Source organism: Maribacter sp. PR66, assembly GCF_028464205.1.
Lineage (GTDB): Bacteria > Bacteroidota > Bacteroidia > Flavobacteriales > Flavobacteriaceae > Maribacter > Maribacter flavus.
Genome location: NZ_JAQPCH010000006.1, coordinates 1 through 57,671 on the forward strand (window position 1 = coordinate 1; position 57,671 = coordinate 57,671).

Consider the following 57,671-nt stretch of genomic DNA (forward strand, 5'->3'; position numbering starts at 1 on the left):
CGTGCAATGGGCCGAGGTTAGAAACCATACCCATTAATCCGGAATTCATCAATCAATCAATTAATCATCAATCAGATCCCGATTCATTTCGGGACAAAAATGAACAACATGAGAACTTATATCAAACATTCAATAACCGAAGCGAAAAGGCTGACCAAAGGTAAAGTCCGTTGGGTAGCTGCCAAGGAAGTCATAGCTTTGGTTTAGCATACACATAAAATGAAAAAGGATAAGACCTCATCAATCTTATCCTTTTTTTGTCTGCCATTTTAAGGGCAAATGTTTTAGTCACGCAGGGTAATCTCCTCTTCTACTCCATTTGGGTAGGTAATGGTGGCAACGTTATCACACGTACTATCGCCAAAATCTACATTTACGGTAAGGCCGTTTTTAGAAACGGTCATATCACCGGCGGCTACATACCCACAGTTGACACTACTTGTCAACGGAGCATTTACCGTGACGTTGTACGTATTTCCTTCGTAAACAACGGTCCAAGTTCCAGCAATGCTATAGGTAGTCGATTCAAGCGAATCACCAAAAGTAAGGGTAAAAGACCTTTCGCCTTCGTCGGAAATTAAGGAGCCATCGGCCATTTCAACCGTAAGGTTGCTAGTTACCGAAAATGAAACACTATTTCCTTCAGAATTGGCATTTAACTGATAGGATCTGGTTCCATTGATTTTGATTTCGCCTACATAAAAATCTTCATAACTGGCCGAAAAAGACCCTTGTTCCCCGTCGGTGTCATAGGTCACGGTTAGGGTTCCGTTAATATTTTCGGTACCATTGAGGACACAATTGTTAAATGTGGCCACATATCCCGTTTCCGTATACTGGGCACTGTAGCACTCATTGACCATAGTTTTTCCAGTACTTCCGTTATTGTTGTAAAGTTCGAACAGGGCAACATCGATACCACCTACAATATCGTCCGTTTCCAGCACCGCCTCCAAGTCGGCTTGTGAAAGTACTATGTCATTGTCCTTTTCGGCATCATCGCTACAACTGTACCCTAGCATCAGGACAGTGGCCAAAAGACTTAAATTCTTCAACGTGTTTTTCAAAATTTTCATCTGTTTATTTTATTTGTTTTTAAAAGGTTAGATGCAATTCACCATAAACCATCTAGACAGGTATTAAGACTTGTTATGGTTCATTTCATGCTATTTTCTTTTTTATTTGATTAAATGGTTACTTATTACAATCATAAAAACGTGCAACCACCAAAAATAGTATGGTTTAGGAGCACGCAAACCGTGCATTTCAACGAATAATTTCCGGCAGCCGACTTCAAACGATATACTAGAAACCCAAAAACCGAGTTAAAATCATATACGATATATTATATTTGAAAATGATTCAGAAAATAAACCTAAGGGACCAGGTACGGGATTACCTGCTTTTTGAAATGAAGCAAGGGAAGCTGCACATAGGTAAGACCATCAACTTGGCCGCCCTTTCCAGGGAATTAAGAGTTAGTGTGACCCCCATACGGGAGGCATTGACCCAACTACAGCAGTCCCATATCATAAAGGCAGTACCTAACAGAGGATTTATCATTGCCGAGCTTGATGTTAAGGAAGCCGAGGACCTCTACGGACTGGTCGCCAGCTTAGAGGTTATGGCCATTGAAAACTCGGAATTCAATAGGGATCATATCGACGCGCTTAGAAAGCAACAGGATGTATTCGAAAATGCCCAAGATGCCATTAGTCGGATTCAGGCCGATTTGGAATTTCACCACCTGCTTACCAAAGGGTACGAAAACGAACTGGCGTTAAAAATCCTGCAAGATTTACGAACCCGAATATTCTTTTACGAGCGTGCCTTTACTTCGGACGATTCCTTTTACAATAAATCCGACAATCAGCATGAGGCCATAATTTCTGCCATTGCCGATGACAACGTGCCCACCGCCTCCCTTCTATTAAAAATGAACTGGATGTTGATCCTCAATTATATCCAAAAGAAATTGACGGAATAATCATGCTTCCAAATCCTCCAACAGGGCTTCGGCAGAATTCGTTACCTTTTTATAGCTTCTATAGCCCCATCGGCTTACAAAAACCATAAGAACAAGAACAAACACTATGGCTATTATCTGTTCAGGTTTCAATTCCGAAAGGATCAATGTCTTGTCCCTGAGCAGCTTTAAGGCCAAGGCTGGCGAGAACAGTAAGGAAATAAAGCTCACGGCAATGGCAATTTGCTGAAGTTTTAGGAGTCGTTTTTTTTCCTTAGTATAGGTTATGAGGTTCTCCCTGTACGATTTAGTAAGGATATCGAGGTTTTTTATTCGATGCAATGCACGCAACACCAAGGTGGGCAAAATCGTTAAAAAAGCTAGTGTAAATACTCCAGAAAGCTTTAAGTACAAGGTATCCAGTTTCCAGAAATTAAAAAGTATAAACCCTGCCAATATATAGCATATAATGGCCCCTACGTTCTCGTAATTGTTGAGTTTGCTGAATTTGTTCCTATAGTTGTTCCGTGTCATTTTCAAGATGATTTCGTTCGTTAATTTTTTTTGATTTTCCAATTCCTGGCTCATGGCCATCCAATTCGCCTGTAATTCTTCCAATTCCATCTGCTTATGTTTTTACCATGTTTTTTCTAAGTTTTTCCTTGATTCGGGATATCCTAGTTCCCACATTGGACGTATTCAATCCCGTTATTTCCCCTATTTCCTGATAGGATTTCCCCTCCAATAACAGCAGCATGATACCCTTTTCCAAGGAATTCATTTTTTCAATCTGCCGATGTAACAATCTCACCCGTTCCTGAAAAAGGTCGTCAGTGCCCTCCGCCATACTAACCAGGGATTCCTTGATGGGTTCCGATTTTGGGATGCGTTTTGATTTCTTCAAATGCGTAATGGCCGTGTTCATGGCCACCCGATACATCCAAGTACTGATCTTGGATTCGTTCCTAAAACTGTCAAAATACTTCCAAAGCTGATAGACGATTTCCTGAAACAAATCCTCCCGATCCTGTTCATTATTTGTGTAGATAGCGGAAACTTTGTAAAGTAACCCCTGATGTTCCCGTATAACCTCCGCAAAAGCATCGCTATTCCCCATGCAAGTTTTTCTTCATTTCCCTATAGGTATGCAATGTGTCAAAAAAATCACATAAAGGGATAAAAAATATTTTGGATTAGATTTAATTTGCTGGGATACAACAAATAAAAAAGGGATTCGTTTCCATTTAAAACATCCAATCATGCAATATTTGAACAAAGAAATTGAGGCACTGACCAAAAGGAAGAAGTCGGCCCCCTTGGTAAAAAGGGAAATCTCCTGTGGTGTTTTTCAAGATGTTGAAAAGCTTCCACAAAAAGATGTCGAAACCGACCTATAGCCCCTTATTCAAACAGAGATCTATCCAACCCTGGAATCAAATTCAGGGCATTTTCATAATATACTTTTTTGAGCACCTCGTCCGGTAGGTTTAATCCGTACATGGCCCAAAAGGCGTGGTACTTCTTATAATAGGGAAAATATTCATCGTTGCTTTCCAGCACCCTAAAATACGTGGGGAATTCATCCGGGTTCCAACTGTCCTTTCCAAAAAGTATCCTATCCTGATATTTAATAAAGAACTCCCTGGCATGTTGCGGTTGCCGACCCAATTCTGCGATTACAGCGGAGATACCAACGTTCATATTGGGTATCTCATCCAACAATTCGCCCAGTTTCCCCAAATTGTTCGCGTGCCAACCCATGTGGGCATTGATAAATTTCGTTTTTGGATGTCTTTTAAAAACATTATGCTGTTCCTGTATAATCTGTTCCCAAGGTGCGGGATCTGTATTTGAACGTTTTCTTCTGGGGTGGGTTTTTAGTTCCAGCCACCGTTCGTTATCGCTATCCATATCGTCCCAAAAAGACTTAGGGTCGGCTGCATGGATCAAGACGGGTACGCCCATTTCCGCACATTTGGCCCAAATAGGGTCCAAACGGGAGTCGTCAATGGCCAATCTGTTACCTGAATCATCGGTATTGCGAAGCCCAAGACTTTTGAATACCTTGAGTCCCTTTGCTCCGTTTTTGATGTCCGCCTCCAATTGGGCAGCGGCCTTTTGACCCCATTCGCCACCATCCGCTCCTTCAAAGTCTACATTCGCGAACACCACAAACCTATTGGGATAGCTTTTCTGGATATTATCGACCTTCTCCTTGAGACTTTCCCCCGAACCACCACTAAGGTTCACCATAACCCCCTCGTTCAAGGATTCCATATCCTTTAAAAGGCTGCCCAGTTTTTCGACGGACATGTCCCGCTGATGGCTGTGGACGTCTATAAATCGGAATTTTGCCTGTTTTATCTCGGCACCCGGAACGACGAGCGTTGAGGTAGGGTTGTATTCCTCAAAACTCATTTCCTGTGAAAAAACAGCTTGAGATAAGGCAATTACAAAAGTGGCAGCGGCGATAAGGCTATTTAGTTTCTTCATAAAAAGGGATTTATGGGTGGTGATTTTCGTTATAGATTTTTTGATAGGCTTCCGGAGTATCGATATCGGCCAAAAGCCCTTGGGCATCCAGGCCGAGGGTGACGGATGTATTGAAACCCAGTATGTCCCGGGCCCCATAATCGGAGTCCAGCTTCAAGAGCGCATCGTACAAATCCGGTCCAAAAATTGCCGGAACGCCCATTTTTTTTCCATAGTTACTGGCTACGATGGAAACGTTTTGGGTTGAGAATTCAAGCAACATACGGTTTAGATAGTCTGGGGTGACCAATGGCTGATCGGCAAGACATACCAACACGCCATCCAAAGGAGAATAGGTTTCCCTAAGATATCGAACACCGGCGGCTATACTATTTCCCAAACCTTTTTCCCATGTGGCGTTTTCAATGATATCCGTGGAAGAGGGGTCGGTTTTTAAACTAGATTTTATTTTTTGGGCATTGGCACCCAAGACGACCACAATTCTTTTGGCTTCCAGTTCCATTACGCGGTTCAGCACATATTGCAATAAAAAAGTACCTTTCCATGGCAATAATTGCTTGATATCCTGCATCCGACTGGATTTTCCAGCGGCCAATACAACAACGCCTATGTTCTGGACCGATTTCAATTATGGATGCCTTCTTTCTTGTCCTTCAACATGATGGGTTCCTGGTTTCGTATCACCGCCAAAATCTCCGAAAGTATGGCAATGGCGATTTCCTCCGGAGCTTCGGCACCAATATTGATTCCAGCCGGTCCATGAATGCTCTCAAAAAAAGCATAGTCCTCGTCGGGATATAAATCGATGTACTCATTGAATAGTTTTTCCCGTCTTTTGGAAGGTCCCAAAAGCCCAAAATACATCGGTTTACATGTCTTTACCGCATGTAGGTATTTTAGATCCTTCACGTAACTGTGCGTCATTAACACCAAGGCCGTTTGATCATCGATTTTCTCTATGGGCAAATCTTGTGGTTCCACGTTCCAAAGCTCGTCGATGCCCGGAAAATCGGCTATGGTCTTTCCCTCAGACGGTACTACGCTTACAGAAACCTCCCATCCCATTTCCAGAGCGATTTTGGATAGTTTTACCGCATCGTGTTCCCCGCCTACGATGGCCAGTTTATAGCACGGTTTTAGGGTCTGCTCGTAAGTTGAACGTTCAGTTGAATCGGGTCCTGCACCCAGGGGAATCGGTTTTTCATCAAATAAAAACAGGGAACCAATATTGGCATGTTCCCCGTATTCCTTCACGTAATAGGAAAGAATTTTAAACGGAGTCCTGGTTTTTATAGCCCTATGGAAGCCCTTGAGCAGTGCTTCTGTCGGTTGAAATGGCTCAATTAGAATATATAGTATTCCCTCGCAACCCAAACGAAACCTACCGTCATAGGTCATCATTTTCGGGGTGTCGGTCTTAAAAACGCTCGCGGCCTGAAAAAACACCTCCTTCTCAACGCATCCCCCGCTAACCGCCCCAACCATGGTACCGTCCTCAGAGATCAACATACGAACCCCGGGCCTTCTATACGAAGAGCCGTCCAGGGCGACCACACTGGCCAACACAGTTTTGAGACCTTTGGCCCGTAAGTTTCCATACCCCTGAAAAATTTTTTTGAGTTCGTGCGTCATTTTGAATGGCAGTTGCTATAGTTTTGCCCACTAATTAGCGAAAATTACCCAATCCCGCCTGTTTTTTAAAGACTGGGTACTTTCTTTAACACTCTTTAACATAATTTTTTCAATGGCCCATAATTTCCGAGCGGAAAGTGCGTTCTGCTTGATGAACTCAAAATGTATGACTATGAATTTGTTCCTAAGAACCTTTGGTTTTTTATTTGCGCTTTCTCTTTTTGTTTCCTGTGGTAATGCCGATGACGATGTAGACCTAAACCTTAATTTGGGTGATGGCCTTGGAAAAGGAGTGCCCGTAGACGATTGTTTGGGGCTGGAAGAAGGTGAACTCGTACTCTCAATCCAGGACCAGTATACGACCTTACCTGGAAAAGTATCCATATTCTTTAGGGTTTCCGATACCAATGGAAATCCCGTACCCGGATTAACGGCAGAGCAATTTACCATTTACGAGCAGGGAAGAAATGACGATTGTTTCAATACCATTTCCACGTCTGAATCTTTTGCACGTATTTCCCCAAATTCACAGATATTCTCCAACAACGCCCTTTTGGTGCTGGATTTGAGCAACAGTGTCTTGGAAAGCAGCTTGCAGGAACTGAAAATGGCCAGTGCCAGTTTTGTGGACAACGTGATGCCCGATGCAGAGTCCGACTCCTTCAAAATGGCGATTTATTGGTTCGATGGTGAAAATGAACTGCATTTGTTGAACGAACTTACATCCTCCAAAGACGAATTGATTACATCCATCAATGGAATTACCGATAACATCAGTACCGACCCATCAACGGATCTGTACGGAGCGGTCATAAAATCGACCGATATCGCAACGGACATTATTAATAAAACAACTAGTGGAGACAAGATTGGTGCCGCTTCCGTGGTCATCTTTACCGATGGTACGGATCAGGCTTCCAGGTTTACCGAAGAAGCAGCACTCAAAAAAGTGAACGACGCCAATTCCAATATTTCTTTTTTCAGTATTGGATTGGGTAGCGAAATCGATACACAGGTATTGATGGATATCGGGAAGACTTCCAGCGTATTTGCGAGTAACAAGGATGATTTGGAAGATACCTTTAACGAGATTTCAGAAAAGGTTTCGGAGCGGGCGAACAGCTTCTACCTCTTCGAATATTGCAGTCCAAAACGGGACGGCAGTGGAGAAAATAATTTGGCCATCGAGGTAAATACGGGTACGAGACAAGGTGCGGTACAGACCAAGTTCAACGCCAATGGATTTACCGGCGGTTGCGAGTAAAAAAATATACCGATTGATTTAAAAAGAGGCAATTTTTGCCTCTTTTTTTATATCTAAATTTTAACAGCCTAAACCTTTTTATATCAACAATTTAAAGCCTTTAAAAAGAGGTCAATTTCCAAAACATTGCCATTCCAAAAAATCCATTCCCAAAAAATTCCCGTACATGTTATTGAAAGATTATTAACTAAATACACACTTGAAATGAAAAAATTATCAATAATCGGGGTAGCATCCATTGTACTTTTATCTTCCTGTGTTTCGAAAAAGAAATACGTGGCCTTGGAGGACAACTTGGCACAGACGCAAAGTAAATTGACCAAGACCCAGGTAGAAAAAGAAGAGTTGGAAACTAAAATGGCCAAAATAGAGGCCCGAGTGGAAGAGTACAACTCCAAAATAAATTCACTTAAGGAAATAAACGACAGTCAGTACACTACCGTGGATGATGTTGCCGTAATGAGCAACAATACCAAGGCAAACATGAGAATGACCTTGGAAAACGTAGATCCAGCAAAACTAGCCGAAGCCAAAACACTTCAGGATTCCATGAATTTGGCAGTTTCCTATAAACTGAAACAATCCATCGCGGACGAAGGGGAAGATGTGGACGTAAGCATTGACAAAACCGTGGTAATGATAAACATCTCTGATGAATTGTTGTTCAACACCGCTGGATACAGGGTTAGCAACAAAGCCGATAATGTACTTAAGAAATTGGCCGATGTCATCAATTCCGAACCCAGTATGGAAGTAATGGTAGAGGGTCATACGGATTCCAGAACCATCAATACCCCCCTGTTTGAGGACAATTGGGACTTGAGCGTAAAAAGGGCGACTTCCATTGTTCGCGAACTACAGAACGAATACAATGTAAATCCAAAACAGTTGATCGCTGCCGGTAGAAGTAGCTACCTTCCCTTGGTAGAAAACGACAGCAAGGAAAATATGGCCAAGAACAGAAGGACCAAAATCGTAATCCTTCCCAATTTGGACAAATTCTTCGCCTTGATGGATGCAGATACAGCTAGTATCGACTAAGAAAAAACTGAATTTTTAAAACTAAGGGCGGCCATGGCCGCCCATTTTTATTTCAGGAATCTCTGGTAGGGTTTGGTGGTCCCGTAATTGTTTATATATTATAACAACCCCAAAGAATACCAAACATACACATCCTAAAGGCTATTGGAATGTTCAATTTAAAAATTAAACGTCATGGATGTACTCAAAGAAATTTATTGGAAAAGTGCCCTGGGCATTTTACCAAACCCCATTAAAAGTCTGGTTTTACTTATATTCTCGGCAATTGTAGCCATATTGTTCACCATGTTATATCTTCTTTTAAAACATGGTCATTATTTGACTGTTCAATTTGGTTATTAGATTACTTTCTAAAAATCATGGCATTGGGAATAGTAATGTTTTTTGACGCTAAGTCGATAAGAAAACCATTGATGACCGCAAACGTATACTTTCCATCCTTTCTAAGGAAAAAAGTGGGATTGATACCCGGCTGGAGTCGTAAATCCGGCGCCTTAAAATTATCGCCCACCAAGTGCAAGGGTATGGGCGAATTCAATTGTTTTAGCGGAATATCGGATACTTTAAGGTAGCCATAGCCTTCGGATAACAATTTTTTGGCATCCAACTTTTTTGCTTCGGCCATAGTGGAAACCGTTTGACCATATACCTTTGCCGGAACAATTTCATGACCTGTGCCATCCAAGGTCTCATAACCGTAATAGGTGGATAAATCGCCTTGATCCCAAATCCTACTGCTGTACCAAAAATTATCATGGTCCTCATAATCCACCTCCACCTGATTGATGCCCAAGTCCAAAATATAGGAATCACCCATTAGATTATAGGTCGCACCTACAATCTTTAGGTCAAACAGCATCCTATCGTTTTCAGGTATTTCTTCATATTCCGAGATATCGATTTCCTTGAAATTTTCCTTGGCTATGGTATAGATGGCCGATAAAATGGAGACATAGTTAAGTTTTCGGATTTCCTGTTTTTCCGGGTCTTCAGGATACCCACCCGATTCAATCAAAATGGTACTAGTACCCCATTTTTGGATGTTGTCGCCAAAGGCCCTAGGCTCAAAAGCATCGTTATACCGTCCTACTTGTCCTGGTGCATATTTTTGAAGGATATTGTTCATGAAAACAATGATTTTCATGGCATTCCCGCGCACTTCATTAATATCCTTTTCGTAATTAAAAGCAGGGGCCAAATAGGATATGGTGGCCGGCTTTTCAGTGCGCTCCGCATTGTAGTACGTACTTTGATCGTGCAGATTAAAGCCAAAATCGGCCTCCAGACTATCCCGCACCCTTTTCAAGGTCTTTCCTTCGGGCGATTGCAAACGAAGGGCATCCCGATTGATATCGATTCCCAACAGGTTACGACGTTGAAAGAGTTCCGCCCCATCCGGATTGAGCATGGGCAAAAAGTGAATGGTCAGGTTGGAAAGCATCGCTTCCTTTTCTTCCTGAAAATCGGGACTGTCCAAAAAATTAAGGATATCAAAAATTGCCTGGGTGGCGGTGGGCTCGTCCCCATGCATCTGGGACCACAAAAAAACATCGGTTGCACCGCTACCAATACTGACCAAGGAAAGCGATTTTCCACCTATGGAGGTGCCAACCTTATTCACCGTGAACTTCGGATTCCTTCTGAATTTCTCCAACAAGGGTTGTAGATCGGCGTGCTTTATTCTTCTTTTCCCAAGCGTGGGTTCCTTATATTTTTCATACGTCTCGTACAATTGTTCGGTTATATCCTGTGCCTGGCTGGTAAAAATTGTCAGGATTAAGAAAGCAATGATAACACAATGAAATCTTTTCATTCGTTTGAAATTTGGTTAAAATGTCTATTATCAAATATTTACTTTTTTATTACTCCTCGTACATTTTAAAAATATTATACAAAAATGTCAGTTCGAGTGGTTGATTTTCGATTTTTCCCATCGAAAATCAAGTGTATCGAGAACCCCTCGCCTTCGCTCAGGGCAGGCTCCTTTTCGGCCTTAAAAAGGTTCTTCGATAAAATTTTTCTTCATTGCATTGCGAAAAATCACTCGAACTGACACCTTTGGTCAAGACAATAGGTTCAAATTACACCTCGGGTCTTCGTAGAGGTACTTAACTTTCCATACAAAATCCCTCGACGAGGGTTTCATTCAGGGATAGGTTTAAAGTTCAAATCCTTTACGGCCTTCCTAATGTTATGCATAAAATCGGTTCCCGGGTCGGTCTTCTGGGTCCTATAGCCTTCGTCCTGCTCCAACCATAAGGGATGGTTCTCAAATTTTGAGTATTCATAATGTCCGATCAGATATTCGATATCATATTTTTCCGCCAAATAGCGAACGAGCCAAATATTGGATTTTAGCTGGGCCTTGGTCAAGGGTTGTCCGGTGTCCCCGCCCACATTCTCCACACCTATGGCACAATGGTTCAAGCCTATAACATGCCTGGCCATGGTCGTTTCGGGCATTAGTCTATAAATGGTACCATCGCGGTCCACCATAAACTGGGAGGAAACGTTCAGGGTCCCGGCAGCGTTAATATCGGGCCTGGAATTGGGCAAGGTTGGCGAATCAAAAGCGTTGAAGGATTTTTCAAAGGTTGGGATTACGGTCCAATGCAGCACGATCATTTTAGGTACGATATCAGGGGATTCCTTTACCAATCCGTATCTGTCCTGCATATATTCCAAGGTCAATATCCTTCGCTCGTCATCAAAGGTAATGGGCTTGTCCACAATGGTACGGGTCACCGAACAGGATGTCAGGCAGACAACTAAGGCCAGTATTTTTATAACCTTCATTTTTGAATTTCGTTTACGGTGTCTTTTTTCTTAAGAACGGCATACTGTATCTGGACCTTTCTCCGCCCCCACTCCTTGGCCTTCTTTTTGTCCTCACCCATATAAATGTCGATTCTATTGCGCCATCTGGGGTGCATCTTGTCCTTTACGATATAGATTCCCTCAAATGTATCGATTTTTACCAAGGTATTGTGTCGCAATCCCTGTCTTAAAAGATCTCTGGAGACAGCGATCCACTTGACCCCAGGTTTGATGGAGTCGCCCCAGGCAGTTACTTCTGGATGCTCAAAGGACGTCTGCCCTGGGAAGGAATTATAGGCCGTGGCCGTAACGGTTAGGGGAACCCAATCATACGTATCCGCTTCCTTGGACCTTTGGTCACATCCTATACTAACAAAAAGCACAAAAAGCCCCAGAATTCGATGCATGACTTTTAAATGAGACATGGAATATACTAATAATCTCTTTTTGTCAATACGACCCATATAAACCTTTTTCTCTAATTTAGAAGCCAATAGATGGAATATGAAAAAAATTAAATGGGCCTTTGCCCTCCTGTTGGTCGGACTTCTGATATTCGGCTACATCAATTATCCCAAACTGAACCTCATTTCCGGTTATGCCTCCAAAAATTTGGCATCCAATGTATTTCTTGCAAAAAGGAACGCCTATTTCGTGAACACAGTAGACCACGATATGCCCCTGATAAACCTGGCTACGGCCGAAGCCGATTCGGAAATCAAATCTGCCAAGGCTTCCGTATACGGACTCATGGAACGGATATCGGTCTACAAAGAAGGGCTGGGAGCCGTTCTGACCAATACCGAGCATCAAAAACACAACTTTTCCATAGTTCCGGAACGAAACCAAAAAAGAGACACCCTACCCTTTCCATACGGAAATCAGGGGGTTAAGGATACCGTAATGGCCAATGTGGATTATGATGCCTTGGAATATGTACTGAGCAGGGCCTTACAGGATTCCGTTCAAAAGACCAGAAGCCTATTGGTGGTATATAAAGACCAGATCATTGGGGAAAAATATGGTGACCGATTTACCAAGGATACCAAAATTTTAGGCTGGTCCATGACCAAAAGTATTTTGGGAACCCTATATGGCATTTTGGAATATGAAAATGGAATTTCCCTGGAATATCGCCCTTTTGAATCGCTTTATAATACCGATGGCCCAAAATCAGAAATAACGCTGAACCATTTATTGCGGATGCAAAGCGGATTGGCCTGGGACGAGGATTACTTTAAAATCTCCGATGTCACCAAAATGTTGTTCCTCGATTCCGATATGTCGCAAGCACAGTCCGATAATGACGTAATCGCGCCACCCACCGAAGTTTGGAACTATTCTTCAGGCACCAGTAATCTGCTTTCGGGAATATTAAGGAAGCAATTTCCTACGCATCAGGAATACTTGAATTTTCCCTATGCCAAACTAATCGATAGAATTGGCATGCACTCCATGCTGATAGAGACCGATTTAGAGGGTAACTTCGTTGGCTCCTCCTACGGATGGGCCACCACGCGGGATTGGGCCAAATTCGGACTGCTATACCTTCACCGGGGCGATTGGAACGGTGACCGAATCTTTGCAGATAGTTGGGTGGACTACATCACCAAACCCACGGAACATTCCAACGGTACCTACGGCGCCCATTTTTGGTTGAATGCGGAAGGGAAATATCCCGATTTGCCACGGGACCTGTATTCTGCCAATGGTTTTCAGGGGCAACGCGTGTTTATCGTTCCATCAAAGGACATGGTCATTGTTCGAACAGGATTGGAGGAGCAGTCGGACGAACATTTCAATACCCTGATCGGCGATATTCTAAAAACCATTAAATAGGCCGTTTTCAAAAACCCAAAATATGCAATAGAAAATCTATTACGGCTTCAAACTACTTCAAACACACGCTGTTTAAGCCGTTTTTTAATTTAACCATAGCGATGCTATGCCAAAATCAAGAAAACAACTGTGTTTATTGTATTTTAAACCCTCATGACGAAGTCCTAATGTATAATTTGAGTTAAAATTATTGTACGATTTTTCAACCAGACTACAAGATTCCATTGGTTGACCACATTTCTGCCTTGGGAGACAACAATAGTTTCCCCAAGCCCGCCTTCCTAGCTACTTTTAGAGTGTTACAAAAACGAATTAATTTTTTTCATTTTCATATAGTGTTCTCGTAAAAGAGTCCGGTCGAATTGATCGGGCTCTTTTTAGTTTTTAGCAATTTGGCCTAGTTTAAGCCCAGAGGCATTCATTTAAGGAAAACAGCGCATAAAACGTAATACTAACAGAGCACCGTTATCATGGTGCGAAGAGGAATCCTACCTTACCCTATTCTTTTTGGGATTTCTTTCTGCGTTCGAAATGACAATAAGTTCAAAGAAAACCAATTTATTCAACAGTTCTCAATGGCCTGATTGATAAGTGTTTCGCTTATAACTTAATAAGAATCAAGGCAACCAATTATTCTTGCCAAAGTTGGGCTTTCTTTTTTCCAAAAAGGCGTTCCTGCCTTCCTTGGCTTCTTCGGTCATATAAGCCAAACGGGTAGCTTCGCCGGCAAATACCTGTTGCCCTACCATGCCGTCATCCGTAAGGTTCATGGCGAATTTGAGCATTTTAATGGAGGTGGGGGATTTCTGTAAAATCTCCTGGGCCCATTCATAGGCCGTATCCTCCAATTCAGAGTGGGTAACCACGGCATTGACCATGCCCATTTCAAAAGCCTCCTGTGCGGAATAATTCCTGCCCAAAAAGAAAATCTCACGGGCCTTCTTCTGACCCACCATCTTGGCCAAATAGGCGGACCCGTATCCTGCGTCAAAACTGGTAACGTCGGCATCGGTCTGTTTAAAAATGGCGTGTTCCTTACTGGCCAAGGTCATATCACAGACCACATGGAGGCTGTGACCGCCTCCAACGGCCCAACCGGGAACCACGGCAATCACCACTTTCGGCATAAAACGGATCATACGCTGCACTTCCAAAATGTTGAGCCTATGCTGGCCATCGGCACCCACATAGCCCTTTTCACCCCGGGCCTTTTGGTCGCCGCCGCTGCAAAAGGACCAGATGCCATCCTTTGTAGAGGGACCTTCCGCAGAAAGCAATACTACGCCAATGGAGGTATCCTCCTGGGCATCGTAAAAGGCCTTTATCAATTCACTGGTGGTATGGGGCCTAAAGGCATTCCGAACATTGGGTCGGTTGAAGGCAATTCGGGCGACCCCGTTACTCTTTTTATAGGTAATATCCTCAAATTCCAAGGCGGTTTTCCATTCGGCTACAGTCATTTCAAATCGGTTTTAATTTGCGATATAAAGATAGTTGTTCCTTGGGAAGTCTGCCAAGCGGAAATGAAATGAGTTATTATCTATCCATATTTTATCCGTCCAACTCTAAGAATAGACTTACATTAGAGGTACAATAGAACAATGTCAATGAAGAAAGCGGTCTATCGAATCATAAAATCCATACGTACCCTGCTATCCGAGCTATTTCATGCAAAGGATTCCCGTTTGCCCTATATCATTACGGTTATCGTCTCCCTTGTAATTGTGGTAGGAGGAATCAATCTATTCATAGAACTTACGGATACCCTAAAAACCGATACCCTTGCCAGATATGACACCGCAGTAACTGACTATATCATTTCCTTTAGGAATCCCTCTTTGACTACCTTTTTTAAGTTCGTAACGGATATTGGGGATGTCACGGGCTACCTGATCGTTTTAATGCTTTTCGTGCTACTTTCCTGGCGTATCATTAAAAGTTGGAAGTATGTGCTACAGTCCGTCGTGGTACTGGTACTGGCAACCCTTTCCAATATGGCCCTTAAACGCTTCGTGGACCGAGCAAGACCGGGTATAGAACATCTGGTCACGGTTAAGACCTTGAGCTACCCAAGCGGCCATGCCATGGGGGCGATGGCCTTTTTTGGATTTTTAATCTACCTGATATCCAAATTAAGAATCAATAGGATTTTTAAATATTCCTTGATGGTGTTGGTTGCCTTGCTGATTTTGAGTATTGGTATTAGTAGGATCTATCTTGGGGTCCATTATCCCTCGGATGTGGCAGGAGGTTTCATCGCGGGATTTATATGGGTCGTATTTTGTATCCTTATTTTTGATGTGATACAGATTTTTAGAAGGGACCCCGAAATTTAAATCCGATGCTTCCCAATTCAAAGTGACACACCCTAGGAATATAAATGAACATGTTGGACAAGCTCAAATCTCTTAGAAAGGAACTACATCAATTTCCCGAAGTATCCGGAAATGAATCGCAAACCGCGGAAAGAATCAAGGCGTTTATCATGCAAAACAGCCGACCCACACAAATTTTGGAGGGTTTGGGCGGAAACGGGCTCGCCGTTGTTTACGAAATCTCATCAGATGGGCCCGTTATTGCCGTACGGTGCGAATTAGACGCCCTGCCTATTACGGAGAAAAATGGATTCGCCCATCGTTCTAAAAATCAAGGGGTTTCCCACAAATGCGGTCACGATGGCCATATGGCCATTGTGGCCGGATTGACTCTTTGGTTACGGGAACAGCAGCTATCTAAAGGCAAAATTGTCCTAGTTTTTCAACCCGCCGAAGAGACTGGAAAAGGCGCTGCCCGGATTTTGGGGGATACAAGGTTCCAAGCTTTGAAGATTGAATATGTCTTTGCCTTGCACAACATTCCCGGATATCCTTTACATTCCATACTTGTACCACAAAACGGTTTTTCAGCGGAGGTCCTAAGTTTCGCCCTACATCTCAAAGGGAAAGAATCCCATGCCTCGGAACCTGATAAAGGTATTAATCCCGCTCATTGCCTGGCAGAAGCGATTCAGAGGTTTGATGCGCTGAACATTAATGATCCTGAGAATCCCAATTATAAAATCCTGACGCCCATTTACATGCACATGGGCGAAAAGTCCTATGGGATATCCCCTGCACTTGGGGAACTTCATTATACCGTTAGGACATGGCACCCAGAAACTATGGAAACCTTACGGAAAGAAATAGAAAACATTTGTTACAATATTAGTAAATCCAACTCCATTATGTATTCTTTGGACTGGTTCGAGCATTTTCCCGCAAGCTTGAATGACGCACAAGTCGTTGCTTTGGTAACCGGAGTAGCTCATAAAAACGGTTTTAATGTCATAGAAAAATCGGTGCCATTCTCATTTGGAGAGGATTTTGGGTGGTTCTCAATAAATTATAGGGCTACGATGTTCGGAGTCGGTGCCGGGGAAAATGTCCCTGCTTTACATCATGCCGACTATGATTTTCCCGATGCCCTAATATCCACGGGAATTGAAATGTTCAAGTCAATAATCCAGGAAATTCTAAAGGAGTAGGCTTATTTGTTTTTATGCTTCTCCTCAATCCATTTGGATAAATACTTGGTGCTCTGCACCGTATGATACTCCAAGATTCTTCCCATGATATTTTGTTCGCGATGTGTTGCAAGTGATTTCGATACTTCCGTAATCCTATCCATCAAGGATGTTTCCAAGGATGTTTTTTGGTACAGCGTATTGATGATTTGTATGCCGTTGTCCTGTGCCTTTTGCCACACGGTTTTATCCGTATACAATTCAATGGCCTTATCTATAAAATCGTCTTGGGTCTCGGTAATAAAACCGTTCCAATCCAACGCACCATGCATTCCTTCGGCACCGATTCCCGTGGTTACGCTGGGCGTCCCGTTCAATAGGGCATCCACCAATTTGCCTTTTATACCGGCTCCAAATCGCAACGGGGCTAGACAAACGCGCGCCATTTTCATGACCTCGGATACGCTACGGGCACGTCCACGCACATAAAATCCCTTTTGGGGATTATGCAGCTTCGTGACGGCATCGGGCAGATACGCCCCATATATATAGCATTTGGCGTTCGATATACGCCCCAATATTTTAGGCCAGATATCCTGTTCCAAGTGTTTTATGGCATCCACATTGGGCGTATGCAATCCCCCGCCGATAAAAAGAAAATCCCTGCGTGCCTCAAATTCTGGCCAATCATTTTGTTGTGAAATGGCATCGTACATAAACGGAAGATGCCATAAGAGAGAAGCATCAATTCTGGCAGTCTGTTGCAGGAGTTCCATCTCATAGCTGGAAATAACCAAGGTAAGGTCGCTCCGCAACATACTGGCCAGTTCCCGTTTGGTCCTATCGTCTTGCAACCAATGCGCTTCGGTAAAAGGAATGCCCTTTTTAAAACAGTTTTCCCGTGAATGCCGCAAGGAATGTAAATCCTCTGAATCCAAAATCCGTAGCGCTTCTGGACAACATTCGAACACACGCCAGCCGAATTGTTCCTCCGTAAGAAATCGGTCGAACAAAACGATATCGGGCCTGAGTTCTTTTATAAAGGCATCAAAGGAAGCATCGTTCAGTTTTATGTGATTGGTCGCAATTCCCATTGCTTCCAAATCTTGGGAATGTTCCGTTCTTGAAGCAGTGGACACAAATAAGGTCTCAAATTCATACTTTTTGAATATTTCGATTAATTGCATCATACGCACACCTGCCGCCGTAGCGGTAGGTTCCGGCCAAGTAAGTCCAATGACCAATAATTTTTTGGATTTCATCTCCATGCAATATTCAGGAAATATTTATTTCAAAGGATTGTACCCAATATCGTCCACAACCACCACTCCTTTGGGACTTTGGTCAAAAACAAACCGAATGTGTTTTATAGCCTTGGGGTCGAAATCCGATGCATTTTTTTCAAACTTGGAAATCGGAATGTGGAAGGTCTGCAATTGCACTTCCCAAGCGTCCCCGATCATGTCCTTATCCAGAAACTCAAATTTGGTAAACTTTGTCTTGAGCGGTGGTATGATGTTTTTGATGTCGCTTATTTTTACGGTGTCCGATTGTCCCAAGGTATCTGTCAAGACAAGACTGAAATCATAGTCCATTTTCGGGTCCGCGTCCTTATCCCCTTCCACATCGGTTTCTTTGGAATCCAATTTCAACCATTTGGGGTCACCGCTGCCAATGGAAAGCTGGATACTATGTATGGAATCTTTCCAAAACGAGGTGTCCGATATTATTTCATAGATCGGTTTTGTATCGGTTGATGTACTGTCCGAAATATGCCACCCCAACACCACTGCATTGTTGTCCTGTCTGCCATTGTCGCGCGTCTTTAGGCCTTGCTCCTTCCAAAGATTCAGGTGATGTCCCCTTATCGAAATGCTGTCCGAGACGGTCGTGATATCGATGTCTTCCTCAAAATCCACGAGCTTCACAAAATCCGATGCTTCAAAATGGGTCATTAGAAATTCGTCCGGCAACCAATCCTTGGCGCACGCCACATTTTTAAAAATGGGGATATACGCATCGTTATTTTTTAGAACCGATTCCGCAAAAGCACTGATGAACACCTGGGCCACTTGCTGCTGTTCTTCAGCTGAAAGTAGCGGTTCTAGGTTCAATAGCCATTTCATGGGCGCTCCAAAATCCGATTTACCCCAGGTGGAATTGAACTGACCGTGATTGGCATGATGGACATAAACGCCCGCTTTATAACGGGGTATGGAATCTGTAAACTGCAACCTTCGGTACGGCCGCAAGCCCCAAAAGCTGACTTCATCCGAATCATAGGAACCTTGCAAACTCAGATAGTCCACGTCCTTCAGAGCGATTTTCCGATCATATCTGTAGTCCGTTGGGGCAATGGACACAATACCTTTGATGTTGAAATTGAAATCGAACGGTACTTGGGCATTATCGGGGAAAAAAGGAAGTCGGTTATAACCTCCGGCAATCGTTACGGCCTCCCCGCCCCTGGAATGGCCCATAAGCATGATATTTTCCATATCCACCTTACCTGAAAGTTCGTGCGCCGAATCGTTGTTCCACTGTTGCCATTGCTCCAAATGTTTCAGCAATAGCCAAGCCCTAACTGGCATTTCCTTACCCCTAAAATCTCCGGACCAATGTCCGTTGACAAAGTTCTCATCGACGGACACCGTTATGATGCCCCTACTCGCCAACAGGTTTCCCAAATAGCCATAGCCGTCATCTGAATAATCGATCATGCTATGATTGCCATGAACGATGAGCGCAAGCGGAAAAGGCCCTTCGCCCTGTGGCATGTAGACTCGCCCGTTCAACGGAAACTCGGTGACGCCAAAGCCCCAAAATTTTTCCCTCCATTTTTTCTTTTTCCCCTTCCATTCCGGCAAGAGCAACGATGCGTCTACGGTTGGTGTCTGAAACCGAACTTCTTGTGCATATTCGGTTCTTTTTTTGTCCGAACCACTGCCATAGGTAAAAGCATCGACCTCAAAACTGCCAAGGGTTGCCGGGTTTTCAACACCGATTTCCTCCAAGCTAGGCTCACCATCGCCCAAGCTAAATTTTGAAAAATCATTTTGATAGGGTTCCGATCCCTGATTCGCCAGTAAATAAATCCCATAACCCAAACCGATACAACCAAAGGACAGCATCAAAAACGAAAACAAGGATTTCGTCCGTAAAAACCACCAAAGGCAAACGATTATTAGTAATGCGGTACCTGCCAAGGCATAATATAGGGCATCCGGCCAACCAAAACCGAAGACTTTTAGGGCAACCAAGGTGGAAACTCCGCTCAATAGAGCCAAAATATAAATGGTATCAATGCCTTTGAAAACAAACTGGATCAATTTGAACAGTAAGTAAAAGAGTATCTGTACCAGGATTCCACTTAAAATAGCCAGAAGCATCATCAAAATTGGTGGAAGACCTGTTAAAAAATGGTAGCCATAAATCCCCGCGAGTATAATGGTGGGGATAAAAGTGAGCAGGAGCTGTCGGTTTTTCATGCGCTTGGGTTGGAGTTTGTTGATTGCCTTAAATTAACCAACTCCTTTTAAATATGAATCCTTTTGGATTATTTTTATGGATAGCCTAAATTTTAAGATTTTTGGAATCCAAGATGGTCGGTAGAAGACGAAAAAATTATTAGATTAGAATATCGTAGGATTTATTTGAACCCATTCGCTCGAGCCGCTACATCTTTGCGGCGAACTTTTGGGATATTTTCGACCGTAGTTTGCGTTCATAATCCTCCTCCAACCATTCCTTGTAATTTTTGGTATTGTTCATAATACAATAAGAATACTGCCGTACTCGATACTGGATTTCCTCCTTCAGTTTCTTGGCGAGGATACGCGCATCAAATACATCGTCGGCATTTTCCACGCATATCTGGGCATGTTGCTCAATGCTTTTTTCCAAAACCAATTTGGATTTTTCCCCATTGGCGAAACTCTTCTTGTATTCCTCCTTAATGTCAAATTCGATGTTTTCTGATTTTGAGAACTCATCCCTAAGTTCCTGCGGCATTTCATACACAAACTCCCGCTCGATTTCCTCATCGTTCTTGATATTCTCCAAAAAGAAATCCGGAAAATGGAAGATTTCCTGCCAATCCACCTTGGCATCCCACATGCCAAAACGGGCAATGTTATTCCCCATATCGATTACGTTGAACTGTTCCTTATGTGGCAGGTATCTTGAACCCCGTCCAATCATTTGAAAATAGAGGGTAAGCGAGCGGGTGGCCCTGTTCAGGATAATGGTCTCTACGGATGGCTCATCAAAACCCGTTGTAAGAATGCTCACGGATGTCAATATGGCATCGGGGGTTTCCTTGAACCATTTCAGGATTTCCCTTCGCTCCGAAGCAGTATTCTTATTGTCCAAATGCCGGATGTTGTATCCTGCCTTCCTAAATAGGTCGTACACATATCGGGAGGTATTGATACCGTTGTTGAAAATCAAGGTTTTGCTTCCCTTTGCAATCTCCTCGTAGGCGTTCATCAATTTGCCCAACATGCTGTGATTGCTGTAGAGCTCGTCCGAAGACTTTACGGTATAATCGCCATTGATGCCCAGCTTTAAGCTTTGGAGGCTTACATCGTAATTGAACATGTTGGCACGTGCCAAAAACTTCTTTTGGATTAAGGATTCTATGGACTCCCCAATAATCAACTTTTTGTAGTTGTCCTTCATGGGAAGTTTTATATTGGAACTCAAAGGGGTTGCGGTAACGCCCAGAATAACCGACTTGTCAAAGTATTTAAAGAGTTTCCTGAAGGAATTATAATGGGCCTCATCGATGATGACCAGGCCAATATTGTTGATTTCCACCTTGTCCTCCTGCAGACGGTTGTTCAAGGTCTCCACCATGGCTACAAAGCAATTGAAATCGTCCTGGTCCTTTAGTTCCTTAACATCGCTGTTGATTATTTTGTTGCGAACCCCAAAACCGGTCAGCATCTTGGAAGTTTGGAGACTAAGCTCAATACGATGCGTAAGCACTACGACCTTCTTTCCCTTTCTTTCAATGTACCTTCGTGCGATTTCGGAAAAAATAACGGTCTTCCCTCCACCTGTGGGCAGCTGGTACAAAAGGTTGGAATTATCAGGATTGTCCTCAAGATATTCAAAGATTCTTTTGAGGTCTTCCTCCTGATATCCGTATAAAGTCTTCTCCGTGGTGTCCTTTGTGGCTTTCAAAAAGGCAAGAAATTTTAGTTCGGTTAAAAATTACGAAACCTTAAAATTAGAGGATTTTTATCGGTAATTAAAATATAAATCCCGCTATGGCGCCTATTCTGTAGAGAATTTATGAACGATGATTGTTAATAGCCTTTCTTTCTGTTCACCGTATTTAGTAGTTCCTTGCCCATTCTGAGTCGATCATAATTTTCCAGTATCTGGGGCACGACGGAATCTGTATCGGAGACGCTGGCGTAATGCGGTGTCATGAAGATTTTTGGATGTTGCCAAAAAGGATGGTCCTTTGGCAATGGCTCCTGATGGTAGACATCCAAACAGGCACCGGACAGATGATCGGCATCCAAGGCTTCGAGCAGGTCCCTATCGACCAAATGGCCTCCCCGGGCCACATTGATGACATAGGCGCCCTTTGGTAATCTTTCAAAAAGTTCCTTGTTGAGAATCCCCTCCGTATCCGGCGTCAGGGGAAGAAGACAGACCAAAATTTCGGTCGCTTGTAGAAAAGCATCCAGTGTATCCGATCCTGCGAAGGTTTTTACATTTTTCAATTCTTTTTGGCTTCTGGACCACCCCTGAACGGTAAAACCGAATTTCACCAAATCGTTCGCCGTCAGGGCTCCCAATTCCCCTAACCCCATGATTCCGACGGTAACGTCCTTGATTCGTCTGTAAATTTTGGGTTTCCAATCACTAGCTACCTGTTGCAGTTTATAGCTATTGAAATTCTTCAATTCCGCAAGGATTACCGCCAGTACGTGTTCGGACATATCACTGGCCAAATAGGGATCTATGACCCTGGTAATGGGTATATCGGTGGGTGCCGATGCATCCTCGAAAATATAATCAACACCCGCCCCAGAAGAGGCGATACACTTTAAATTGGGATAAACCGATAGGCTTCCTTGGGGATGTTTCCATATCAGGGCCATGGTAATGTCCTGTTTTGGATGGTCTTCCAAATAACTATATATCGCTATGGAAGGGTTCCTTTCCTTCAAGGCTTTCTTCCAAGCCTCGATTTTTCCGTCCTGTCTGATGATAACTATCGCCATAATTTTCTGATTTATTCCAAAATGTCCAAGGCCTTGGAAAACCCCTCTTTATAAAGCCAATCCCCGGTCTGTGTATGATTGTAAATGCTTACGATTCGCCCTTTGAATTCCTCCAAAATCCCATGTTGGGAAATAAAGGTAGTCATCTCCGAAAAGGAATTGAGCATGCTCTTGAAAAATGCATCGGGTACATTGCGTTCCAAGGCAAATGTTTGGGCTATTTCAAGGTTGAAACACATGAGGTCCGCCACCAGGGCACTATCCACTCCCAGTTTGACAAAGTGTTTGATATACTTTTGGGCGACCGACCTTCTCGCCTTGGGCCGCTTTCTTTTTACAGGAAAGTATTCGTTGGTGATTTTGGTCTTGGCGTCCTGCAACAATTTGTCCTCCTTGGGATTAAAAGCAAAATCATAATAGGTCTTTACCACGGGAAACTTTTCATAAAGTTCCATGATCTGGGCTTCCAGCTCTTTTTTTCTTAATTCCGATAAATAGATTTTTAAGGCTCTTTTGCTCATAATAGGTCCGTTATGCCAAAAATACACTTTGTGGCAAGATCCACCTAAAACCTTGATAATTTATGGGATAGCTTATAAATTTTGGAAAACATTAAGGGTTTCCCTTTGGAAAAGAGCTAATAAAAATGTATAATGAGAACTTGGACATACACTAAATAATAAATACACACATACATGAGGCAACTAAAGATTATCAAGCAGGTAACCAATCGCGAATCGAAATCATTGGACAAATACTTGCAGGATATCAGTAAGATTGATTTAATAACAGCAAACGAAGAAGTAGAACTGGCCCAAAGGATACGCGAAGGTGACCAAGTGGCCTTGGAAAAATTGACCACCGCTAATCTCCGATTTGTGGTATCCGTAGCAAAACAATATCAGAATCAGGGTTTAAAACTACCCGATCTCATCAACGAAGGAAACTTAGGCCTGGTAAAAGCGGCCAAACGCTTTGATGAAACCCGAGGGTTCAAATTTATATCCTACGCCGTTTGGTGGATACGTCAATCGATTTTACAGGCCTTGGCAGAACAATCAAGGGTCGTTAGGCTTCCCTTAAATAAAATCGGTTCAATCAATAAAATTAAAAAGACCTTTTCCTATTTAGAGCAAACGCACGAGCGTCCACCATCCGCAGAGGAAATTGCCAAGGAATTGGAAATGACGGTAACGGAGGTCAAGCAATCTTTGAAGAATTCCGGTAGGCACGTTTCCATGGACGCACCGTTACGCGAAGGGGAGGATTCCAATCTATATGACGTTTTGAGATCCGGGGAGTCCCCAAAACCGGACAACCATTTATTGCAACAATCCCTGAATACGGAGATCAATAGGGCCTTGGAAACCCTATCTCCCCGTGAGGCCGATGTTGTAAAGCTTTATTACGGTATTGGCGACCAACAGGCCATGACCTTGGCAGAAATTGGCCATACGTTCGATTTGACAAGGGAACGTGTACGGCAAATTCGGGAAAAGGCGATCAGAAAACTACGTCACAATTCAAGAAGTAAACTTTTAAAGACATATCTAGGATAATAACCATATTAGCCTCAAATAAAAAAGCGCCTTTAAAAACTAAAGGCGCTTTTTTCGTAGTACACACTAGACACTAAGAATACGTTAGCTTGCTGATGTTTGAGTCCACAAGAATATTGTTCAAATTTTCAATAAAATTATGATAAGACGCGTTATCGTTCCCTTGATTTGCCATAATATTATATTATAAGGTTAAGAGCTATTCAATTACATGTAATCCAGCTCCGCTAATTCGTTAAGGCTTAGGATTTCGTTTAGTTCCTGAAGAAAAACCAAATATTCTTCACCGTAGGTATCGTAAAGCATGGTTAGGGGTTTTTTAGGTTTATAATTTCGATTTGGTTACTCAATTAGTACATGCTAAAAGTAGGTGCTACTTCCCTTTAGGACAATTAAATGTGGTAAACCCGTTCATTTATGTTGTAAAAAATACGGTTGCTATAGGTTTACTTTTGCAATTCCTCCACAACCCCCTAATTTACTTGGCTGCACAACTATTCAGTTCGTCGATAATTTAGATTCGTTCAACGGAATTTCACCTGATAGGCAATGCCCGCGGTAACGGACAAGAAAAAATTTCCCGAGCTAAACGCCAATTCCTGTCGGTTTACCCCCAGATTGGCCTTGTATTGATTGTTGCCCTTTTTGTTGGTAAACTGATATTCCAATCGGAGTCTTTGGGCTTCCAGGTACAATAGCGTTTCGGACAACAACTGTCCGTTGATAATGAATTGGTTCAGTTCCGTATCAAACCCGTAAACCAGGTTCATGCCCAAAAAATTGTTTCCGTCCTTGAAATACTTTCGGACCAGGAGATTTCCTGAAATACCCAGGCCCTTTTTTGCATCGGGCACGAAATAAGGTCTGAGCACCGCATAATAATTCCCTCTGTACAGCCCAAAAGTTCCCGTTAGTATGGTTGCCGCATCCTGCTCAAAAATCAGGTGCCTGAAACCTAAGGAAGCTTCCATGGCCTTGGGCAGCTCCTTTAACAGCTCCCCTCCCATCCGGTGCCTGGGAAAGATGACATCACCGGAATAGCCATAATTTACATAGCCACTCAGGGATTTGGAAAATCTGGGATAGGCATCCACCTCAGCCTGTATCCCGTTGATGTTAAACCTGCGGTTATAGTTGAGCCTGGGGATAAACACTCCCCATTTCGTCCTTTTTTGATATTCCAGGGCCCCGAAATACATGGGGTCCAAATCCCCATCGAACACCTCGGCCTCTGTGTATAAGGTCAGGGATTGATTGCGTTCCTCCGCAATCTTAGTAGTTTTTAACCGGTTCTGTAAAAGTTGTTGGTCTTCGATATGTTGGACGATTTCCTGTTTTAGACGCAGCAGTTCCTCGTCCTGTGGCAAATAGTTCAAGGCCTTATTGGCCAGTCCCAAAGCGATGTTGTAGTTTTTGGCGTACTGTTCGTTCTTGATTGCACCTACCCAAGCTTCGGAATTTTTTCGTTCGGTACTCGTAACCCGATTGAATTCCAATCTTGCGGCATCGTATTCTTGGTCCCAACTGTAGGTCTTTGCCAACAAACTTCGTACATCCACGTAATCTGGATACTTTGTTAGGATACTTATTAAGGTGTCCCTGGCCGATGCCCTGTGGCCCGCAAAGGCCAAATCCCTTGCAGCGAAAAAAGAAGTGTCCGGATCTCCGGTATAACCGGTTTCCTGTCCCAAGGCATTGAGGGATACTAGTATTACGAGTATCAAATAAATCCTTTGTCTCATTTTCTTTGTGACCCTATTTCAACCGTTTCTTGCTCTATGGCACTTTTTCCTTCCACTTCTTTCCCTTGGCGGATCAAAGCGAGGGACCTTTCGAATTTTTCGTTTAAGATTTTATCCAGAATCCCGTTCTTGCGGGCCAATCGTTGAATTTCATACATATTTTCATTCTTCCCGGACCAGAAATAGGCATCCATCAAGGCGCAATAGCCATCCTCGTACTTGGGGTATTTCCGAATTACGTTATTTAAAATTTGAATGGACCTTTCATAATCGCCCTGCCATGCCCGCACCCTACCCATGAGTATTTCCGTATCCGCATGCCTTGGAATTTCACTCAGGATATATTCGCTCAGCAATAAGGCCCTGCCATAATCCTTGTCAAAAGCCAATTGCTTGGCATGTCCGTAGGCGTTGTCAAAATCCTTTCCATTAAAGACACTCTCGATCCAGATCAATTCTTCCTTGGTAAATTTGGGTTTTCGGTCCTCAATCAAGGAAACCGATTTTGGTATGATCCTATTACTTTCCGTTACGTACCTATTTACAATCTTAAAGTTTTGGTAACGTTCTTCAAGTAAGGACACCCGGGTCTCTTCATCATCCTCCAATTCCCGTAGGTTCAAATCCTTTTCCAGTTTGTAAATCTCCCCATCGGAATAAAATAAATCGTCCAGTATATAATCCTGTAGTCTGTAGGCACTCCGCAATAGGGGAACCTCCTTAGAGTCTTTTGTACCGGATTCCCTGATCAGATCCCCTCCCAGAAAACCTACTTGGTCCGGGACCTTACTATTTTGTTTTTCCGAAAGCAACCCGAGAAGACTTGGCGCTATATCCGCATGGGAAGCAACGTTTGTTATCTCCGTGGCGGATTTCAATAATGGACTAAAGATCAACAAAGGAACCCGATACTTTGAAAGGGCGTTGTCCTGCGAAAGTTCGGAGAGCTGATGGCTTCCGGTTATCACATAGATCGTAGTTGAAAAATCAGGGGAAAGTTGCTCCCGGGTCATGAACTGGGCCAACGCTTCATCGGCATAGACAAAACTGGCGAAAAGTTCCTCGTTACTCCGCACAAATCGTTGTTCTGACGCTTTCATACCAGAAGTCTCCACGATGTTTGCCACTTTATGGGTATAGGTATCGATTTCTGGGATGTGATAGGGCACTTTAGTACTCAAGGTCAGGAACACATCCAGTTTTGGCCTTACGCTAGGCTTTGCATTCTTATGGAAATTGGAAAACAGGGCACCGTCCGGATAGCCAAGGGTAATTCCCGCAGCATCCTCCTCTTGCAGGCTAAATTCCCTTCCAAAGTTGTTTCGGTCAAAAATCTGGTCGACTTTCTCCTCCTCTAAAAATCGGTCTATATTGAACAGGGCGGTATTGCCCCCATGGTTGAAACTTGTTTTGTACCCGTTTTCCCGTAAAATACTATACAGGGTATTTCTATAGGTAAAATCAGATAGGGTCGTAAATCCTGATTCCCCAAAAGGCAAGGACCCAATAATCGTGGGAAAGGCGGCGTGACTTTCTCCCGTATTGCTCAGGAAGTTTTTCCAGCTCAGGGATTTTCGTTTCAATTCCTGCAAATTGGGCATAAAGTCCGTAAAACGTCCGTTAACGAACTCATTTCCAAGACCATCCATGATGATAATTTTGATATTCGGCAAGGTATCCATCGGTTTAAAATATCCGGACAAACCTGTTTCCTTTTGAAAAGGCCTGACGAGCGGGTATTCCTCGGCACCCTCATAACTATAGGATTGCAAGAGACGCTTCGTAACGTGATGCGCCAAATACTGGGTCTTGTTTTCGTTGATGGGTTTTTTATCCGAATACAGCGTAGCCAGAAAAATGCTGAAAAATACGATGGTCAGCGGGTACATGCGGCTTATCACGGTATAAAACGATGCGATGTATTTGTAACAGATAAAACAGACGGTCAAGGTAATAGAGGTTGCCACCGATGCCTGTAGCAAGGAGAACCGTATTTCCTTGTTCTTGAACAGTCCCAAAAAATCCGAACCCAAGGGCTCAAAATTCTGTACGTAGTAGGTAATCAATACCGCTTCCAAAAGCAACAGGATAATCAACATAATTTGAACGACCCGAAGCCCAAGCCCTGGTTTTTTATTTTCCAAAAGATTGAAAATAAAGGCCAAAAACAGGGAAATGACGGATGCATATCCCAAATGGTGCAATAGATTAAGTAAGAAGCTACTGTTGAAAACACTGTCCAGAACACCAATGGCGTACAACATGGCATTCTGATAGATGGACAGGACGACCAATCCCACAAAGAAGGTAATGACCACGGGGATAAAATCACGCAGTTTCCGCTCCTTGCTTTCGATATGTTCTTCCCTGTATTCCAGCATGTTTACGTAGCTTTTGCAAATCCTTTACGAACCTGGGAACCCCAACCCGACTTTATCTTGAACAGTTTTTTGTAATTGCCACGAACAGCGGACCATACCACCAAAGGATGGAACGTTAGTGGCTCAATGATGGCACAGAACATCAAAATCAAGATATCCTTTGTTTTCTTGTATTCGTTATAGGAATAGACATCCCAGAGAATGGCGTAAAAGGAGAACATGATGGAATAGATGTAAACGGCCGCCGTTATTGCCAAAAAGAACTCCCAATTCAAAATTCCCAACCAATAAAAAAGGATGATGGTAAAAAAGCCGAAAAACTCCAACAAGGGAGCTAACCATTCATAAAAGAACCAATAGGGATAACTGAGCATGCCCAACCTTCCAAACTTGGGGTTGAAGAACATGTCCTTATGCTTAAAAAGGGTCTCTAGGTTCCCCCTCGCCCATCGGTCCCTTTGGTTAACAAGGATCTTTGGGTCTTCGGGAACTTCTGTCCAGCATAGCGGATCCGGGATATATTCCACGGTATACGGCAATTTACGTTCGTGCATGTAACGACGCATCTTAAATACGATTTCCATATCCTCGCCCACCGTATTGGTATCATACCCCCCAACTTCCAAGGCTATTTGACGATCAAAAAAACCAAAGGCCCCGGAGATGATCAACAAACTATCGATACGGCCCCAAGCCATTCTTCCCAAAATAAAGGACCGGGTGTATTCCAACAATTGAAAACGGGCCAGCCAATTGGTAGGCAAGCGTATTTCTTCCAATTGTCCGCCCTGTATGATGCAGGAATTTGCCACGCGGATCACACCGCCCACCGCGATTACCTGCTTTTCGGAACGCTGGTAGAAGGACTTAACCACGTGCAAAAGTGCATCGGGCAATAGTAGGCAATCCACATCGATACAGCCCACATATTGATTGGTAGAAAGGGCCATGCCCGTGTTCAGGGCATCGGACTTACCACCGTTTTCCTTATCGATTACGGTTAATTTTGAAAAGGCCTTATGGGGCGATTTATAGATGCCCCGTATGGGTTTGTTCTTCCAATCCGGGTCTATTTCCTGCTCAATTTTATACAGATCGTAGGCGTCTATCATTTTCTGTAAGGTATCGTCCTTACTCCCATCGTTGACTACCATGACCTCGTAATTCACGTACCGCAAGGACATGAGCGAACGTATATTCTCCACAATGGTAAGCCCCTCGTTATATGCGGGCGCAATGATGGTAATGCTTGGGGCCAAGGGAGAGGCCATCAGCTTGGACATGTCCCCAAAACTATTTTTGTTCCTGTAGTGGATGGAATTTCTTGTGGACAAATAGCCCATTATGGTAAACATGGAAAAGAGCACTACCGTAAACACGAAAAAAACGATGTTTATATACTCCATCAATATGTCCAAAAACCCGCTAGCCATTCTTTTTGTTGTAAAATTTGGAGGACATATTGCACAGATGGTCAAAAAGGGTATTGCGGTCCCCTGTATTGAAGGATCTCGTATACTTCCTTTCGTTGGTACCCTTTGTTGTTCCGGCAAGTTCAAAGTTCAATTCGAAGAAATCTGAATTGTCCTGATTTAACAGTTGTTCAATGGACAGGGGCGTATCGTCCTCTAGAAGCCCAGGATCTAAAGTAGTCTCCTGGAGTCGATTCTGTAAACTATGCAGTACTTTTAAAGCAGTTTCCCGAATACCCTTATGCGCATCGGAAACCAAAGTGTGGAGCAAATGCAATTCCTTGGCATCGCCAACTTCTGCGATTTCGTTCAATAAAAAAAGTTTGGTCTCCAAATCGCCTTTGGAAATCAATTCCTCAAAAACACTATATTCCTTTAGGGCCTCCATGTTCTCGGCAACTGTCTGTTTGGTGTACGTGGCAATAAAGTGGTCCAAAATAGTACCGACCCGTTCCAAAACAGCGGGGGAAGTCTCGCTCTCCAATAGGGATTTTAAAAACGGGATTTCCCGTTCATCCCCCAGTTCCTCAATATTTTCCAAAAGGGCCATGGTTTCCATGTCATCGTAGAATTTTGGTTTGGGGATAAGGTCCTCAAGGGAGAAAACCGTTTCCGAGGTATTTTCTTCAAGTATTATTTCAGCATCTTGCGACTCGTTTTCTTGGGATTCCCATTCAAAATCCAAGGGCCATTCCATAGAATTTTCCTCGGAATCGGGGAACGCAATGGAGTTTTTATCTACCGTATCTTCTGCCGAATTCATATCCGAAAAATCCAGTAAATCCAGTTGTAGTTCGTCGATGTGAGCATCTGCTTGTGGAGCACGTATCTCCTCATAGGCGACATCCATGGATTCCGGACGGACAGGTTCCGTTTTAGGTTTTACCAAAACCTCTTCATAGTCCACGTTAAGGGATGAAACGCTAACAGGTTCCGATTTTTGGACGCCCAGGACTTCTTCAAAATCGACCCGTATTTGTAAGGGATTCTTAAATGCCTGTTCCCGGCGTTCTACCACCAGAGGCAAAAAGCTGCAATCAAATGCTATGGGCCTTGCTTTGGTTTTCAATTCCTCAAAAACCACGGGAAGGTCATTAAGGGAAATTTCCTTTTCTTCGGATACATTGGCAATCCCTTCCCTATCCGAATCGATAACCAAGGGCAAAAATGCTATTTCTTCCTCGGTCAATTCCAGGGCATCCTCTAAATCCAAGGTTTGCATCTCCTCCTCTTCAATTTCTTCGATGCTGGGCTCCCAGGTTTGCGTGTCCAAGAATAATTCATCGGCATCCAAGATTTCCTCATCCATGAATTTTGGCTGGGACGTAGGAAGCTCCAGATTTTGGGCTTTGTATGTTATTGTTTCTGACTGAAACTCGTGCTCCGTTTCATCTGCTTCCATCTGATCAACCTCATTTTCGGGCACCTTAGGCTCGGTAACTTTTTCTATATCCTTTGTTGGCAGAATAGCTTCGGGCTTGATTGTGTTGATGGCCCTTACCGCCTTGTTCTTTACCATAAAACTATAGTTCTGGCCCTCAATATTTTCCAAAAACGGAAGGTCCGCCTCACTGCCAATTTCTGCTACGGTATCCAATATGTGCATGCGGATATCGGTACTGTTCCTATCAAAAACCGACTTCAGCACTGGCAGTGCTTCGGTGATATTGAATTCCTTGATACAGTGAATGGTCTCCCGCTTAATATGGTCACTTTTATGGTGCACCAAGGTAATCAAGGAGGTACGGGCGTCATTCTGGTTGTAATGTTTTATGAGCCTTAGGGCAAAAAGCACCACGAAGTTGTTCTTGGAGGTCAACCATAGCCTGAATGGGGGCGCGAGATAGTCCTCCTTGTTCCGTACCACATCCAAAAGTTTCAATTGCTGCCATTCCGATATCTTATACTTCGTATGGTCCAAAAAGAAAGTGATTCCTTCCCGCTTAAGGGTCACCACGGCAATTTCAGCCTGTTTTCTCACTGTAGGCCGCCTATCGTTTATAAATCGGGTGATTGGCATGTAAGCTTCCTCCATATGCATTTGAGTAAGTTCGAATATGCCCTTGGCAATGTCCTCCCAACGCCAGCTTTTCAACTTCTTATAGGCATCTTCATGCAGTCCCAGGTCCTGATAAATATGGAACAGCTCCGCCCTGGTCGATCCGGAAACATCCTTGCGAAGGTCCATGAGGATTTCCGTAAGCACTTTACGGTCGAACGGATTCTTAATCAATTCCCTTACCTCTATTTTGAGCCCTATATAGTTAATTTTTTCAATCTTGTCCCCGTTTTCGTCATAGAACAAAAACTCGCTCACAATAGGTGAAAGCTCCTTTTTCTTTTCCCTTATTTTTTGGGCTTCCTTCGTAATCCTGTTTCTGAAGTAGAAGACGGAAATTAGGTACACCACGGCCAGCCCTATAAAAAAAGAGGATAAACCCCATAGCAAATCCGTCGGGATTTTGGGGCTTGTGATCAAGGTCGTTATTTTATAGGTCTGGGGGACTATGACTATAGGTTTAGGTTTTTTTCAGTTCGCGTGTCAACCGGACCATTAATTCCGATGGACTAAAGGGCTTTGATATAAAATCGTTCGCACCTAATTCAAAGGCGCTCAGTACATTCTCTTCATTTCCTGCCGATGAAATAATAATAATGGGCGTGTCCAAGGATAGCTCCTTTCGCACATAGGTGATCAATTCGATTCCGGAGAAATAGGGCATCATGATATCACAAACGATGATATCCGGCCTATGGGTCTCCATATACTCCTTCATCTCCTTGCCATTGGAGGTAAAATGCACCTTAAAGCCACTCTTTTTGAGTCGAAAACTCAAAAGGGACGCCAAAAGCTCATCATCATCTGCCAATAGTACCTCCATACTTAGCTATTGGATTGTTTTTTGATTTGGGCAAAGGCCGAATCGATTTGTTTTTCATACTCCGGATATTGCTGAAGGAATGTCTCGAATAATGCCCTGAGCTTTATTTCGTCCAGAGCTTCAGTGGATGCCTGCATCTGGATCATGATATCCACAAGTTTTTCCAATTGCAGCATTTTGAGACCAGCCTTCAGCTTATGGGCGGCAAAGCCTATTTCCTTTAGTTTGTTCTGTTTGAGGTCGATTTTTGCCGAACCGATAAACTCATATACATTTTGCTTGAACAAGCGAATAAGTTCTTCCAATACGACGATTTCCCCACAACAATCTGCCAATACGCCTTGTAGATTCACAGTGGTAGCAGGGTTTCCCGTAATGACGCCTGTCTTTAGAAGTGCCTTACTTTCTTTGGGAAGACCTTGTTTCTTGGCCTTTAAAAGCTTTTTCAACAACTCGTCCAGCGTGTAGGGCTTCAGCAAAAAGTCGTTGATACCGGTCGCAATGCAGTTTTCTTCGTCCTTGGCAGTAAAATCTGCACTTACGGCAATGATGGGAACCTTCTCAAGATACTTGTCGCCCCTAATTAGTTCAGTTATTTGAAAACCGTTAAGGCCGGGCATCTTCAAATCCATCAGAACTATATCAATTTGCTGTGTTCGCAGTATACCCAAACCTTTATCCGCATTGGAAGTAACGTATACCCTACAGCCCCATTTGTCCAATTGCTCCTTTATAAGGTGCTGGTTCATGGTATTGTCCTCGAACACCAAGATTTTGGTACCATTCAACAATTCCTTGCCTTTTAAGCCCGTAACCGTGCTAAGGGTCTGTTTGCGAATGTTCTGTGAACTGCCTTTTTTTAGTGGCATGGTAAACTTGAAGGTCGAACCCTCTCCCATTATACTTTCCGCCGATATTTCGCCTCCCTGCCTTTCCACCAATTCCCTGACGATACAAAGTCCAAGGCCCGTCCCCCCGTATTTGGGGTAAATATGCCTATCTGCCTGTTTGAAGCATTTGAAGATATCGCCAAGCTGTTCCTTGGACATACCGATACCGGTATCCGCTACGCTAAACTCCAATATATATTCTTCCTCATCCTGTTTTAAAAGGGAAACCTCTAACCGAATGTATCCCTTCTCCACAAATTTGATGGCGTTCCCCAATAAATTGAGAAGTATCTGAGACAACTTGGAAGGATCTCCAATCAAAGTCCCGGGAATCCCGGAGTCGATTTTTAGCTGTAGGTCTATATTTTTATCGACCAATAAAGTCTGGCTTAGAAAAATAACGTCGTTGATCAATCCGTGGAAATTAAAATCAACGGACATAAAGTCCTCCATACCAGAGGATAGCTTGGAGTACTCCAACACTTCATTGATGATTTCCATCAAGTTCTGGGAGGCCATATGTATGGCATCGACCTTTTTGGATTGGGTTTCACTAAGGTTGTCTTCGCGCAAAAGATTGGTAAAACCGATGATTCCGTTCAACGGAGTACGGATTTCATGGCTAATATGTGCAATGAACTTGGTTTCCTTGCGCTGTCCCTCCGCCGATGAATTTTTGTCATTGAATTCATTTCCTACAGAAGCTATTGGTAAGGGGCTGTTGGGATTTTGGATCTTTCCCTCCAAAAGCTCCGAAAAGGCCCTAAAAGAGTTTTTTAACGAAGCGGCCTCCGCTGCATTAAGCGATTCAAATGAAAAGCTGGATAAGCTTGATTCCAAATGTTTTAACTGACTCAGTAAGTTTTCTGTTTGTACACCGTCCATGAATGGGTCGTAGTTTTGGGGTCTTTCTTAGTTTTCAGGAAATAAAATTGACCCTTTCATGGTCTACCCACAATTAAATGTTCCCTAGGCTTCCTTTTTTGTTGTGAATAGCCTTTATTTGTAGGTATAAAATGGTACAAAATGAAGCGGTACATCTATATTTTAGGCGTTTTGGCAGTATTTGCCTGTAAAGAGGAAAAACCACAGGTGGCGGAATCCCTTGGGGATAAGGCCAGGCGCATCCATAACAACGTAATCACATTGGACACCCATGATGACATCAATGTGGCCAATTTCACGGATAGTATCAACTATACCCAGCGCCTGAATACCCAGATAAATCTTCCCAAAATGGAGGAAGGAGGTATGGACGTGGCGTGGTTGATCGTTTATACGGGACAGGATACCCTAACGGCCGAAGGTTATGCCAAAGGGAAGGATAACGCCATGGCGAAGTTCGATGCCATCCACAGGCTTTGTGAAGAGATTGCCCCGGACAAAATCAACCTTGCACTTACCTCCGAAGATGTACGCCGCATCCACGATGAAGGTAAAAAAGTGGCCATGATCGGGGTAGAAAATGCCTATCCCATGGGCGAGGATTTGTCGGAGTTTGAACGCTACCATGAACTTGGGGCGCGCTACATTTCGCTGGCCCACAACGGCCATAGCCAATTCAGCGATTCAAACACGGGCGAAGCGGATTCCATATGGTTACACAATGGTTTAAGTGACTTAGGTAAAGAGGCTGTAAAAGAGATGAATAGATTAGGAATTATGGTGGATGTTTCCCATCCGTCGAAAGAAGCCATGAAACAGATGATCGCGTTGTCCAAGGCTCCGATAATTGCATCCCATTCTTCAGCCAGGGCACTGTGCGACCATAGCAGGAATCTGGACGACGAGCAGTTGATGCTGATGAAGGAAAACGGGGGCGTTGTCCAAACGGTCGCTTTTAGTTCCTATCTTAATACGGAAAAGCACGAAGCCCGTGCAGCCTACATGAAAGAGGTATATCGGCATATAGCGGACTCCCTAGGTATCGAATGGTACGAGCGTTCACAGTTTAGAAGCCTTACGGACGAGCAAAGGGCCGCATTTATGGAAAACTATCCCAAGGTCACCCAGATGAGCCAGGAATTGGTAAAAAGCAGAAAAGATGTCCCTGAACCCGTGAACGTTTCGGATTTTGTGGACCATATCGACTACATGGTCAAATTGATAGGCATTGACCACGTAGGTATTAGCTCCGATTTTGATGGAGGCGGAGGCATCGACGGATGGTCCGATGCATCAGAAACCTTCAATGTTACCCTGGAGCTTGTAAAAAGAGGCTACACCGAAGAAGAAATCGCCAAGCTTTGGAGCGGTAATTTACTCCGGGTATTGGACGAAGTACAGGCCATCGCCAAAACCATGTCCTAATATTTTAGGTGGTTTCCGCCGCTGCCAGTCTGTCTTTCACGAACTCAACCTTTGTCTTACCATGCGGGGCTGGTTTGCCGTCGTCACCTAGGTTTACCATGATAATGTTGTCCACGGTAACAATGGTCTCGTGGTTCATTTTGTTTCGAACCTCACAGTTCAAGGTAAGCGAGGTTTTCCCGAATTTAACGACCTGAACCCCAATTTCAACAATGTCCCCTTGTTTGGCGGCACTCATGAAATTGATTTCGGACATGTATTTGGTGACTATCTTGCTGTTCTCAAGCTGTATGATACTATATAGGGCGGCTTCCTCATCGATCCATGCCAATACTTTCCCACCAAACAACGTTCCGTTGGAATTCAGGTCTTCCGGCTTTACTAATTTTCTAGTATGGAATCTCATAACGTATTGTTTTACAGGTCAAAATTATAACGAAAAAAGTAAGGAAATAGGGCCCTTCACCATATTTAACAGACGGATTTATGAAGATGTAAAATGTTGTGCCAGCGTACTATGGAATCAGCAAAAATATAGGTCGGATTTTAGGATAATCGCCGATTTATAGGCCACGTCAACAGATCCTTTAACATTTCATTGTCCTTGGTTAAACCCAAAATATGCAATAGAAAATCTATTAAACCAATTTTAAATGTGTGAAAGAAGGGCATTGTTTATAACCCCGTTAAAAACTAATATCCCAACGCAAATCCAAGCGGACTTTAATGGCTATCTTTATAAAAACCGCACAAAATGAACGACAGGTCCCAAAAGTTGCTTCAGATTCGCCCCGAAATTCCTTCCGCAAAAATTCTCCCGAACATGAGCGAGGAGGAACGTTTCCAGAACAAAACGCTGCGCCCGGTAATCAAACTTCAGAACGGTTTGTTGCTGGCTTCCTTTCAAAATTATATCGTGAAAGGAAAGAATTCCTTTTATAGCCTAAGTTTGGAAAATAGGTTGGGCTACATTATTAACGCCATCCAGAAGGATATCAAGTACCGTAATTCCTTAAAAGGAATGATTATAGGTCAATTTACATTGGAAGAATATGAAACCTATATTAAAAACTCATCGGCCTTGAACAAAAGGATGATGAACATGGTCATCAAGAGACTTCAGGACCAGATACAATATTTTGAGGATGGTGTCCTAGCTTAAAAGCGACTCCCCGTTAAGGTCCGTGGTCAAAATGTTGCTCATTAAATCAAAAAAAGGCCGAATAGCCATAAAGGATTCGTTGATTTTCTCTACAAAATCAGGTGCTAATACTTCTTGATCTGTAAACCTTCGCATAAAAATATACTGTTTCTTGCGGATGAGGTCGATGTTGGGATCATCCTTATCAAATCCCTTAGGCGCGGTCTTTAGCTCCTCCCCTTCCAAACTTCCCCAGATTTTTTGGAAGTCATGGTTTTCCATAATACACCTAAACTCGATGGCGTCCACCTCGAACTCCTTTCGAATCCTGTGCAAATCGTCCTTTTCTGGATTCCAAAATCCAGTGGCGATGAAACTACCTTCGGGTTGTATATGCACGTAATAGCCTCCTCTACGATCCGCTCCCATTCTAGTAAATGAGGCCGAAAAATTGAACTTATAAGGTGTTTTGTCCTTTGAAAACCGGATATCCCTATAAATCCGGAAAACTTTCATTTTTTCTATCTTATCATGCATATTCAACTTGTCCATAACTACCTGAAAAAACTTCTTGACCTCAGCCTGCTGGACCTTGAACCGCTTTTTATGTTGCTCGAACCAATCCCTGTTATTGTTCTTTTTTAGATCGTTTAAAAAATCGAGTGTATTTTTAGTAATTACGGTTTGTGACATACGACTACGGTATTGTGATTTTAAGCTAAAGTTAACCATTTGCGAGGAAGACCTTTTGAATTAATGGTTAATTTTGAAAGATAAACCAAGCCAATGAGCCACCCATCCATCGTTGAAAAAATAAAACTTCACAAGAAGCAGCCAAACCTGCGGTTTCAGTTGAAGAAAGATACCGAAGCCTTTACGGACCTCCTTTTCCATACCTTGTTCGATATTGAAATCCCCGTGGCGGATAACTTGGAAAAACTAGAAGCGCAATTCGACAATCTTGTAGATTTGGCTTGTTGGGATTGTCAAAAACCCTGCAAGAAAATTTGGGGAAATTATGTGCAAAAGCTACCCGGCATTCTTGAAAAATTGAACATGGATGCGGAAGCCACGGTTAACTGCGACCCTGCATCCCTTTCCATTGAGGAGGTTTATATGGCCTATCCCGGTTTTTATGCCATTGCCATTTACAGGCTTGCCCATGAGCTCTATACCATAGGTTTTCCCTTGGTACCCCGATTAATGACAGAATATGCCCATCGCCAAACCGGTGTGGACATCAACCCAGGCGCCCAAATTGGCGATTCCTTCCATATCGACCATGGAACAGGTGTTGTCATCGGCGAGACGGCCATCATTAAAAACCATGTGAAAATCTATCAGGGTGTCACGCTGGGCGGGCTGTATGTGGCCAAACATTTGCAGCAGACGAAAAGGCATCCCACTATTGAGGACAACGTTACAATCTATGCCAATGCCACGATTTTAGGAGGGAATACGGTCATTGGTGCCAACAGTATTATTGGGGGAAATGCTTGGCTGACGTCATCGGTTCCAGCAAATAGCACCGTTTACCACTCCCCAGAAATAAAAATCAAAACCCAGACCGATGTCTAATTCGATTCTTGACCTTATTGGAAACACCCCGTTGGTGGAATCCAAAGTAATGAACACCAATCCCAACGTTAAACTACTGTTTAAAATGGAGGGCCATAACCCAGGAGGCAGTGTAAAGGATAGGGCCGCCTATAATATGATCAAAAGCGGACTTGAACGTGGAAGTTTAAAACCGACAGACAAACTCATTGAGGCTACCAGCGGAAATACGGGCATTGCTTTGGCGATGATAGCAGGAATATTCGGATTGGACATTGAACTCGTAATGCCCGAAAATTCAACCAAGGAACGGGTACAAACTATGCGCGCCTATGGTGCAAAAGTGACCCTAACACCATCCGATATAGGTATCGAGGGTGCCCGCGATTATGCCGAAAACAAGGTCGAAAAAGAAGGTTTTGTCATGGTCAACCAATTTGCCAACGACGACAACTGGAAGGCACATTACATGACCACCGGACCCGAGATCTGGAGGGACACCCAAGGTACCGTCACCCATTTCGTTTCCTCCATGGGGACAACGGGCACCATTATGGGAACATCAACGTTCCTAAAGGAGAAAAATAAGGATATTCAGATTGTTGGGGTACAACCCACGGACAACTCTAAAATACCCGGCATACGTAAATGGCCAAAAGAATACCTACCCAAAATATTCGATGCCTCCAAAGTGGATACGGTGATGGAAGTCAGTGAGGCAGAAGCGGTGGAAATGGCAAAACGATTGGCCAAGGAAGAAGGCATTTTTTCCGGTATGAGTTCTGGAGGGGCCGCTACAGTGGCACTTCGTTTGGCCGAGCAATTGGAAAGTGGTGTCATTGTATCCATCGTGTGCGATAGGGGTGACCGTTATCTTTCCTCAGATCTATTCGATTGATCGGACAATTTTCTACAGCCAGTCCTTTCTTTTAAAATAGACCATCATTCCTATGAAAAGCAGGACCATTACGGCCCAAACTGCATAATACCCATATTTATAATGTAGTTCCGGCATGTGTTCGAAATTCATACCATAGATACCCGCAATAAAGGTCAGTGGAATGAAAATGGACGCCATAATGGTCAATACCTTCATCACCTCGTTCATTTTATTGCTCATGTTGCTCATGTACATTTCCATAAGGCTCATACTCATTTCCCTGTAAATCTGAAGTGTTTCGTTTATTTCCAGGGAGTGGTCCAAAGCGTCCCGTAGAAATAACTTGGTATCGTGTTTGATCAGGGGGCTTTCAGAATCGATCAGCCTGCTCACCAACTCCTTTACGGGGAAGACCCAGCGTCGTATTTTCAATACCTCTTTCTTTAACAGTTGTATTTGGTGGGCCACCTCCGGTTTTGGGTCGGCATAGACTTCATCCTCCAAGAGTTCAATACGGTGATTAATGTGCTCCAGAACCAAAAAATAATTGTCGATGATGGCATCCAAGAGTGCGAAGAACAAATAATCTGCACCTCGACTCCGTATTCGTCCGGATTTTGAGTTTATTCTATTCCGCACCCCGTTGAAAACATCATCCTTGACTTCCTGAAAAACCAGCACGGAATTCGTCATGAGTACCATAGCGATATGTTCAGGAACAATTTCATCGTTTTCGTTCAAATAGAGCATTTTAAAAACCCCAAAAATATAACCATCATATTCGTCGATTTTTGGACGTTGGTCCGTATCCACGGCATCCTCCAAAAGGAGGTTGTTCAGGGCGAAACCCTGCCCCAATTCCTCTATAAAACGTACATCCGTAATGCCAATAACATTGATCCAAGATGTTCGTGGGTCCTTTTGATATTGGAGGATATCTTCCAATCGTTTATGTTCCTGGGTCTCCACCTCTTCTGAATCGTAGGTGGTAATGAATACGAGACTTTCCGACTTCTCCTTAGTACCCAAATAACTGACCGTTCCCGGGGCGGCACCTACTTTTTCCCGAACACGCGATACCTTTTTCTTTCTTTTTGGCAATCCAATTTTTCTTTTCACCATACCGGAAATTTATTTAAATATAGTCAAAAGCCCCAAGTCGTATCAATCGAATTTTACCTCGTTCAATATGAGTCCTGAGCCAGGGGCTACGGTAGTCAATCTTAATTTTATATCGGGATTTAGGGAATCCAGAATTTCCTGCTCCCCGAGTTCGCCTTTGCCCAATTGGATCAAGGCGCCCATGATCATTCTAATTTGGTAGCGCATAAACCCTTGTCCCCTAACCACAAGTTTATAGCTATTATTGGGAAAAAAGGAACCGTATATTAGGTCGTTTTCCAAAATTTCACAATAGTCTACGGTCCGTATAACCTGCGTATTGGGTTTTAATCGGGCTGTATATGTAGAAAAGTCATGCGTACCCACAAAATGGGGTGCGACCTCTTTCATCAGTGAAATGTTAAGGTTTTCAATGACATTGTAAAGAAAAGGCGCACAAAAGGGATGGTTCTTTTCCCCGTAGGAAAATAGGTATACATATTCCTTAGATTTGCTGTTTTTGATGATATTGAAATCCTTGGAAACGGATTTGATGTCCAACGCACGAATATCCGGTGGAAGGTTCCTATTAAAGATAGGTAAAAAGGTTTCAAAATCGGGCAAGGGCGTATCATCCAAAAACAGTTCAAAAACGCCATCCAAGGCGGAAACCTTGGAATCGGTACGTCCGGAACCCAAAATTTTGAACTTTGCATCTGGAAGTACGTGTTTGAACGTTTTGTCCAACATGCCTTCAACAGTCTTTCGGCCAGGCTGTTTTTGCCATCCGCTGTATCTAAATCCTAAATATTGGATACGAATCAGATAAAAGTAACGGGTTCTTTTCATTTTTGGAGTATGGATCTAAAATAAGAAGGATCGTTCATTGCTTACAACTTTTTTGTAATTTAAACACAACTAATCAAAACCAATAATTATGACAACTGAAACTAAAATAAAACCACCTGCGTGGTTTTGGATCGTAAGTGTTTTGGCATTACTTTGGAATTTGGCCGGAGCGATGGCCTATATCGGACAGGCGTACATGTCCGATGAAGTGCGCGCCGCGATGACGGAGGCGGAACGAAATCTATATGAAACACAACCTGCCTGGGTTACTGCAGCGTTCGCAATCGCCGTTTGGGGCGGTACCATTGCATGTATTTTTCTACTTCTACGGAAAAAATGGGCCAAGCCGTTATTCGTTATTTCCTTGCTTGGGCTTTTGGGACAAATGAGTTATAACTTTTTTATGAGCGATACTTTTGAAGTCTATGGGCCAAATGCGATGATTATGCCCATCATGATCTTGGTCATCGCCATAGCCCTAATTGTATTCTCCAACAAGGCCATAGCTAAAAAATGGATTTCATAAAGTTTTGAAAATTAGAGTATTAAAGTTAAAATTTCCCTTTTAAAAGAAGAACGTACCGTTCATCGAGTTTTTAGAATAAACCAAAGTTGTTTCCGTTTTATAAGGAATCAATCATATTCAATACCGAAAGATCAAATATGCTCAGTACCATAAAAAGGGTTTTTTCTTGGAAGCTTACGCTGCTTTTATCCTTGATCAGTATCGTTCTACTCAATGTGTTCAGTTTTTACGGACTTTACACCAACAAGTTCTACTTTTTTAAGGTAGACAATTATATTTTCCCAATCCTTTCCTTGGTACATCTCGTTTTTTTATACGTGATGTGGTTTAAAATTAGGGAAAGGGAGTTGAGCGATGTTCCCATGCGAAATTTGGAATACGGACTTTACATCGTCAGCCTGGTCTACCTATTTAAAATTATTGAGACTTTAATTACGCTGTTATCCTATAGCGATTATGAAAACCATTTGATTCCGGTGACCTTTCTTCCCATTGGAATCTTAATGTTTGTACTGTATACAATGCTGTTCGGCCTTACGTTCCTTACGTATAGCTATCGCAAGCAATTTGTAGGAACCTATGTTTTTGATGATAGGAACCAGCACATAGATACCTGGAACTCTTAGGAAACAACCATAACCAATCAAATTAAAAATCCCTTCCAAAATTGGAAGGGATTTTTTTATATGTCCTTTAAAAAACTGCTATATAAATCCTTGAACTGATAGCCTTCTGAAAACCGATGTTTATTGAGCTTTTTATGCGATACCAAACCCCAAAGCAACAGTTCCTTTAGAAAATAGACATCTCTCTTTGGGTACTCCGGCTGATAAGTCTTTATTAACTCATTCAGTGGCGGTATGCCGTCCAATGCCCTTTTGTATTCCTCGTCCGTAAAATCATCTAGAAGTTCAAAACCTTCTCCCTGAAAAAACCAATGCAATAGCTCATCATACGGCGTCTCTTCATCCTTGCGCTGTAATTTGTTAATCTGGGGGAAAAATTCCGGAAAAAGCGATTTGACGGCTTCGTCTATAAGGATTTCGGCAACGACGTCCGCCCCTTCTTGCTCGCCTTCATAGACCAATTCAATTTTACCGGTTATTGCTGGAATTACCCCTAAAAAATCGCTCAACCGCACTGCGGTATTCTCCGCCCCGGTCAACAAGGCCCGGCGTTCAGCGGTGCTTAAAAGGTTTTCAAAGGCCGTGATGCTAGTACGGGCACTTACCCCACTCTTCGCGTCCACATATTCACTGTTCCGGGCCTCAAAACTAATCTGTTCCAAAAGGTCCTTGGCCAGGTCTGGCACGTAAACGGCATCGGTTTGTCTGGAATCCAAATGTGCCTCTTGTTCCGTAATTTTTCGGGCTGTTTCAATATCATCGGGATAGTGGGTAAGGATTTGGGAACCGATCCGGTCCTTCAACGGCGTCACGATACTTCCCCGATTGGTATAATCCTCAGGATTTGCAGTGAATACAAACTGAATATCCAAAGGCAATCGGAGTTTAAACCCACGAATCTGTATATCGCCCTCCTCCAAAATATTGAACAAGGAAACCTGGATACGCGCCTGTAGATCTGGCAGCTCATTGATTACGAAGATGCAGCGATTGGCCCTAGGTATCATTCCAAAATGGATTACTCGATCATCCGCATAGGACAATTTTAAGTTTGCTGCCTTTATGGGGTCTACGTCCCCTATCAGATCGGCCACGGTCACATCCGGAGTGGCCAGTTTCTCGTAAAATCGCTCACTTTTTGGCAACCATGCAATGGGTGTTTCATCCCCTTTTTGGGCAATCAGTTCCCTTGCGTAGCGGGACATGGGCGCCATGGGATCGTCGTTGATTTCGGAACCTTCCACAACGGGAATATAATCGTCCAACAGGTTGACCATCAAGCGTGCTAATCGGGTTTTCGCCTGTCCGCGTAGTCCCAAAAGGTTAATATTATGTCGGGATAAAATGGCCCTTTCCAATTCTGGAATTACAGAATCCTCATAGCCCCAAACCCCGGTGAAGGTCTCCGCACCCGATTTAATTAGTTCACGCAAGTTGTCCCTAAGTTCGTCCTTTATACTTTTGGATTGATATCCTGCCTTTTTTAAGGCACCCAATATTTTAATTTCCTTATAGTTCAAGCTCATATTCTTTTTTGTCCTTTATGTTAGCTATTGTAGGTGTTATGCACTACCCGCTTTTCAATTTTAATTTTTCACTTAGTTAGCTAATGTTTTTAACTAACGTAGTTTTTTCCTTCGGTTCGACTCATAATCCTCAAAAATCATTTCGCCCAGACCTTTTAGGCCCGTAAAGAAGGCCTTTCCCTTGTTCGCTTCCGTAAAGTGCCGGATAAACTGCATTAAATACGGGTCCTGGGCAATCATGAACGTGGTGATGGGAATATGAAGTTTTCGGGCCTGCCGGGCCATATTGTAGCATTTCTCCACAATATAATCGTCCAATCCCACGCTGTTCTTATAATAGGTACCGTCCGGCAAACGAAGGCAACTGGGCTTACCGTCGGTAATCATAAAAATCTGTTTGTTTGTGTTCCGCTTTCGTCGCAGCATATCCATTGCCAATTGTAATCCAGCCACTGTATTGGTATGGTAAGGGCCAACCTTCAAATAGGGTAAATCCTTTATGGGAATGGGCCAAGCATCATTCCCAAATACCAAAACTTCCAAGGTATCCTTGGGATAACGGGTGGTAATCAGTTCCGATAGGGCCATCGCAACTTTTTTCGCCGGGGTTATCCTGTCCTCCCCGTACAGAATCATACTATGGCTGATATCGATCATCAAGATGGTACTCATCTGGGCCTTGTATTGGGTATCCTCAACGACCAGGTCCTCCTCGCTCAGGTTAAAACTGCCTATGCCGTGGTTCACCTGAGCGTTTTTAAGGCTTTCCGTCATGGAAATATGCTCGAGACCGTCACCGTAGCGGTATTCCCTAAAATCGCCCGTATGTTCATCGCCCTGTCCGGATTTGCCCGTTTTATGGTTTCCAGCACCCTGACGTTTGAGCTTGCCGAATATTTGGTCCAGGGCACGCTGACGAATGATACGTTCCATTTTAGCAGTGATGGAGATACTACCTTTTCCAGAACCTTTCTCACCGTCTTCGCCCATTTCGCCATTCTCCGCATCGGGGTCTAGGTCGAATTCCTCCTGGATGTAGCCCTTATCCTTGAGGTCCTCTATAAAATCCTCAATGGTGTAGTTCTCGTCCGTAAGTTCGTACTCCTTGTCCAATTCGCGCAGCCAATCGATGGCCTCGTCAAAATCGCCCGAAGTATGGGTTATGAGTTCCTGAAAAATATCAAAAAGTTTTTCAAAAGGGGTTTGTTCCGGCGCCTCGTAAGGCACAAAACGGAATCCTTTTCTTGTATTCATAGCCATACCCTAAAATTAACATATTTGAGTATTATGGGAATGCTTTTTAGGAAATGTTAACGTTGATTGGATGTTGGCAGTTGGCTATTGGCTTTTAGCTTTTGGGATTTTAGCTATTGGCTGTAGGCTTTAAACTACAAGCCTTTCGCCAAACGCTGTCATCAATTACTGGTAGTTGATGGTTGATCCCTTCGGCTCCGCTCAGGGCAGGCGTTGATGGTTGATGGTTGATGGTTGATGGTTGATCGTAAAATCTACATTTTTCAGTTTTCATTTTTCACTTGTCATTTTTTCACTTTTCATTTTTAAATTTTCACATATAACTAGTAACTTAAAACTTTTAACCAACCTCCGTGTCCTCACACCTAGCCCGACAATTTACAGGATTCCAATACACTCCGCCGCTGTGGACCAAGACCCAGTTTGGCATTACACAGTTCGAATTTCCTTACGTAGAATTTACCCACTTCACCCCTGCCCCCATTCCCCATAAGATTCGGTTGGGACATCAAATGGAGCATGTGTGCAAACAATTATTGGAAGCCTCCCTGGCCTATGAAATCTTGTTGTACAATGAACCCGTAAGGCAGGGCAAGCAGACTTTGGGGGAAATCGATTATATCCTGCGGGAAACCGCAACGGGACACATCATCCATTTGGAGCTGACCTATAAATTCTACATCATAAACCCCCAAATTTCCGAGCCAATACACCAGCTGATGGGCCCCAACCGACGGGACATGTTCTTTACCAAAATGGAAAAGATAAAGAACGAGCAGTTTGGACTGCTGCATTCACCTGCGGGTCAAAAAACATTGGCCGAAAAAGGCATCCCAACTCAAAACATCCGACACCAAACCTGCTACAAGGCCCAACTATTTGAGCCGTATCAAAGTAAGGCCATAAATATCCGCCCCTTAAATCCCCAATGTATTGTTGGCTATTGGCTGCGTTTGGAGGATTTACGGAGCGCCGACTTCCAGTCCTATGAATTTTATATCCCCTATAAAACGGAATGGGTGGTCGCGCCCCACGAAGACGTGGCCTGGATGTCCCAGTATGAAACTATTTTGGAGGTAAACATGCGACTGCTCCAACAAAACGCCCCCATGCTTTGGATCAAAAAAGGTCCTACTACCTTTGAAAAGTGTTTTGTAGTCTGGTGGTAGGGTTTTTCTAATTTTATTGTTGATAACTCCAAATAACACAGGGGTTCGGTGTATTTTTTCACTGGTTGGAAAGAAGTATCTTGTTATTTAAAAACGGAACTTAATGCTATCTACGCTCTTATTAGAAGAACGTGAATATTTAAAGTTGGCTCAAATGGAAAAAAAGGAACTTCATAAATTAACGGACGAAGAATTATTGCTCGAAAAAAAGAAACATTATAAATCTAAAATTTTCAACGCAATAACAATAGGTTTTCTTGCTGGCATACTTATTTATGGCGTTTTTTCCTGGATCCAAACACCGGACAAAAAACTTGGATTACTAATCCCCATGTTAATACCCCTATTTTTTATCTACCGGATGCTTAAAAATCCAAATAAGCATAATGATTTGGAAAAAGTATTAAAGGAACGTGGGTTAAAGTAAGAGGTCAAAAATGGATAGTGTCTACTCAAGAAGACGTGGCCTAGATGTTCCAGAATGAAACAATTTTGGAGGTAAACATGCGCCTGCTCCAACAAAACGCCCCTATGCTTTGGATCACAAAAGTACCTACTACCTCTGAAAAGTTTTTTGTAGTCTGGTGGTAGGGTTTTTCTGATGGGATTGTTGGTAATAACGTTGATAACTAAAGAGTTAAAATGATTTAATGAATTCAAAACTGAGTAAATTGTAGCCTCTAAAATAGAATTATTTGTAATTGTGCTAATCTCTAATCGTAAGCACAAATCTGAAAAAGTAATGGAATTAAACAGTGTCAATCAAATTAGAGAGAAAAGAGACGAAATTCGAGAAAGAATTAAGGCTTTGAATTTGAGAGGCTATGGCGATACAAAATATGGTAGCGAAAATGAATATACTTTTAAAGGCCTTATTGGTGGAATTGAGGCTCTTTTAACTGATATTTCAACATTAACAAGATACCCTTCCAAATTTGCTAAAATCTCCACATATAGTGAGCGAAATGACATCCTAACTTATTTAACTCGGATTGTGACTTATATAGAAAATCCTGTTAATTATATCCCTCATTTTGAAGCTTTAAAAATTATATTAAGAAGTTTTAATGTTCGTTATTTTTCTGATAGACAAGTGGAATTTGAATCGGAAATCGAAGAAGTCCGAAAAATTAAATTACAACTTCAGCAAGTACTTGTGGATTCTAAACAACTAAAAGATGACATTGACGACAGTAACAGTAGCTTAGATGAAAAATTAGATAAAACAACCGAAAAACTAAAAGAAATTGAAAGAGAACTGGAATCAATTATTACTCGAAAAACCGAATTGATAAAGCAATCCGAAATTCTAGAATCAATAAACACAAATTTAGAATCAATAAAAGAAGCTGCTTCCGAAAACCTTACTGAAATTGAGGAGTCACTAACTGAAAGCAAATCAAACGAAAAGCTTATTACATCATTTGCGAATAAAGTTCAGGACAGAGAGAAAAGGCTAGATGATTTGGAACAGAAAACTGAGGAAAATAATAGAAAGCTGTCCGAATATGAAATAGAGAGAAAAACAATATTAAAAGAAGCTAATAATCTTATTGAATCATCCAAAAAAGCATTAAACTATACAACAGCTGAGGGAATTAGTGCTTCATTCCAAGGACAATATGAAAATTCAAATAATAAGTGGATTTTTGGAAGTTGGATATTAGGTGCAGTGATTTGTCTCATTGGTACAGTTTGTTTAGGGATTTGGATTTTACAGGCTAATCCAGATAATATAGGTGTTTTGGTTGGTAGAATATCATTATTGCCGTTGCCTATAATCGGGTCGGTATTCTGCGCAAACCAATACACGAAACAAAAGAACATCATAGAAGACTACGCTTATAAAATGGTTTTATCAAAAGCCATTGTTGGATTTTCTGAGCAGTTAAAAAAGAATGGAACTGATGGAAATGAAGAGTATGTCCATTATATAAAAACAGCTTTGGAAGAAATCCATAGAGATCCATTAAGAAAAAGAGTTTCCAAAAAATCTAGTGAAGGTAAAGACTCAAGCCTAAAAGATTTGGTTGAAATGGCTGAACGAATAGTAAAAATGACCAAACTGGAATAAAATGCCGATAGAAATTATACCCGCTGGCGCGGGCATTCTGCCCGGGCCTTTAAAAGGAAGGGGCAACTAACGTGCTGCTCGAGGTAAAACCGTTGTTTAACGAAGTTCTTTCTGGCAACAAGTACAAAAATGAATATAAGAAAGCTATATTTTTTCGGTGGTCTATTTTTGAATTTGAGTGTAATCATCCTTTTGGTTACCGGTTCCCCGTTACTTACAATCGCTCTGGATAAAAACAATGAAATTCCTTTGGGAACCCTAATAACTTGGATTGTTATGATTTCATTACCCTTTACTATCTATTGGGGCTTCAAAGACCTCAGAGAGCCTTCGAGCAAATTCAATGGAATTCTATCAAGATTCTTGAAAATAATACTATTGTTGGGCATTCTTTGGGTTCCAATATCCTATGTACTTGCCGGCAATCTTTCATTCACTTTTTCGGAAAAAACAGCATTTCAGGGTGGTCAACTTGCCATGCGGTGGTTTTGGTGGTTGAGCTATGGGATTGGAATTGGAGCAATACTTACATTAATCGTATCTTGGATTTCATTGTTGTTTAAAAAGAAGAAAATCGTTAACCATTAGTAATGCGTGCGAAACGCTCGAGCTGCTAATTGTTAATTAGATATCAAGAGTAAAATGAAAAAATCAATACTATTTATCTGTCTACTGTCCTTTACCTATTTTGAAGTTTCGGCCCAGACAGAATTCATATTGGAGCCTTCCCAAAGCATGATCATGACCGGGAAAGGTATCGGGCAAGATGCCACCATAAACCCCTATTTTGGGGAGGATTGCTATGGCGTCGTCAAAAATATTCGGGATAGGCTCTTTATCATCAGAATCCAACAAACTGGAAACGTCATTGAGGAAATACCTATTGAAAAGGGCGAAATCAAAAAAGTGAAACTTTTAAAGGGCTATGAATTGTACTTGGACCCCAATCCTAAAGGCTTGGCAAAAGCCCGTGTCGATTATGGGAAAATATTAGATTAGGAAACTTTGTCTATTATACCCAGCATGCAACGGCTAATCGATACCCAGTAATACGTGCCTGTATTTCAAAAGGTTTTTTACACTATATTTTCTCCTAATTTTAAACGATATTATGAGACTGTTATGCTTGCTTTCCGTTTTACTTTTATTCACAAATTGTGCCGACAAATATGCCGAGTACAAAAAAGTACCGGAGTACATCACCGATCCGTCGCCTTCCAAGGAGGCCTATTATAAAGCCTATGACAAAACTCTAAGCTTGTGGGGTGTGTCCTATGATGAGTTATACATCACCACTACGAATGGAATTGCCCATGTTATTGTAAGCGGTCCAAAAAATGCGGAACCTTTGGTATTACTGCATGGAATGAATGCCAGTTCTACCATGTGGTATCCAAATATTGGGTCACTTAGTAAGAACCATAGGGTATTCGCCATTGACTTCATTCTGGAGCCTGGAAAATCCTATTTGTATAATGATATTGAAAGTGTAGAAAAAGTAACGGATTGGTATGAAGAGGTTTTATATGTTTTGGATTTGGACCAATATCATTTAATTGGTGCTTCCCGTGGGGGTTGGTTGGCCGTTACTTTGGCATTAAATAATCAAAGCAAAGTCAAAAGCCTAATTTTATTGAGTCCGGCCCAAACCTTTACTTGGATTAGACCAAGTATGGATTTATTGAAAAACATTGTAACCTTACTGGCCTCCAAAGAAAAACAAATAGAACAAAGCCTGGAAAGTATGTCCGAAAATGTGGATAAAATTAACGACGCCTATTTAAAACAATACACATTAGGATTGGATTTAGAATCAGAAAATAAGTTCATCACGAACATGCGGCCTTTTTCAAATGACGAATTGAAATCCTTGCATATGCCCATATTGGTATTGATTGGTGATGACGATATGATCAATACCGAAAAAACAGTTGAAATCGCCAATTCCCTTCCAAATGGTAAAGGTGAAATTGTTCACAACGCAGGACATTTTTTATCCATTGATCGAGCTGAAGTGGTAAATGAAAAAATGAGGATGTTTTTAAAAAACTAATTATACGAAAGATACATTTAACTAGAACGTTATTTACGCCCTTTCATTTGGTACTAATGTAATATTTACTCAGCCTATCCCCATAATACTACACTTGGGTAGCACAAATTATTAGTTTTCTCTGGACCAATTTACTTTTGTTGGGTAATCAATTCAAAAGTATCATGGACAAAAGGGATTTAAAAAAGTTAAAGTTAGAACTGGCAATCAACACCAAAAGCGGTATCGATTTTATCATTTCTGCGGCAATTGTTTGGTCCATAATCGCCTACATCTGGACCTTGCCACAAGAACCCTTTACTCAAAGTATGTGGACATTCTATATAGGTATGATTATGTTACCATTAGCATATGGATTATCCAAAATTCTTAAAACCAAATGGACGACCAAAACGAATCCTTTGCAGCCATTGGGCATGTGGCTCAATTTTGCGCAGCTCTTCTATTTTGCCTTTTTGTTCTTTGTGCTTAAGGACAATCCAGATTATTTCGTGATGACCTATGTCATCATCACAGGCGCCCATTTCTTCCCCTATGCATGGTTCTACGATGAAATGGGTTATGCTGTCGTTGCGGGTATCATTTCCTTGGGAGCCCTGCTGGTAGCTATAAATATACCTACACAACAAATGTACTATGTACCGCTTTTTATGGTAGGGTGTTTGATATTGTTGTCCTTTTGGTTGTTGATTGTTAATCGAAGAAAAAGGCTAGATGTGAAACCAAATATTGCCCAAATTTAAATTACTCCTGTAAATCGAATAGATTTTAATTAAATTTCGATAAAACCATAGTATTTGGGTATCACGGGGAAATCGGAAGAAATAAAAGACTGAGTACAAATAATAAGAGATAGGTCATGAACAGAACACTCGAAGAACAACGCATAGAATTTGCCAACCAAAAATTTCTTGCAACGCCCTTGGCAGGATTGATTGTTTGGACCATCATTGGTTTCATTGGAATTTTTTTCTCTGAGTTTGTGTCGGTTTGGTCCATATTTATTGGTACAGGCAGTATCGTCTACCTAGGATTGTTCCTATCAAAGTTCACCGGTGAAAACTTCTTGGACAAAACAAAGCCCAAAAATGAATTCGACACCCTATTTCTTTACACGGCAGGCCAGGCAATTCTCGTATATTCCATAGCCATCCCCTTTTTTCTTTTGGATTACACCTCCCTGCCCATGACCGTTGGCATTTTGACGGGATTGATGTGGTTGCCATTTTCTTGGATCATCAAACATTGGAGCGGTATCTTTCACACGTTGACCAGAACCATTTTGGTGCTTGCGCTATGGTATCTTTTTCCGGAGTATCGGTTTATAGTAATTCCGTTTGGCATCGTTTTGATCTATATAATTACGCTGGTTATTTTGAGGTACAGAATGCAGGTTGAATGATATGGTCCTATACTAAGGATGTATTTATATTGCTATCTTTTTTCTAAGGTTACAGGCAAATCCATTTGTCCCAGAGGTCTATCTTAAAAAGATCCGGTAACTCTTTATTCGTGTATTAGGTTTGCAATTAAGAAAAACATAATACGAGTTCGTGCTGGTTTTTTAGTAACTTCCTTAAAAAGGATACTATAGCACTCTTTAAACTAAAAATCCCCAAAAAACATGACAAACAATCAAATACTGGTGGATGAAAAACCTGCGGATATTGGCCAATTTACCGTAGGCCGACTCCTACCCGTCCGTAAAAAGCGACAAGTAGGTCCGTTTACCTTCATAGACCACATGGGGCCCGCTACCTTGGGCAAAGGTATTTATATGGACGTGGACCAACACCCCCACACCGGTCTAAGTACCTTGACCTACCTATTTGAAGGTGAAGTGGCCCATAAGGACAGTACCGGCGCCAACCAAATCATTACCCCCGGGGATGTAGGTTTCATGACCTCCGGAAAGGCCGTGACACACACAGAACGCACACCGAAACATTTGCGAACAGAGACCGAATTTACCATGCACGGTTATCAGGTGTGGGTGGCCTTACCCAAGGAATTGGAGGAGATCGAACCTAATTTTCAGTTCATTCCCAAAGAGGACTTACCCATTTGGGAAGAGGGGAACACCAAATATACCCTGGTGGCCGGAGAAGGATATGGCCGTAAATCGCCCCTAAATGTTTATTCACCCTTATTTATGCTTAAAATTGAAAGTCCGGAGGAAAAGACCATTAAAATCAATGGGGAACTGGAAGGAGAAATCGCCATTGTGGTGGTCACGGGCAGTGTCTTGGAAAAGAACCAAGAAATCAAGGCCGGCCAAATGCTGATATCCAAAACGGAAAATCACTGCGACATTCACGTGAAGGCAAACACGCAGCTATTGTTGTTCGGGGGCAAACCCTTGGGGCGGGAACATTATTTGCTGTGGAACTTTGTGTCTTCGGACCGGGAAAAACTAAAACAGCAAAAACAGGACTGGATGGACAAGAAATTCCCCAAAGTTCCCGGCGATGATACCTATATCCCGTTTCCTGAAATGCGGTTGAAGTAAGGTGCTTTGCGCCTCTTTCTATGTATGTATTGTCATTTCGAACCTGTCAGACGGAGCGACCTACCCTGAGCAAAGTGCTATGGGAATCGAAGTCGACTGCAAGGACCGTTAGAAAACCAAAAGTTGCCAAATCAACAGCTATCCCCTATTTTTAAGGAATAATCAACCTATTTAGTAAATCCTCCTCCATGAAGCCAAAACTAGTATACGTTCCTGCACTCATCCTAAGCATGTTGGCATGTAAAAACGAAACAAGGGGAAAAGCAGAGGCAGTAAAAACGGAAACCATTACCATATCCCGGGATGCGTACAAAGACCAACTCTACGGATTTTGGCTGGCACAGTGCATTGCCAATTGGACGGGGCTGGTAACGGAAATGGATAAAATCGGTAACATTGGAGAAATACAAACGGGCGAGTTTTATACCCGTGAAGATTGGGGCAAACCGGACCAACCCAGTATTTTTTCCAATGGTGAACCCAGCGACCTCTCCCCTACTATTGATTTTGTATTTCGGGACACTACTGAAATATGGGGCGCGGACGATGATACGGATATTGAATATATGTACCAATACCTACTCCATAGCCATCAAACGTCCATTTTAACCCCGGAACAGATCAGGGACGGATGGTTAAAACATATCCGGCCCAAAGAAGAAAATTATTTATGGGTGTCCAACCAAAAAGCCTTTGATCTGATGCAAGAAGGGATTTTGCCTCCAGCTACGGGAAGCCCGGAAAAAAACGAACATTTTGAAATGATAGATGCCCAACTGACCACGGAGATTTTCGGACTTTTCGCTCCTACCCGACCGGATGTCGCCATTAAAATGGCCGAACTTCCCATACGAACGGTAGCCAGTCAAGAGGCTGAGGATATCTCCCAATTTTACGTGCGCATGTATGCTTTGGCTAGTCGGCCTATGGATAAAGAAATGCCTCAACGCATTCAATGGATGGCCAATGAAGCACGTAAATCCTTGCCAGATGGGGAATATCCCGCCAAAATGTACGACTATGTCCTTGACTTATACAATTCCGGAATTCCTTGGGAACAGACCCGGGATTCCATTTATGAAAGATATCAGGTACATCAATTGGACGGCTACGACATTACCTCCCAAAATTTGTATTGCAATGGCTGTTTTGCCGCGGGTATCAATTTTGCCGCCAGTTTGGTGAGTTTGTTCTATGGGGAAGGCGATTTGGAGGAAACCATTAAAATTGGGGTGCTCACGGGCTGGGATTCGGACAATCCTACGGCAACTTGGGGCGGTATGCTCGGTTTTATGATGGGCAAGAACGGCGTGGAAAAGGCTTTTGGCAGGGAATTTTCCAATAAATTCAATATTCACAGAACCCGACAAAATTTCCCCAATAACGGCATGGATACGTTTGAGGCCATGGCCGAAACGGGGCTTCAAATTACGGATAAGGTCATTCAAGAACAAATGGGCGGTCATATCGACTTGGAAAAAAATGTTTGGATAATCCCTTTAAAAAATGAAAATGAATAGAATATTATTTTTAGTGGTACTTTGCGCCATCGGACTTACTTCCTGTAAACAATCGGAAAAAATACCTCCCCAGGAAGTGGCAAAGGAATACTTTGGAATGTTGGATACCTCAGACTATGCTAAAATTCCGAATTTGATGGCGGATAGCCTTGTGACCGAAGAAGGTGATTTTACCATGACCTATTCCCATGAGGGATATGAGGAACTCTTAAGATGGGATGCTGTTTTTGACCCCAGCTACGAAGTCCTGGAAACTGTACAAGAGGAAAACGGCACGGTAAAGGTCCGGGCTTCCAAGATAGATACCCGCATCCAATTCCTGCACGAAAAACCAATTATAACAGATAATTATATTACCTTCAAGGATGGCAAAATATCCAGTCTACGTACGGAATATGTAGATTTTGACGATGAAACCTTTGGAAACAATAGGACCCGACTGCTTACCTTCATAAATGAAAACCATCCGGAACTCAATGGATTTTTAACCGACCAGACCGAGGCCGGTGCCCAAAAGTACCTGCAAGCGCTAGAGTTATACAACGGCCAACCTAGATTCGATTTGGGAAAAGACCTCTTGTTAATGCATTTTGATTGTAAGACCGATGTGGATGATCTTCAAGCAGCAGCCGGACTTTTAACGCTCATGTCCCACCCCAACTTTATGCATGTGAACTACCATGCCGTTGCTGGAACCTACGGTATTCAAGAGGGACTGTACGTGCCGCCCAATGATTTGTTTCAACAAGCCTTTGGTAAAAACTGGACCGATGCCCACAATCGCATGGAAGCCGCTGCGGAAGAAGTGGCCCAAAAGGCTATGACAACGCTTGAGGCCCAAGGTGATATCTGGATTGCGGAGGCGGGTCAGTCCGACTTCTCCGCCAAACTCGTAAAGGCCCTACAGTCAAAACTGCCGGATTTGGAAACCACCAAACGAATCCACATTGTGCAGCACAGCGATTGGAACGAGGAAGTGACCACACCGGAGCTTTTGGACTTTGCCAAACAGCAGACGGATTATCGCAAAATCCCCGATGGCAATGCCGTGGGCAATGGCACGCCAGGGTTCCGTACACCGGGCTATACGCAATGGAAGGAGCAAGTGACGGATCCTCAATTGAAATCGGTTTGGGAATTGGCGGTGGACCTCTCCAACAAGTATAATGGTAAGGAAGGTAGGTATTTGAACGAAGCAGTGCAGCAAAACGGGGTCGATTTTTCTGATCTGTCCGAAGTGTGTTGGATGTTAAGATTGGAGGATATCAAGGATACCGAAGAATTCTTTGAGCTTTATGCCAGATAACAGTTTTAAGTAAGGAGTTTTCAGGTCCAACCGCTTTTATCAAGTTTCATTTCGAACCTGTCAGACTGAGCGGAGTCGAAGTCGACTGAAAGGAGTGTGAGAAATCTACATCAAAGTTAGCTTCCACGTCGCTTCCATAGGTATCGAAGCTCTATCAGAATGACAGGATTGCAATAGGCATCAATGCAAACCGACGCAAAAAAGTGTTAGAACTCCATGAACAAAGTATGGGATTTCTCAGTCGATAGGCTCCTTTTAGAACACCCAAGATTATGACAAAATGGTTTCAAAAAAAGTCGAAAAATTCCGTAGCAAAATAGCGTTGAACCCTGCATTTGTATTGAGAAATAATCTAATTTTAATTTTTAATCCGAATGGGGTTTGGGAGTAGAATGTTTCTTATAACCAACTCATAAAGAGACACTTAAAACCATTTAAAAAAATGATTCACCCGCATACCGAATTACGATTTATAAGCAACGAAGTAGGCTACGGCGTCGTCGCCACCAAATTTATTCCCGCAGGGACCATCACCTGGGTTTTGGACAAATTGGACCGGGAGTTCACTCCCTTGGATTTTCAGAATATGGAACCTCTGTATCAGGAAATATTGGACACCTACACCTATAGAAACAACAACGGAAACTTGGTGCTTTGCTGGGACCATGGGCGTTACGTAAACCATAGTTTCAATTCCAATTGTCTTACCACTGCCTACGATTTTGAAATTGCCATTCGCGATATCCAGCGCGGGGAACAATTGACAGATGATTATGGGTACCTGAATATTTCCAGCCCTTTCCGAGGCATCAACGAAGGCACCAAACGAAAAACGGTCTACCCCGACGATCTTTTAAAATACCACAAGGTATGGGACAATAAGATCAAAAAAGTATTCCATAAAATAAAAAAAGTGGACCAACCCTTGGTGCCCGTCCTCAACCCGAATACTTGGGACAAAATAGAACGAATCCTAAACGGTGAGGAAGCGCTCGCCTCTATCCTTTCCAACTATTTTGATACCGAAAAATCCACCGTGCCCTCCAATTGATAAAGGGCCAAAGGGTTACCCACTAGTTTAAAATGGGTATATTAAAGATTTATAAATTATAAAACTATAAATTTTTCAGTATTGGTATGAATTCAAAACCTAATTTAAAAAGAAGACTTTTGATGGGATGGCTCGGATTAAGTCCGCTGACACTCCTTGCCAGCAAAATGCCAAAATTGGAAAAAGAGGATTCCAGTATTGCGGATATTTTGATAAACCGATGGGAAAAATCAAGGAGCTATACAATGGCCGTTTTGGATGCCATGCCCTTAGAGGACTTGGAATTCAGGCCCAGTCCGGAGCAAATGAGCTTTGCCCAGCACTTTTTGCATATCGGGTATACGAATAACATGTTCCTGGGGGTGTTGAAGGATGAAAAGACCTATGCCGATTTTAACGTTTTAAAGGATGCACCTTTCTTTTTTGACCTTCCGGACCCCGTAAGTGTCTTTAATGCAGATAGTCTCCAAAAACGCAGTCCGGAAGAGAACAAGGCC

Annotated in this window: 54 protein-coding genes (1 of these 54 running past the window's edge); 27 read left to right on the forward strand and 27 right to left on the reverse strand. The window is 42.7% G+C overall.

The window, feature by feature from the left end; all coding sequences use genetic code 11:
- Positions 1 to 284: 284 nt before the first annotated feature.
- Complete coding sequence (locus PP181_RS11470) at positions 285 to 1,076, reverse strand: hypothetical protein (protein ID WP_272637216.1); 792 nt, start codon at positions 1,074 to 1,076, stop codon at positions 285 to 287.
- 281 nt (positions 1,077 to 1,357) lie between these two features.
- Here PP181_RS11470 and PP181_RS11475 point away from each other — a divergent pair, with 281 nt between their 5' ends.
- On the forward strand, positions 1,358 to 1,987 hold the full coding sequence (locus tag PP181_RS11475) for a GntR family transcriptional regulator (protein WP_272637217.1): 630 nt from the start codon (positions 1,358 to 1,360) through the stop codon (positions 1,985 to 1,987).
- On the opposite strand, the gene PP181_RS11480 is transcribed toward PP181_RS11475, so the two are convergent.
- Both PP181_RS11480 and PP181_RS11485 read right to left on the reverse strand, forming a co-directional pair.
- The gene (locus tag PP181_RS11480; RefSeq protein WP_272637218.1) at positions 1,988 to 2,590 is read right to left on the reverse strand and encodes a hypothetical protein; all 603 of its coding nucleotides are present in this window, start codon (positions 2,588 to 2,590) and stop codon (positions 1,988 to 1,990) included.
- 4 nt (positions 2,591 to 2,594) lie between these two features.
- Complete coding sequence (locus PP181_RS11485; protein ID WP_138258841.1) at positions 2,595 to 3,083, reverse strand: RNA polymerase sigma factor; 489 nt, start codon at positions 3,081 to 3,083, stop codon at positions 2,595 to 2,597.
- 142 nt (positions 3,084 to 3,225) lie between these two features.
- Here PP181_RS11485 and PP181_RS11490 point away from each other — a divergent pair, with 142 nt between their 5' ends.
- Positions 3,226 to 3,363, forward strand: coding sequence for a hypothetical protein (locus PP181_RS11490; RefSeq protein ID WP_272637219.1), 138 nt, complete (start codon positions 3,226 to 3,228; stop codon positions 3,361 to 3,363).
- Positions 3,364 to 3,367: 4 nt separating this feature from the next.
- Here PP181_RS11490 and PP181_RS11495 read toward each other — a convergent pair whose 3' ends face one another.
- Genes PP181_RS11495 through PP181_RS11505 form a run of 3 tightly spaced genes read right to left on the reverse strand, consistent with a single transcriptional unit; the run spans position 3,368 to position 6,091 of the window.
- Positions 3,368 to 4,459 carry an amidohydrolase family protein gene (locus PP181_RS11495; RefSeq protein ID WP_272637220.1) on the reverse strand — a complete coding sequence of 364 codons (1,092 nt, stop codon included), beginning with the start codon at positions 4,457 to 4,459 and terminating at the stop codon, positions 3,368 to 3,370.
- Positions 4,460 to 4,469: 10 nt separating this feature from the next.
- Positions 4,470 to 5,087 carry a nucleotidyltransferase family protein gene (locus PP181_RS11500; protein ID WP_272637221.1) on the reverse strand — a complete coding sequence of 206 codons (618 nt, stop codon included), beginning with the start codon at positions 5,085 to 5,087 and terminating at the stop codon, positions 4,470 to 4,472.
- Positions 5,084 to 6,091: an XdhC family protein gene (locus PP181_RS11505; RefSeq protein WP_272637222.1), complete on the reverse strand. Its 1,008-nt coding sequence runs from the start codon at positions 6,089 to 6,091 to the stop codon at positions 5,084 to 5,086. Before PP181_RS11505 ends, PP181_RS11500 begins: the two co-directional genes overlap by 4 nt.
- Positions 6,092 to 6,263: 172 nt before the next feature.
- Here PP181_RS11505 and PP181_RS11510 point away from each other — a divergent pair, with 172 nt between their 5' ends.
- Entirely contained in the window at positions 6,264 to 7,355 is a 1,092-nt protein-coding gene (locus tag PP181_RS11510) for a vWA domain-containing protein (protein WP_154919129.1), read from the forward strand.
- A 204-nt stretch (positions 7,356 to 7,559) separates the two neighbouring features.
- Positions 7,560 to 8,396 (forward strand): OmpA/MotB family protein, encoded by an 837-nt coding sequence (locus tag PP181_RS11515; protein ID WP_272637223.1) that lies wholly within the window; start codon positions 7,560 to 7,562, stop codon positions 8,394 to 8,396.
- Between the two features lie 343 nt (positions 8,397 to 8,739).
- Here the strand turns inward: PP181_RS11515 and PP181_RS11520 are convergent, their stop codons facing one another.
- The 3 genes from PP181_RS11520 to PP181_RS11530 form a co-directional block, all read right to left on the reverse strand.
- Entirely contained in the window at positions 8,740 to 10,209 is a 1,470-nt protein-coding gene (locus PP181_RS11520) for a M14 family metallopeptidase (RefSeq protein WP_272637224.1), read from the reverse strand.
- Positions 10,210 to 10,538: 329 nt separating this feature from the next.
- Positions 10,539 to 11,192: a peptidoglycan recognition protein family protein gene (locus PP181_RS11525; protein ID WP_272637225.1), complete on the reverse strand. Its 654-nt coding sequence runs from the start codon at positions 11,190 to 11,192 to the stop codon at positions 10,539 to 10,541.
- Positions 11,189 to 11,620 (reverse strand): 3D domain-containing protein, encoded by a 432-nt coding sequence (locus PP181_RS11530; protein WP_138258849.1) that lies wholly within the window; start codon positions 11,618 to 11,620, stop codon positions 11,189 to 11,191. The genes PP181_RS11525 and PP181_RS11530 overlap by 4 nt, the downstream gene beginning before the upstream one ends.
- Before the next feature lie 97 nt (positions 11,621 to 11,717).
- Here PP181_RS11530 and PP181_RS11535 point away from each other — a divergent pair, with 97 nt between their 5' ends.
- Entirely contained in the window at positions 11,718 to 13,052 is a 1,335-nt protein-coding gene (locus PP181_RS11535; protein WP_272637226.1) for a serine hydrolase domain-containing protein, read from the forward strand.
- A gap of 617 nt (positions 13,053 to 13,669) precedes the next feature.
- Here PP181_RS11535 and PP181_RS11540 read toward each other — a convergent pair.
- Complete coding sequence (locus tag PP181_RS11540; protein WP_272637227.1) at positions 13,670 to 14,512, reverse strand: 1,4-dihydroxy-2-naphthoyl-CoA synthase; 843 nt, start codon at positions 14,510 to 14,512, stop codon at positions 13,670 to 13,672.
- Between the two features lie 147 nt (positions 14,513 to 14,659).
- Between PP181_RS11540 and PP181_RS11545 the strand changes: the two genes are divergently transcribed.
- Positions 14,660 to 15,388 (forward strand): phosphatase PAP2 family protein, encoded by a 729-nt coding sequence (locus tag PP181_RS11545; protein WP_272637228.1) that lies wholly within the window; start codon positions 14,660 to 14,662, stop codon positions 15,386 to 15,388.
- Between the two features lie 50 nt (positions 15,389 to 15,438).
- Positions 15,439 to 16,575 carry an amidohydrolase gene (locus PP181_RS11550; protein ID WP_272637229.1) on the forward strand — a complete coding sequence of 379 codons (1,137 nt, stop codon included), beginning with the start codon at positions 15,439 to 15,441 and terminating at the stop codon, positions 16,573 to 16,575.
- A gap of 2 nt (positions 16,576 to 16,577) precedes the next feature.
- Here PP181_RS11550 and PP181_RS11555 read toward each other — a convergent pair whose 3' ends face one another.
- The 5 genes from PP181_RS11555 to PP181_RS11575 all read right to left on the reverse strand — a co-directional run bounded on the left by PP181_RS11555 (position 16,578) and on the right by PP181_RS11575 (position 23,317).
- A complete protein-coding gene (locus tag PP181_RS11555; protein ID WP_272637230.1) occupies positions 16,578 to 17,816 on the reverse strand; it encodes a glycosyltransferase in 1,239 nt (412 codons plus the stop codon).
- Positions 17,817 to 17,840: 24 nt separating this feature from the next.
- Positions 17,841 to 20,042 carry a hypothetical protein gene (locus PP181_RS11560; protein WP_272637231.1) on the reverse strand — a complete coding sequence of 734 codons (2,202 nt, stop codon included), beginning with the start codon at positions 20,040 to 20,042 and terminating at the stop codon, positions 17,841 to 17,843.
- 187 nt (positions 20,043 to 20,229) lie between these two features.
- Positions 20,230 to 21,741 carry a DEAD/DEAH box helicase gene (locus PP181_RS11565; RefSeq protein ID WP_272637232.1) on the reverse strand — a complete coding sequence of 504 codons (1,512 nt, stop codon included), beginning with the start codon at positions 21,739 to 21,741 and terminating at the stop codon, positions 20,230 to 20,232.
- 125 nt (positions 21,742 to 21,866) lie between these two features.
- On the reverse strand, positions 21,867 to 22,796 hold the full coding sequence (locus tag PP181_RS11570; protein WP_272637233.1) for a 2-hydroxyacid dehydrogenase: 930 nt from the start codon (positions 22,794 to 22,796) through the stop codon (positions 21,867 to 21,869).
- 11 nt (positions 22,797 to 22,807) lie between these two features.
- A complete protein-coding gene (locus PP181_RS11575; RefSeq protein ID WP_272637234.1) occupies positions 22,808 to 23,317 on the reverse strand; it encodes a DUF6155 family protein in 510 nt (169 codons plus the stop codon).
- A gap of 174 nt (positions 23,318 to 23,491) precedes the next feature.
- Here PP181_RS11575 and PP181_RS11580 point away from each other — a divergent pair, with 174 nt between their 5' ends.
- Positions 23,492 to 24,355 (forward strand): sigma-70 family RNA polymerase sigma factor, encoded by an 864-nt coding sequence (locus PP181_RS11580; protein WP_138258859.1) that lies wholly within the window; start codon positions 23,492 to 23,494, stop codon positions 24,353 to 24,355.
- A 524-nt stretch (positions 24,356 to 24,879) separates the two neighbouring features.
- On the opposite strand, the gene PP181_RS11585 is transcribed toward PP181_RS11580, so the two are convergent.
- From PP181_RS11585 to PP181_RS11610, 6 genes are read right to left on the reverse strand one after another with little or no spacing between them, the layout of a single operon-like run.
- Positions 24,880 to 26,097, reverse strand: a complete 1,218-nt coding sequence (locus PP181_RS11585) for a YaiO family outer membrane beta-barrel protein (protein ID WP_272637235.1) — start codon at positions 26,095 to 26,097, stop codon at positions 24,880 to 24,882.
- A complete protein-coding gene (locus PP181_RS11590; protein ID WP_272637236.1) occupies positions 26,094 to 28,478 on the reverse strand; it encodes a sulfatase-like hydrolase/transferase in 2,385 nt (794 codons plus the stop codon). Before PP181_RS11590 ends, PP181_RS11585 begins: the two co-directional genes overlap by 4 nt.
- A gap of 2 nt (positions 28,479 to 28,480) precedes the next feature.
- On the reverse strand, positions 28,481 to 29,911 hold the full coding sequence (locus PP181_RS11595; RefSeq protein ID WP_154919098.1) for a glycosyltransferase family 2 protein: 1,431 nt from the start codon (positions 29,909 to 29,911) through the stop codon (positions 28,481 to 28,483).
- Complete coding sequence (locus tag PP181_RS11600; protein ID WP_272637237.1) at positions 29,904 to 32,429, reverse strand: HEAT repeat domain-containing protein; 2,526 nt, start codon at positions 32,427 to 32,429, stop codon at positions 29,904 to 29,906. Before PP181_RS11600 ends, PP181_RS11595 begins: the two co-directional genes overlap by 8 nt.
- Positions 32,430 to 32,469: 40 nt before the next feature.
- Entirely contained in the window at positions 32,470 to 32,832 is a 363-nt protein-coding gene (locus PP181_RS11605; protein WP_138258864.1) for a response regulator transcription factor, read from the reverse strand.
- A 2-nt stretch (positions 32,833 to 32,834) separates the two neighbouring features.
- Entirely contained in the window at positions 32,835 to 34,607 is a 1,773-nt protein-coding gene (locus tag PP181_RS11610; protein WP_272637238.1) for a hybrid sensor histidine kinase/response regulator, read from the reverse strand.
- A gap of 141 nt (positions 34,608 to 34,748) precedes the next feature.
- On the opposite strand from PP181_RS11610, the gene PP181_RS11615 reads away from it, so the two are divergent.
- Positions 34,749 to 36,032, forward strand: coding sequence for a dipeptidase (locus PP181_RS11615; RefSeq protein WP_272637239.1), 1,284 nt, complete (start codon positions 34,749 to 34,751; stop codon positions 36,030 to 36,032).
- Positions 36,033 to 36,036: 4 nt separating this feature from the next.
- Here the strand turns inward: PP181_RS11615 and PP181_RS11620 are convergent, their stop codons facing one another.
- Complete coding sequence (locus PP181_RS11620) at positions 36,037 to 36,438, reverse strand: acyl-CoA thioesterase (RefSeq protein ID WP_138258867.1); 402 nt, start codon at positions 36,436 to 36,438, stop codon at positions 36,037 to 36,039.
- A gap of 348 nt (positions 36,439 to 36,786) precedes the next feature.
- Between PP181_RS11620 and PP181_RS11625 the strand changes: the two genes are divergently transcribed.
- Positions 36,787 to 37,194, forward strand: coding sequence for a glyoxalase (locus tag PP181_RS11625; RefSeq protein WP_154919089.1), 408 nt, complete (start codon positions 36,787 to 36,789; stop codon positions 37,192 to 37,194).
- Here the strand turns inward: PP181_RS11625 and PP181_RS11630 are convergent.
- The gene (locus tag PP181_RS11630) at positions 37,186 to 37,866 is read right to left on the reverse strand and encodes a DUF2461 domain-containing protein (protein WP_272637240.1); all 681 of its coding nucleotides are present in this window, start codon (positions 37,864 to 37,866) and stop codon (positions 37,186 to 37,188) included. The genes PP181_RS11625 and PP181_RS11630 overlap by 9 nt on opposite strands.
- Positions 37,867 to 37,959: 93 nt before the next feature.
- Here PP181_RS11630 and epsC point away from each other — a divergent pair, with 93 nt between their 5' ends.
- Together epsC and cysM are read left to right on the forward strand one after the other, a co-directional pair.
- Positions 37,960 to 38,751: a serine O-acetyltransferase EpsC gene (epsC, locus tag PP181_RS11635; RefSeq protein ID WP_272637241.1), complete on the forward strand. Its 792-nt coding sequence runs from the start codon at positions 37,960 to 37,962 to the stop codon at positions 38,749 to 38,751.
- The gene (gene cysM / locus PP181_RS11640) at positions 38,744 to 39,628 is read left to right on the forward strand and encodes a cysteine synthase CysM (protein WP_272637242.1); all 885 of its coding nucleotides are present in this window, start codon (positions 38,744 to 38,746) and stop codon (positions 39,626 to 39,628) included. The genes epsC and cysM overlap by 8 nt, the downstream gene beginning before the upstream one ends.
- A gap of 12 nt (positions 39,629 to 39,640) precedes the next feature.
- Here cysM and corA read toward each other — a convergent pair whose 3' ends face one another.
- Together corA and PP181_RS11650 are read right to left on the reverse strand one after the other, a co-directional pair.
- A complete protein-coding gene (gene corA, locus PP181_RS11645) occupies positions 39,641 to 40,732 on the reverse strand; it encodes a magnesium/cobalt transporter CorA (protein WP_272637243.1) in 1,092 nt (363 codons plus the stop codon).
- A gap of 42 nt (positions 40,733 to 40,774) precedes the next feature.
- Positions 40,775 to 41,560, reverse strand: a complete 786-nt coding sequence (locus PP181_RS11650; RefSeq protein ID WP_272637244.1) for a tRNA pseudouridine synthase A — start codon at positions 41,558 to 41,560, stop codon at positions 40,775 to 40,777.
- Positions 41,561 to 41,648: 88 nt separating this feature from the next.
- On the opposite strand from PP181_RS11650, the gene PP181_RS11655 reads away from it, so the two are divergent.
- A complete protein-coding gene (locus PP181_RS11655) occupies positions 41,649 to 42,086 on the forward strand; it encodes a hypothetical protein (RefSeq protein WP_272637245.1) in 438 nt (145 codons plus the stop codon).
- 137 nt (positions 42,087 to 42,223) lie between these two features.
- On the forward strand, positions 42,224 to 42,712 hold the full coding sequence (locus PP181_RS11660; protein ID WP_272637246.1) for a hypothetical protein: 489 nt from the start codon (positions 42,224 to 42,226) through the stop codon (positions 42,710 to 42,712).
- Between the two features lie 56 nt (positions 42,713 to 42,768).
- Here PP181_RS11660 and PP181_RS11665 read toward each other — a convergent pair whose 3' ends face one another.
- Both PP181_RS11665 and PP181_RS11670 read right to left on the reverse strand, forming a co-directional pair.
- Complete coding sequence (locus PP181_RS11665) at positions 42,769 to 44,238, reverse strand: magnesium chelatase (protein WP_272637247.1); 1,470 nt, start codon at positions 44,236 to 44,238, stop codon at positions 42,769 to 42,771.
- Positions 44,239 to 44,331: 93 nt separating this feature from the next.
- Positions 44,332 to 45,498 (reverse strand): vWA domain-containing protein, encoded by a 1,167-nt coding sequence (locus PP181_RS11670; RefSeq protein ID WP_272637248.1) that lies wholly within the window; start codon positions 45,496 to 45,498, stop codon positions 44,332 to 44,334.
- A gap of 347 nt (positions 45,499 to 45,845) precedes the next feature.
- Between PP181_RS11670 and PP181_RS11675 the strand changes: the two genes are divergently transcribed.
- The 13 genes from PP181_RS11675 to PP181_RS11735 all read left to right on the forward strand — a co-directional run.
- Complete coding sequence (locus PP181_RS11675) at positions 45,846 to 46,661, forward strand: DUF1853 family protein (protein WP_272637249.1); 816 nt, start codon at positions 45,846 to 45,848, stop codon at positions 46,659 to 46,661.
- Positions 46,662 to 46,815: 154 nt separating this feature from the next.
- Positions 46,816 to 47,088 carry a hypothetical protein gene (locus PP181_RS11680; protein ID WP_272637250.1) on the forward strand — a complete coding sequence of 91 codons (273 nt, stop codon included), beginning with the start codon at positions 46,816 to 46,818 and terminating at the stop codon, positions 47,086 to 47,088.
- 315 nt (positions 47,089 to 47,403) lie between these two features.
- A complete protein-coding gene (locus PP181_RS11685; RefSeq protein ID WP_272637251.1) occupies positions 47,404 to 48,735 on the forward strand; it encodes a hypothetical protein in 1,332 nt (443 codons plus the stop codon).
- Positions 48,736 to 48,864: 129 nt separating this feature from the next.
- The gene (locus tag PP181_RS11690; RefSeq protein ID WP_272637252.1) at positions 48,865 to 49,323 is read left to right on the forward strand and encodes a hypothetical protein; all 459 of its coding nucleotides are present in this window, start codon (positions 48,865 to 48,867) and stop codon (positions 49,321 to 49,323) included.
- Positions 49,324 to 49,377: 54 nt separating this feature from the next.
- Complete coding sequence (locus tag PP181_RS11695; protein ID WP_272637253.1) at positions 49,378 to 49,734, forward strand: hypothetical protein; 357 nt, start codon at positions 49,378 to 49,380, stop codon at positions 49,732 to 49,734.
- A 112-nt stretch (positions 49,735 to 49,846) separates the two neighbouring features.
- A complete protein-coding gene (locus PP181_RS11700; RefSeq protein WP_272637254.1) occupies positions 49,847 to 50,788 on the forward strand; it encodes an alpha/beta fold hydrolase in 942 nt (313 codons plus the stop codon).
- A gap of 164 nt (positions 50,789 to 50,952) precedes the next feature.
- Positions 50,953 to 51,531, forward strand: a complete 579-nt coding sequence (locus PP181_RS11705) for a DUF7010 family protein (RefSeq protein ID WP_272637255.1) — start codon at positions 50,953 to 50,955, stop codon at positions 51,529 to 51,531.
- 116 nt (positions 51,532 to 51,647) lie between these two features.
- Entirely contained in the window at positions 51,648 to 52,190 is a 543-nt protein-coding gene (locus PP181_RS11710) for a DUF7010 family protein (protein WP_272637256.1), read from the forward strand.
- 222 nt (positions 52,191 to 52,412) lie between these two features.
- Positions 52,413 to 53,297, forward strand: coding sequence for a pirin family protein (locus PP181_RS11715; protein ID WP_272637257.1), 885 nt, complete (start codon positions 52,413 to 52,415; stop codon positions 53,295 to 53,297).
- A gap of 188 nt (positions 53,298 to 53,485) precedes the next feature.
- Entirely contained in the window at positions 53,486 to 54,817 is a 1,332-nt protein-coding gene (locus tag PP181_RS11720; RefSeq protein ID WP_272637258.1) for an ADP-ribosylglycohydrolase family protein, read from the forward strand.
- Entirely contained in the window at positions 54,810 to 56,123 is a 1,314-nt protein-coding gene (locus PP181_RS11725; RefSeq protein ID WP_272637259.1) for a hypothetical protein, read from the forward strand. Before PP181_RS11720 ends, PP181_RS11725 begins: the two co-directional genes overlap by 8 nt.
- A gap of 442 nt (positions 56,124 to 56,565) precedes the next feature.
- Positions 56,566 to 57,174 carry an SET domain-containing protein gene (locus tag PP181_RS11730; RefSeq protein WP_272637260.1) on the forward strand — a complete coding sequence of 203 codons (609 nt, stop codon included), beginning with the start codon at positions 56,566 to 56,568 and terminating at the stop codon, positions 57,172 to 57,174.
- A gap of 86 nt (positions 57,175 to 57,260) precedes the next feature.
- Positions 57,261 to 57,671, forward strand: the 5' portion of a protein-coding gene (locus PP181_RS11735) for a DinB family protein (RefSeq protein WP_272637261.1). The gene runs 243 nt beyond the window's last position; 411 of the gene's 654 nt are visible here — the first part of the coding sequence; it begins with the start codon at positions 57,261 to 57,263; the stop codon falls past the right edge of the window.

Excerpts from the sequence above, each read along its gene's own strand:
- PP181_RS11625 (WP_154919089.1), top strand. The coding sequence starts at position 36,787 with ATGAACGACAGGTCCCAAAAGTTGCTTCAGATTCGCCCCGAAATTCCT.
- PP181_RS11725 (WP_272637259.1), top strand. The coding sequence starts at position 54,810 with ATGAATAGAATATTATTTTTAGTGGTACTTTGCGCCATCGGACTTACT.
- PP181_RS11560 (WP_272637231.1), bottom strand. The coding sequence starts at position 20,042 with ATGAAAAACCGACAGCTCCTGCTCACTTTTATCCCCACCATTATACTC.
- PP181_RS11710 (WP_272637256.1), top strand. The coding sequence starts at position 51,648 with ATGAACAGAACACTCGAAGAACAACGCATAGAATTTGCCAACCAAAAA.
- PP181_RS11620 (WP_138258867.1), bottom strand. The coding sequence starts at position 36,438 with ATGAGATTCCATACTAGAAAATTAGTAAAGCCGGAAGACCTGAATTCC.
- PP181_RS11730 (WP_272637260.1), top strand. The coding sequence starts at position 56,566 with ATGATTCACCCGCATACCGAATTACGATTTATAAGCAACGAAGTAGGC.
- PP181_RS11570 (WP_272637233.1), bottom strand. The coding sequence starts at position 22,796 with ATGGCGATAGTTATCATCAGACAGGACGGAAAAATCGAGGCTTGGAAG.
- PP181_RS11705 (WP_272637255.1), top strand. The coding sequence starts at position 50,953 with ATGGACAAAAGGGATTTAAAAAAGTTAAAGTTAGAACTGGCAATCAAC.
- PP181_RS11480 (WP_272637218.1), bottom strand. The coding sequence starts at position 2,590 with ATGGAATTGGAAGAATTACAGGCGAATTGGATGGCCATGAGCCAGGAA.
- PP181_RS11510 (WP_154919129.1), top strand. The coding sequence starts at position 6,264 with ATGAATTTGTTCCTAAGAACCTTTGGTTTTTTATTTGCGCTTTCTCTT.
- epsC (WP_272637241.1), top strand. The coding sequence starts at position 37,960 with ATGAGCCACCCATCCATCGTTGAAAAAATAAAACTTCACAAGAAGCAG.
- PP181_RS11580 (WP_138258859.1), top strand. The coding sequence starts at position 23,492 with ATGAGGCAACTAAAGATTATCAAGCAGGTAACCAATCGCGAATCGAAA.
- PP181_RS11655 (WP_272637245.1), top strand. The coding sequence starts at position 41,649 with ATGACAACTGAAACTAAAATAAAACCACCTGCGTGGTTTTGGATCGTA.
- PP181_RS11505 (WP_272637222.1), bottom strand. The coding sequence starts at position 6,091 with ATGACGCACGAACTCAAAAAAATTTTTCAGGGGTATGGAAACTTACGG.
- PP181_RS11610 (WP_272637238.1), bottom strand. The coding sequence starts at position 34,607 with ATGGACGGTGTACAAACAGAAAACTTACTGAGTCAGTTAAAACATTTG.
- PP181_RS11575 (WP_272637234.1), bottom strand. The coding sequence starts at position 23,317 with ATGAGCAAAAGAGCCTTAAAAATCTATTTATCGGAATTAAGAAAAAAA.
- PP181_RS11525 (WP_272637225.1), bottom strand. The coding sequence starts at position 11,192 with ATGAAGGTTATAAAAATACTGGCCTTAGTTGTCTGCCTGACATCCTGT.
- PP181_RS11530 (WP_138258849.1), bottom strand. The coding sequence starts at position 11,620 with ATGCATCGAATTCTGGGGCTTTTTGTGCTTTTTGTTAGTATAGGATGT.
- PP181_RS11720 (WP_272637258.1), top strand. The coding sequence starts at position 53,486 with ATGAAGCCAAAACTAGTATACGTTCCTGCACTCATCCTAAGCATGTTG.
- PP181_RS11665 (WP_272637247.1), bottom strand. The coding sequence starts at position 44,238 with ATGAGCTTGAACTATAAGGAAATTAAAATATTGGGTGCCTTAAAAAAG.
- PP181_RS11700 (WP_272637254.1), top strand. The coding sequence starts at position 49,847 with ATGAGACTGTTATGCTTGCTTTCCGTTTTACTTTTATTCACAAATTGT.
- cysM (WP_272637242.1), top strand. The coding sequence starts at position 38,744 with ATGTCTAATTCGATTCTTGACCTTATTGGAAACACCCCGTTGGTGGAA.
- PP181_RS11690 (WP_272637252.1), top strand. The coding sequence starts at position 48,865 with ATGAATATAAGAAAGCTATATTTTTTCGGTGGTCTATTTTTGAATTTG.
- PP181_RS11490 (WP_272637219.1), top strand. The coding sequence starts at position 3,226 with ATGCAATATTTGAACAAAGAAATTGAGGCACTGACCAAAAGGAAGAAG.
- PP181_RS11475 (WP_272637217.1), top strand. The coding sequence starts at position 1,358 with ATGATTCAGAAAATAAACCTAAGGGACCAGGTACGGGATTACCTGCTT.
- PP181_RS11595 (WP_154919098.1), bottom strand. The coding sequence starts at position 29,911 with ATGGCTAGCGGGTTTTTGGACATATTGATGGAGTATATAAACATCGTT.
- PP181_RS11545 (WP_272637228.1), top strand. The coding sequence starts at position 14,660 with ATGAAGAAAGCGGTCTATCGAATCATAAAATCCATACGTACCCTGCTA.
- corA (WP_272637243.1), bottom strand. The coding sequence starts at position 40,732 with ATGGTGAAAAGAAAAATTGGATTGCCAAAAAGAAAGAAAAAGGTATCG.
- PP181_RS11715 (WP_272637257.1), top strand. The coding sequence starts at position 52,413 with ATGACAAACAATCAAATACTGGTGGATGAAAAACCTGCGGATATTGGC.
- PP181_RS11470 (WP_272637216.1), bottom strand. The coding sequence starts at position 1,076 with ATGAAAATTTTGAAAAACACGTTGAAGAATTTAAGTCTTTTGGCCACT.
- PP181_RS11650 (WP_272637244.1), bottom strand. The coding sequence starts at position 41,560 with ATGAAAAGAACCCGTTACTTTTATCTGATTCGTATCCAATATTTAGGA.
- PP181_RS11680 (WP_272637250.1), top strand. The coding sequence starts at position 46,816 with ATGGAAAAAAAGGAACTTCATAAATTAACGGACGAAGAATTATTGCTC.
- PP181_RS11515 (WP_272637223.1), top strand. The coding sequence starts at position 7,560 with ATGAAAAAATTATCAATAATCGGGGTAGCATCCATTGTACTTTTATCT.
- PP181_RS11605 (WP_138258864.1), bottom strand. The coding sequence starts at position 32,832 with ATGGAGGTACTATTGGCAGATGATGATGAGCTTTTGGCGTCCCTTTTG.
- PP181_RS11555 (WP_272637230.1), bottom strand. The coding sequence starts at position 17,816 with ATGAAATCCAAAAAATTATTGGTCATTGGACTTACTTGGCCGGAACCT.
- PP181_RS11660 (WP_272637246.1), top strand. The coding sequence starts at position 42,224 with ATGCTCAGTACCATAAAAAGGGTTTTTTCTTGGAAGCTTACGCTGCTT.
- PP181_RS11550 (WP_272637229.1), top strand. The coding sequence starts at position 15,439 with ATGTTGGACAAGCTCAAATCTCTTAGAAAGGAACTACATCAATTTCCC.
- PP181_RS11485 (WP_138258841.1), bottom strand. The coding sequence starts at position 3,083 with ATGGGGAATAGCGATGCTTTTGCGGAGGTTATACGGGAACATCAGGGG.
- PP181_RS11670 (WP_272637248.1), bottom strand. The coding sequence starts at position 45,498 with ATGGCTATGAATACAAGAAAAGGATTCCGTTTTGTGCCTTACGAGGCG.
- PP181_RS11630 (WP_272637240.1), bottom strand. The coding sequence starts at position 37,866 with ATGTCACAAACCGTAATTACTAAAAATACACTCGATTTTTTAAACGAT.
- PP181_RS11585 (WP_272637235.1), bottom strand. The coding sequence starts at position 26,097 with ATGAGACAAAGGATTTATTTGATACTCGTAATACTAGTATCCCTCAAT.
- PP181_RS11535 (WP_272637226.1), top strand. The coding sequence starts at position 11,718 with ATGAAAAAAATTAAATGGGCCTTTGCCCTCCTGTTGGTCGGACTTCTG.
- PP181_RS11685 (WP_272637251.1), top strand. The coding sequence starts at position 47,404 with ATGGAATTAAACAGTGTCAATCAAATTAGAGAGAAAAGAGACGAAATT.
- PP181_RS11540 (WP_272637227.1), bottom strand. The coding sequence starts at position 14,512 with ATGACTGTAGCCGAATGGAAAACCGCCTTGGAATTTGAGGATATTACC.
- PP181_RS11520 (WP_272637224.1), bottom strand. The coding sequence starts at position 10,209 with ATGAAAAGATTTCATTGTGTTATCATTGCTTTCTTAATCCTGACAATT.
- PP181_RS11615 (WP_272637239.1), top strand. The coding sequence starts at position 34,749 with ATGAAGCGGTACATCTATATTTTAGGCGTTTTGGCAGTATTTGCCTGT.
- PP181_RS11495 (WP_272637220.1), bottom strand. The coding sequence starts at position 4,459 with ATGAAGAAACTAAATAGCCTTATCGCCGCTGCCACTTTTGTAATTGCC.
- PP181_RS11695 (WP_272637253.1), top strand. The coding sequence starts at position 49,378 with ATGAAAAAATCAATACTATTTATCTGTCTACTGTCCTTTACCTATTTT.
- PP181_RS11590 (WP_272637236.1), bottom strand. The coding sequence starts at position 28,478 with ATGCTGGAATACAGGGAAGAACATATCGAAAGCAAGGAGCGGAAACTG.